46 protein-coding genes, 2 pseudogenes and 1 riboswitch (2 of these 49 cut by a window edge) are annotated in these 57671 nt (G+C 65.2%); of the genes and pseudogenes, 25 read left to right on the forward strand and 23 right to left on the reverse strand.

All coding sequences use genetic code 11. From position 1 onward, the window contains the following. The 3 genes in view from ACREBX_RS14010 to ACREBX_RS14020 are tightly spaced (each overlapping or abutting the next) and all read right to left on the reverse strand, a layout consistent with a single transcriptional unit that may run on beyond the window. Positions 1-1468 carry the 5' portion of a phytoene desaturase family protein gene (locus ACREBX_RS14010; protein WP_431562361.1) on the reverse strand. Its footprint begins 158 nt before the window's first position, so only the first 1468 of its 1626 coding nucleotides appear in the window; its start codon is at positions 1466-1468; the stop codon falls past the left edge of the window. Next, positions 1465-2682, reverse strand: coding sequence for an FAD-dependent oxidoreductase (locus ACREBX_RS14015; protein ID WP_431562362.1), 1218 nt, complete (start codon positions 2680-2682; stop codon positions 1465-1467). Before ACREBX_RS14015 ends, ACREBX_RS14010 begins: the two co-directional genes overlap by 4 nt. Beyond that, positions 2683-3948, reverse strand: a complete 1266-nt coding sequence (locus tag ACREBX_RS14020; RefSeq protein ID WP_431562363.1) for an aromatic ring-hydroxylating oxygenase subunit alpha — start codon at positions 3946-3948, stop codon at positions 2683-2685. It abuts the gene before it with no gap. A 33-nt stretch (positions 3949-3981) separates the two neighbouring features. Here ACREBX_RS14020 and ACREBX_RS14025 point away from each other — a divergent pair, with 33 nt between their 5' ends. After that, positions 3982-4572 (forward strand): TetR family transcriptional regulator C-terminal domain-containing protein, encoded by a 591-nt coding sequence (locus tag ACREBX_RS14025; RefSeq protein ID WP_431562364.1) that lies wholly within the window; start codon positions 3982-3984, stop codon positions 4570-4572. Between the two features lie 3 nt (positions 4573-4575). Here ACREBX_RS14025 and ACREBX_RS14030 read toward each other — a convergent pair whose 3' ends face one another. Next, the gene (locus ACREBX_RS14030) at positions 4576-5949 is read right to left on the reverse strand and encodes a M20/M25/M40 family metallo-hydrolase (RefSeq protein ID WP_431562365.1); all 1374 of its coding nucleotides are present in this window, start codon (positions 5947-5949) and stop codon (positions 4576-4578) included. A gap of 179 nt (positions 5950-6128) precedes the next feature. Here ACREBX_RS14030 and ACREBX_RS14035 point away from each other — a divergent pair. Then, positions 6129-6551, forward strand: a pseudogene (locus tag ACREBX_RS14035) (SDR family oxidoreductase); the annotation flags it as partial. Positions 6552-6620: 69 nt separating this feature from the next. Here ACREBX_RS14035 and nth read toward each other — a convergent pair. The 3 genes from nth to ACREBX_RS14050 form a co-directional block, all read right to left on the reverse strand. Beyond that, on the reverse strand, positions 6621-7298 hold the full coding sequence (gene nth / locus ACREBX_RS14040; RefSeq protein WP_431562366.1) for an endonuclease III: 678 nt from the start codon (positions 7296-7298) through the stop codon (positions 6621-6623). A 4-nt stretch (positions 7299-7302) separates the two neighbouring features. After that, positions 7303-8031 (reverse strand): 4-hydroxy-tetrahydrodipicolinate reductase, encoded by a 729-nt coding sequence (gene dapB, locus ACREBX_RS14045; protein ID WP_431562367.1) that lies wholly within the window; start codon positions 8029-8031, stop codon positions 7303-7305. Positions 8032-8146: 115 nt separating this feature from the next. Continuing rightward, complete coding sequence (locus ACREBX_RS14050) at positions 8147-8632, reverse strand: hypothetical protein (protein WP_431562413.1); 486 nt, start codon at positions 8630-8632, stop codon at positions 8147-8149. A gap of 118 nt (positions 8633-8750) precedes the next feature. Here ACREBX_RS14050 and ACREBX_RS14055 point away from each other — a divergent pair, with 118 nt between their 5' ends. Further along, positions 8751-9026 carry an SDR family oxidoreductase gene (locus ACREBX_RS14055; RefSeq protein ID WP_431562368.1) on the forward strand — a complete coding sequence of 92 codons (276 nt, stop codon included), beginning with the start codon at positions 8751-8753 and terminating at the stop codon, positions 9024-9026. Positions 9027-9114: 88 nt separating this feature from the next. Here ACREBX_RS14055 and ACREBX_RS14060 read toward each other — a convergent pair whose 3' ends face one another. Beyond that, complete coding sequence (locus ACREBX_RS14060; protein ID WP_431562369.1) at positions 9115-11010, reverse strand: TonB-dependent receptor domain-containing protein; 1896 nt, start codon at positions 11008-11010, stop codon at positions 9115-9117. Here ACREBX_RS14060 and ACREBX_RS14065 point away from each other — a divergent pair. Beyond that, positions 11009-12007: a LysR substrate-binding domain-containing protein gene (locus ACREBX_RS14065; protein WP_431562370.1), complete on the forward strand. Its 999-nt coding sequence runs from the start codon at positions 11009-11011 to the stop codon at positions 12005-12007. The genes ACREBX_RS14060 and ACREBX_RS14065 overlap by 2 nt on opposite strands. Positions 12008-12039: 32 nt before the next feature. Here the strand turns inward: ACREBX_RS14065 and ACREBX_RS14070 are convergent, their stop codons facing one another. The 6 genes from ACREBX_RS14070 to ACREBX_RS14095 all read right to left on the reverse strand — a co-directional run bounded on the left by ACREBX_RS14070 (position 12040) and on the right by ACREBX_RS14095 (position 18818). Beyond that, complete coding sequence (locus ACREBX_RS14070; RefSeq protein WP_431562371.1) at positions 12040-12786, reverse strand: DUF899 family protein; 747 nt, start codon at positions 12784-12786, stop codon at positions 12040-12042. Between the two features lie 32 nt (positions 12787-12818). Beyond that, the gene (locus ACREBX_RS14075) at positions 12819-13178 is read right to left on the reverse strand and encodes a VOC family protein (RefSeq protein WP_431562372.1); all 360 of its coding nucleotides are present in this window, start codon (positions 13176-13178) and stop codon (positions 12819-12821) included. Positions 13179-13400: 222 nt separating this feature from the next. Further along, positions 13401-14813: an amino acid permease gene (locus tag ACREBX_RS14080; protein ID WP_431562373.1), complete on the reverse strand. Its 1413-nt coding sequence runs from the start codon at positions 14811-14813 to the stop codon at positions 13401-13403. A 61-nt stretch (positions 14814-14874) separates the two neighbouring features. Next, positions 14875-15870, reverse strand: coding sequence for a tetratricopeptide repeat protein (locus ACREBX_RS14085; RefSeq protein WP_431562374.1), 996 nt, complete (start codon positions 15868-15870; stop codon positions 14875-14877). A 28-nt stretch (positions 15871-15898) separates the two neighbouring features. Beyond that, complete coding sequence (amaB, locus tag ACREBX_RS14090; RefSeq protein ID WP_431562375.1) at positions 15899-17461, reverse strand: L-piperidine-6-carboxylate dehydrogenase; 1563 nt, start codon at positions 17459-17461, stop codon at positions 15899-15901. 49 nt (positions 17462-17510) lie between these two features. Then, entirely contained in the window at positions 17511-18818 is a 1308-nt protein-coding gene (locus tag ACREBX_RS14095; protein WP_431562411.1) for an amidohydrolase family protein, read from the reverse strand. A gap of 185 nt (positions 18819-19003) precedes the next feature. On the opposite strand from ACREBX_RS14095, the gene ACREBX_RS14100 reads away from it, so the two are divergent. The 4 genes from ACREBX_RS14100 to ACREBX_RS14115 all read left to right on the forward strand — a co-directional run bounded on the left by ACREBX_RS14100 (position 19004) and on the right by ACREBX_RS14115 (position 24350). Then, on the forward strand, positions 19004-21445 hold the full coding sequence (locus ACREBX_RS14100) for a TonB-dependent receptor plug domain-containing protein (protein ID WP_431562376.1): 2442 nt from the start codon (positions 19004-19006) through the stop codon (positions 21443-21445). 194 nt (positions 21446-21639) lie between these two features. Next, positions 21640-22263 (forward strand): helix-turn-helix domain-containing protein, encoded by a 624-nt coding sequence (locus ACREBX_RS14105; RefSeq protein ID WP_431562377.1) that lies wholly within the window; start codon positions 21640-21642, stop codon positions 22261-22263. A gap of 90 nt (positions 22264-22353) precedes the next feature. Further along, on the forward strand, positions 22354-23418 hold the full coding sequence (locus ACREBX_RS14110; protein WP_431562378.1) for a dipeptidase: 1065 nt from the start codon (positions 22354-22356) through the stop codon (positions 23416-23418). Next, positions 23415-24350, forward strand: coding sequence for a hypothetical protein (locus ACREBX_RS14115; protein WP_431562379.1), 936 nt, complete (start codon positions 23415-23417; stop codon positions 24348-24350). The genes ACREBX_RS14110 and ACREBX_RS14115 overlap by 4 nt, the downstream gene beginning before the upstream one ends. A gap of 403 nt (positions 24351-24753) precedes the next feature. On the opposite strand, the gene ACREBX_RS14120 is transcribed toward ACREBX_RS14115, so the two are convergent. Continuing rightward, a complete protein-coding gene (locus ACREBX_RS14120; RefSeq protein WP_431562380.1) occupies positions 24754-25464 on the reverse strand; it encodes an NAD-dependent deacylase in 711 nt (236 codons plus the stop codon). A 157-nt stretch (positions 25465-25621) separates the two neighbouring features. Here ACREBX_RS14120 and ACREBX_RS14125 point away from each other — a divergent pair. Next, a pseudogene (locus ACREBX_RS14125) lies at positions 25622-25872 on the forward strand (NAD-dependent protein deacylase); the annotation flags it as partial. Here ACREBX_RS14125 and tadA read toward each other — a convergent pair. Beyond that, positions 25869-26324 (reverse strand): tRNA adenosine(34) deaminase TadA, encoded by a 456-nt coding sequence (gene tadA / locus ACREBX_RS14130; protein WP_431562381.1) that lies wholly within the window; start codon positions 26322-26324, stop codon positions 25869-25871. The pseudogene ACREBX_RS14125 and the gene tadA overlap by 4 nt on opposite strands. A gap of 154 nt (positions 26325-26478) precedes the next feature. On the opposite strand from tadA, the gene rpmB reads away from it, so the two are divergent. Next, entirely contained in the window at positions 26479-26772 is a 294-nt protein-coding gene (rpmB, locus tag ACREBX_RS14135; protein ID WP_039579060.1) for a 50S ribosomal protein L28, read from the forward strand. A gap of 6 nt (positions 26773-26778) precedes the next feature. Here rpmB and ACREBX_RS14140 read toward each other — a convergent pair whose 3' ends face one another. Then, complete coding sequence (locus ACREBX_RS14140; RefSeq protein WP_431562382.1) at positions 26779-27801, reverse strand: esterase-like activity of phytase family protein; 1023 nt, start codon at positions 27799-27801, stop codon at positions 26779-26781. Between the two features lie 161 nt (positions 27802-27962). On the opposite strand from ACREBX_RS14140, the gene ACREBX_RS14145 reads away from it, so the two are divergent. The 15 genes from ACREBX_RS14145 (at position 27963) to ACREBX_RS14215 (ending at position 42457) form a co-directional block, all read left to right on the forward strand. Continuing rightward, the gene (locus tag ACREBX_RS14145; RefSeq protein ID WP_431562383.1) at positions 27963-28376 is read left to right on the forward strand and encodes a glycine zipper 2TM domain-containing protein; all 414 of its coding nucleotides are present in this window, start codon (positions 27963-27965) and stop codon (positions 28374-28376) included. 190 nt (positions 28377-28566) lie between these two features. Further along, positions 28567-29658, forward strand: coding sequence for a Ppx/GppA family phosphatase (locus ACREBX_RS14150; protein WP_431562384.1), 1092 nt, complete (start codon positions 28567-28569; stop codon positions 29656-29658). Further along, positions 29655-30362: an RlmE family RNA methyltransferase gene (locus tag ACREBX_RS14155; protein ID WP_431562385.1), complete on the forward strand. Its 708-nt coding sequence runs from the start codon at positions 29655-29657 to the stop codon at positions 30360-30362. Before ACREBX_RS14150 ends, ACREBX_RS14155 begins: the two co-directional genes overlap by 4 nt. A gap of 33 nt (positions 30363-30395) precedes the next feature. After that, complete coding sequence (locus ACREBX_RS14160) at positions 30396-31853, forward strand: S41 family peptidase (protein WP_431562386.1); 1458 nt, start codon at positions 30396-30398, stop codon at positions 31851-31853. A 51-nt stretch (positions 31854-31904) separates the two neighbouring features. After that, positions 31905-32088, forward strand: a riboswitch (cobalamin riboswitch). A gap of 141 nt (positions 32089-32229) precedes the next feature. Then, the gene (locus ACREBX_RS14165; protein ID WP_431562387.1) at positions 32230-34185 is read left to right on the forward strand and encodes a TonB-dependent receptor plug domain-containing protein; all 1956 of its coding nucleotides are present in this window, start codon (positions 32230-32232) and stop codon (positions 34183-34185) included. Next, positions 34185-34730 (forward strand): hypothetical protein, encoded by a 546-nt coding sequence (locus ACREBX_RS14170; protein ID WP_431562388.1) that lies wholly within the window; start codon positions 34185-34187, stop codon positions 34728-34730. The genes ACREBX_RS14165 and ACREBX_RS14170 overlap by 1 nt, the downstream gene beginning before the upstream one ends. Continuing rightward, positions 34730-35137 carry a DUF1636 domain-containing protein gene (locus ACREBX_RS14175; protein ID WP_431562389.1) on the forward strand — a complete coding sequence of 136 codons (408 nt, stop codon included), beginning with the start codon at positions 34730-34732 and terminating at the stop codon, positions 35135-35137. The genes ACREBX_RS14170 and ACREBX_RS14175 overlap by 1 nt, the downstream gene beginning before the upstream one ends. Continuing rightward, positions 35134-36150 carry a nicotinate-nucleotide--dimethylbenzimidazole phosphoribosyltransferase gene (gene cobT, locus ACREBX_RS14180; protein ID WP_431562390.1) on the forward strand — a complete coding sequence of 339 codons (1017 nt, stop codon included), beginning with the start codon at positions 35134-35136 and terminating at the stop codon, positions 36148-36150. Before ACREBX_RS14175 ends, cobT begins: the two co-directional genes overlap by 4 nt. Next, entirely contained in the window at positions 36147-36716 is a 570-nt protein-coding gene (locus tag ACREBX_RS14185; RefSeq protein ID WP_431562391.1) for a histidine phosphatase family protein, read from the forward strand. Before cobT ends, ACREBX_RS14185 begins: the two co-directional genes overlap by 4 nt. Beyond that, entirely contained in the window at positions 36713-37432 is a 720-nt protein-coding gene (locus tag ACREBX_RS14190; RefSeq protein WP_431562392.1) for an adenosylcobinamide-GDP ribazoletransferase, read from the forward strand. Before ACREBX_RS14185 ends, ACREBX_RS14190 begins: the two co-directional genes overlap by 4 nt. Beyond that, on the forward strand, positions 37429-38403 hold the full coding sequence (locus tag ACREBX_RS14195; protein ID WP_431562393.1) for a threonine-phosphate decarboxylase: 975 nt from the start codon (positions 37429-37431) through the stop codon (positions 38401-38403). Before ACREBX_RS14190 ends, ACREBX_RS14195 begins: the two co-directional genes overlap by 4 nt. Further along, positions 38396-39334 (forward strand): adenosylcobinamide-phosphate synthase CbiB, encoded by a 939-nt coding sequence (gene cbiB, locus ACREBX_RS14200; protein ID WP_431562394.1) that lies wholly within the window; start codon positions 38396-38398, stop codon positions 39332-39334. Before ACREBX_RS14195 ends, cbiB begins: the two co-directional genes overlap by 8 nt. After that, positions 39322-40779 carry a cobyric acid synthase gene (locus ACREBX_RS14205; RefSeq protein WP_431562395.1) on the forward strand — a complete coding sequence of 486 codons (1458 nt, stop codon included), beginning with the start codon at positions 39322-39324 and terminating at the stop codon, positions 40777-40779. Before cbiB ends, ACREBX_RS14205 begins: the two co-directional genes overlap by 13 nt. Beyond that, positions 40776-41300, forward strand: a complete 525-nt coding sequence (gene cobU, locus ACREBX_RS14210; protein ID WP_431562396.1) for a bifunctional adenosylcobinamide kinase/adenosylcobinamide-phosphate guanylyltransferase — start codon at positions 40776-40778, stop codon at positions 41298-41300. Before ACREBX_RS14205 ends, cobU begins: the two co-directional genes overlap by 4 nt. A gap of 86 nt (positions 41301-41386) precedes the next feature. Next, positions 41387-42457, forward strand: coding sequence for a transglutaminase-like cysteine peptidase (locus ACREBX_RS14215; protein ID WP_431562397.1), 1071 nt, complete (start codon positions 41387-41389; stop codon positions 42455-42457). Here the strand turns inward: ACREBX_RS14215 and ACREBX_RS14220 are convergent. The 6 genes in view from ACREBX_RS14220 to ACREBX_RS14245 are tightly spaced (at most 51 nt apart) and all read right to left on the reverse strand, a layout consistent with a single transcriptional unit that may run on beyond the window. Next, complete coding sequence (locus ACREBX_RS14220) at positions 42403-43659, reverse strand: HlyD family type I secretion periplasmic adaptor subunit (RefSeq protein ID WP_431562398.1); 1257 nt, start codon at positions 43657-43659, stop codon at positions 42403-42405. The two genes, ACREBX_RS14215 and ACREBX_RS14220, sit on opposite strands and share 55 nt — an antisense overlap. 3 nt (positions 43660-43662) lie before the next feature. Beyond that, positions 43663-44754 carry a cell wall hydrolase gene (locus ACREBX_RS14225; protein WP_431562399.1) on the reverse strand — a complete coding sequence of 364 codons (1092 nt, stop codon included), beginning with the start codon at positions 44752-44754 and terminating at the stop codon, positions 43663-43665. After that, a complete protein-coding gene (locus tag ACREBX_RS14230; RefSeq protein ID WP_431562400.1) occupies positions 44751-46898 on the reverse strand; it encodes a type I secretion system permease/ATPase in 2148 nt (715 codons plus the stop codon). The genes ACREBX_RS14225 and ACREBX_RS14230 overlap by 4 nt, the downstream gene beginning before the upstream one ends. A gap of 35 nt (positions 46899-46933) precedes the next feature. Further along, positions 46934-48328, reverse strand: a complete 1395-nt coding sequence (locus ACREBX_RS14235) for a TolC family protein (protein WP_431562401.1) — start codon at positions 48326-48328, stop codon at positions 46934-46936. Continuing rightward, the gene (locus ACREBX_RS14240) at positions 48328-49050 is read right to left on the reverse strand and encodes an OmpA family protein (RefSeq protein WP_431562402.1); all 723 of its coding nucleotides are present in this window, start codon (positions 49048-49050) and stop codon (positions 48328-48330) included. Before ACREBX_RS14240 ends, ACREBX_RS14235 begins: the two co-directional genes overlap by 1 nt. Before the next feature lie 51 nt (positions 49051-49101). Then, a protein-coding gene (locus tag ACREBX_RS14245) for a VCBS domain-containing protein (RefSeq protein ID WP_431562403.1) crosses the window boundary here: on the reverse strand, positions 49102-57671 show its 3' portion. 2533 nt of this gene lie beyond the right edge of the window; 8570 of the gene's 11103 nt are visible here — the last part of the coding sequence; its start codon lies beyond the right edge, outside the window — the gene reads right to left on this strand; its stop codon occupies positions 49102-49104.

The following is a 57671-nucleotide window of genomic DNA, read 5'->3' on the forward strand; positions in this document are numbered from 1 at the left end:
GCCGCGCCGACCATAGTTGGTCGAGGCTCATATTGCCGTGCATGATGTCGCCGCCGACCAGCCCGAACTTGCGTTCGAGCCCCTTGGGACTGAGGATCTGGCGCCCGACGATCGAGGCGCGGAAGCCCGGCGCATGTGCCTCGACGGTATCGATGATCGTGTCGGCGGCCTTGTCTTCTTCGGCATCCCAATCACGGCCACCCGGCAATTCGGGTGCAAATTGCTGGCAAAACAGGCTCGCGACATGCTGCCCCGGCGGTGCAAGGCTGTCGTCGACGGTCGACGGAATGAGCATTTCGACGATCGGCTTTTTCGACCAGCCATATTGCTTCGCGTCGAGAAACGCCTTGTCCATATAGTCGAGCGTCGGCGCGATGATGATCCCCGACTGGTGATGCTCGCCGGGTTCGGGCAGGCAGGTGAACTTCGGCAGCTCGCTGAGCGCGACATTCATGCGGAAGGTGCCGCTGCCCGCCTTGAACGCCTTGATGCGGCGGCGGAACTCGGGCGCGATATCGCCTTCGTCGAACATCCGTTCGTAAAGCAGCTTGGGCCCGACATTGGCGATCACGCGGTCGGCGGCGATTTCTTCGCCGCTCACCAGCTTGACCCCGACCGCCTTGCCGCCCCCCGCCTCCGCGGGGGCAGGCTCGACGAGCACGCGCGCGACGGGCGCTTCGAGGCTGATCTCGACGCCAAGCTGCGTGCAGACCTTCGCCATCATCTGGGTGATCGCGCCCATGCCGCCGACGCTGTGGCCCCACGCCCCCTTCTTGCCGTTCACTTCGCCAAAGACGTGATGAAGGAGAACGTATGCGCTGCCCGGCGTATCGGGGCTGGCATAGTTTCCGACCACCGCGTCGAAGCCGAAGGCGGCCTTGACCGCTTCGCTTTCGAACCAGCTATCGAGGAAAGTGCGCGCCGACTTGGTGAAAAGTTCGAGCACATCGCGCTGCTGCGACAGGCTGAGCTTGGTCAGGCCGCGCCCCTGCCGCGCCGCGTCGAGCAATGTCTTGAAGCCGTCGCCGACGTTGGGCGGCGATTTGAGCGCGAGATCGCGCAGCACATCGGCCACCCCCTCGAGCATCTCATAATATTCGGGGAGGCGCGCCGCGTCGTGCGCCGAGAAGCGCGCAAATTCCTTCTGCGTGCGTTCCAGCCCGCCGCCGAGCTTCAGATAGCCGCCATCCTCTTGCGGCAGGAAATTGCTGATCGGCCGCTCGATCACGCGATAGCCATGATCGGCGAGCTTCATGTCGGCGATGACTTTGGGCTGGAGCAGGCTGACCGTGTAGCTCGCAACCGAATTGCGGAAGCCCGGCGCGAATTCCTCGGTCACCGCGGCGCCGCCGACGACGTCGCGCGCCTCGACGATGCGCACCTTCAGCCCCGCCTTGGCGAGATAGAAGGCGCAGACGAGGCCGTTGTGGCCGGCGCCGATAATCAGGGCGTCATAGGCTTTGGTCATTGAAACTCTTTCGCAAGCGGGGATTGGACATGCTGGCGGCCGAAGCCGAGGCCGAGGACCCGGCCGGGAATCCGGCGGAGCAGCGGGATGCGGTTGAGCAAGCGGACGGCGAGCGGGGCGCGCGTGATCTCGCCGCGCAGCATTGGTTCGATGATATTCTGATGCGCGAAACGCTGGAGCCCCTGCATCCGCGTCGTCGGTTTCCAGCGGCGCGCCTGTATCCTGGCGAGCAGCGGATCGGGATCGACGCCAGCCGCAAGCGGTGCAGCGAGGATGTTGGCGGCCGCGACGGCGTCCTGCACCGCGAGGTTGATGCCGACGCCGCCGACGGGCGACATCGCGTGTGCGGCATCACCGATCGCGAGCAGGCCGGGACGCGACCAGCGCGTCAGCCGGTCGAGCGCGACCGTGAGCAGTTTGACGTCGTCAAAGCTCTGGATTGCGTCGATCCCGGCGGCGAGAGCGGGAGCGATTTCGACGATCTTGGCGCGGAAGGCGGCGATCCCGCGCGCCTCGATCGGCGCGAAGCCACCTTTTTCGATGATCTGCGCGCACTGCCAATAATCGCCGCGCGGGATCGCGACGACCATGCCGCCCTTGTCGATCGTGCCGAGCGCGACTTCGGACATGTCCATGCCCGCGGGCACCGGGATGCGGAACCACAGCACGTCCATCGGCGCGCCGAGATCTTCGAGCGGTAGCTGCGCAGCATCGCGGAGGACCGAACGGCGGCCGTCGGCGGCGATGACGAGCCGCGCGGGCAGCGTCTCGCCGCTCGCGAGCATCACGCCATCGACGCGGTTCGCGGGGTCATAGGTCAGCCCAGTCGCCTCGGTCGACATGCGGAGGTCGAAGGTCGGATAGCGTCGCCCCTGCCCGGCGATAAAATCGAGCAGGTCCCATTGCGGCATCATCGCGACGAAGCGCGCCGCGACGGGCAAATGCTTCATCGTCGCGATCGTATAGGCTTTGCCGAGCAGGTTGAGCGTCATCGTATCAATCGCGGCGTGCGGTTCCTTGAGCAGCTCTTCGAGCAGCCCGATTTCGTGGAACAGTTCGAGCGTCGAGGGATGCACCGTGTCGCCGCGGAAATCGCGAAGGAAATCGGCATGCTTTTCGAGCACGGTGACGGCGACGCCGGCGCGCGCGAGCAGCAGGCCGGCGACCATGCCGGCGGGGCCGCCGCCGACGATGATGACTGGCGGCGCGAACACTTAGCCCCTCCCCTTCAGGGGAGGGGTTGGGGTGGGGGGGTGCGAGCTTGGCATAAGGCCGATGGCCCCCACCCCCAACCCCTCCCCTGAAGGGGAGGGGCTTCTTTGGCTCCACCCCGGCGGCGGGGCATGGTCCTGCCGCGCTTCGGGGATCAGGTCGCGCATCCGCGAACAGAAATGCTTGAGGCAGACTTCCTTGTCGCTGAGCGGCCCCATGGTGAAGCTCTTCGACTGCATCCCCTGCTGGACGCGCGTGATGAGCAGCGTGTCCTCGGCATTGACCTGCCGGTTGATGCGCCAGTTCAGGTAGCGCGCGGCCTTCATCTCGCGGCGCTCATCGGGGAGCACGTAGGAGATTTCGCGGATCAGACACGTCGTCGGCCCGGTCGGCAGCCACTGCATGAAATCAACCTGGTCGGGATAGATGTCGAAGGCGACATTGGGCCAGAGCTTGAAATAGAGCCAGTGGCGCTGACTTGCCTCGGGCAGGTGCGGGACGGGCGGCAGCAGGCGCTGGTACATGCGTTCGGACCAGTTGACCGACGGGCGGTCGATCAGGTCGCCCCACATGCGGTCGACATTATCCTCGGCCTCGACGCCATAGCTTTTGCCGAACAGGCGCGTCAGGCCGGGGTGCGCGACGGCGATGTGGAGCCCGTCCGAATAATTGTCGCCGACATTCTTCCAGTTCACCTCGCGCGGGCGGAGCGTGACTCGGCCGAGTGCGCCGAGTGCCTCGAAGCGATACGGCGCGACCTGCGCCTCATAGGGCGCCATCATCGAGGCGACCGACGGGCCGCCGTCATCGTCAAGCCGCACAAACCAGAAGCCGCGCCATTGTTCGAGATCGACCGGGACGAGCCCGGCCTTGCCCTTGTCGAGCGTCGGATAGCTCGCCGAATCGGGCACGCCGGTCAACCGACCGTCGAGCTCGTAGGTCCAGGCGTGATAGGGGCAGACGAGCTTTTTCGCGCAGCCGGCCGCGCCGTCGACGAGGCGCGAGCCGCGGTGGCGGCACACGTTGGTGAAGGCGCGCACCACGCGGTCGGTGCCGCGCACGACGATCACGCTTTCGCCGCAATAGTCGATGCTATGCCAGTCGCCGACGTACGGGATGTCGCTGTCGTGGCAGACCACCTGCCAGCTTGGGCGAAAGATGCGCTCCATTTCAGCGGTGTAGAAATCGAGATCGCTATAGGTCCAGGCGGGCAGCGACCAGCCATCGAGCGGGTCCAGATTCGAATCGCGAAGGGGTGCAGTTGCCATGGCTCGTTCCTTGTTGTACAAACGTATAACAGCATGGAACCCGCTCGCCAAGCCTTTACGCGCGAAAGCGCCGATGCCCGCCGGGCCGCGTTGATCGACGCGACTGCGGCATGCCTCGCCGAACATGGGCTGGCGGGAACGAACGTCCGCGCGATCTGTGCGAAGGCAGGGGTGTCGCCGGGGCTGCTGCGCCATTATTTCGGCGGCATCGACGATCTGATCGTCGCGACCTACGAGGCGACGAGTGACCGGATGGATGCGATTTTTGCGGCTGCGGTCGAAGGGGCGGCCCCCGACCCGCGCGCGCGGCTGTCAGCCTATCTGACCGCTAGCTTCCGCCCGCCGGTGACCGATCCCGAACTGCTCGGCGCATGGACCGCGTTCTGGGCGCTCGCGCCCAGCGATGCACGCATGGCGACAATCCACGCGACAAGTTACGCGGGCTATCGCGCCCGGCTTTGCGAATTGCTGTTAGCGTGTGGCGCGGCCGACGCCGAAAAGCTGGCGATCATGCTCACCGCGATGGTCGACGGCCTGTGGCTCGAGCTGTCGCTCGACGCCGAAAGTTTCGGCGCCGAAGCGGCGGTTCAGATGGTGGGGCGCGCGGTCAGCGCGCTCGTTTGACCCTTATTTCGACAAATCGCGCAGCAGGCTGTCCCAATGCGCGAGCGCCGGGGCGATCGCGTCGACGGGCACGCGCTCGTTCAGCCCATGCGCGTAGCTGTCGCTCGCTTTCGAGAAGAGGCCCGCGACGCCATAGCTCGGGACGCCGGCGATGCGGAAATGATAGCTGTCGGTCGCGCCGGCGCTCATCGACGGGATGATCGGCAGCCCTGGTGCGCGCGCATGCACCGCCTTGGTAACCGCCGCCACGACGTCGGGACGCAGCGGCGAGGCGTCGCTGGCGCTCGCGTCGGGATCGGTGTTCACCTTGACCGCCGGGTCGGCGATGATTTTTTCGAGCTCGGCGCGCACCGTTTCGACCGGCACGCCCGGGAAGATGCGGCAATTGATGTTCGCGGTGGCGCGTTGCGGCAGCGCATTCTCGGCATGGCCGCCCTTCACCAGCGTCGGCACGCAAGTCGTCCCGATCTGGCCAACATATTCGGGATCGGCGCGGATCGCCGCGATTGCCTTGGCGTCGGCGGGATTGGCGGCAAAAGCCTTGAGCGCCGCACCGATGTTGCCGCCCACCTGATCGGCAACGATCGGCATGCCGATCTTCGTCAGTTCGTTCTGCTGGGGCGTGAAGCGATAGGCGCCGACCTTGGCGAGCGCGTTCGACAGCTGGACGATCGCATTGCTGCCCGACGGACGCGAGCTGTGTCCGCCGGGGTTGGTCACTTCGAGCGTGAAGTCGGCATAGGTCTTCTCCCCCGCCTGCAGCCCGTAATATTTGGGCTTGCCGTCCTCGCCGATCAGCCCGCCGCCGCCGTCGCCGTTCAAGGCGAATTCGGCGCCCTTATATTTGGCCGCGAGCGCCCGCGTCGTCATCATCGAGGTTTCCTCGTCGCCCGAGAGCAGCAGGATGATCGAACGCTTCGGCTTGAAGCCGTCCTTCTTGAGCTGCGCCATCGTTGCGACCATCATCGAGACGTCGAACTTGTTATCCTCCGACCCGCGCCCGAAAATATAGCCCTCTTCCTCGACGGGCACGAAGGGGTCGCGCGTCCAGTCCTTGGGATCGGCCTCGACGACGTCCATATGGCCGAGCAGCACGATCGGCTTCTGCTTCGTCGTCCCGAGCAGCGTCGCGGCGAAGGTCGCGGTTTCGCCGATCGGTGTGATTTCGATATCGCTGTCGGCATAACCCGCCGCTTTCAGCACGCTCGCGTAATATGCGGCGAGCTTGGGCACCTGGCCGCGGCCCTCGACGGTCGGGATCGCGACGCTGTCCTTCAGTATCTTTTTCGCCGCCTCGGTATCGGCGGGTTTGGCGTGGACGGGCGCGGCGGCGAGCAAGGCGGCGGCGAGGGCGAGCGGGGCGGTAAGGTTGCGCATGGAGGCGGACTATGCCGCGTCCGGGCGCCTTCGCAAGGGGGCATCGAAATGCACTGAAGGAACGCCGTTCACGCAGGCAAGATTTGCGCGAGCACACGGCCGGCAAGACGGGCGGTTGCAAGGAGGCGGGGCAAGTCGTGCCCGCTTCGCGCTTTCGCCGAAAGCCCGGACATCGTCGTGCTGACGACCGGCTGATCCGCGTCAACGTCAATGCCCCTTATCATGCGTCGGTCGAGGCCGCGCGACAGATGCCCGACGGCGGCCGCATCATCGTGATCGGGTCGGTGAACGGCGACCGGATGCCCATGCCCGGCCTGGCATCCTATGCGCTGAGCAAGTCGGCGCTGCAGGGCATGGCGCGCGGGCTGGCGCGCGATTTCGGACCGCGCGGGATCACGATCAATATCGTGCAGCCGGGACCGATCGATACCGACGCCAACCCCGAGGATGGCCCGATGCGCGAGCTGATGCACAGCTTCATGCCGATCAAGCGTCATGGCCGGCCCGAAGAGGTCGCGGGCATGGTGGCCTGGCTGGCTGGCGCAGAAGCGGGCTTCGTCACCGGCGCGATGCATACGATCGACGGCGCGTTCGGCGCCTGATGAATCAGGCACGGGGGCGCGTTCGGCGCCTGATGAATCAGGCGCGGAGGCGCGTTCGGCGCCTGACGGCTATGGTCCGGGAGACGGGTTCGCGCTCGCCCCCCGGCCCTTCGGCGCGAGCGTCTTAGGCTTGTAGCGGCAGAGATCGTCGACCGGGCAGCGCCAGCATTCGGGCGTGCGCGCCTTGCAGATATAGCGGCCGTGAAGGATCAGCCAGTGATGCGCGCCGACGCGGAACGGCGCGGGCGTATTTTTCTCGAGGCTCTTTTCGACCGTGAGCACCGTCTTGCCCGGCGCGAGCCCGGTGCGATTGCCGACGCGGAAGATATGCGTATCGACCGCGAAGGTCTCGGCGCCGAAAGCGCAGTTCATCACGACATTGGCGGTCTTGCGGCCGACCCCCGGCAGTTCGACGAGCGTGTCGCGATCGGCGGGCACGTCGCCGCCGAAATCGCGGACCAGGATTTCGGACAGCGCGATGACATTTTTCGCCTTGCCGTTAAACAGACCGATTGTCTTGATGTGCTGCTTCAGGCCCTCTTCACCGAGGTCGACCATTTGCTGCGGCGTCTTCACGTCCTGAAAGAGCAGCCGCGTCGCCTTGTTGACGCCGACGTCGGTTGCCTGCGCCGAGAGCACGACGGCAACGAGCAACTGATAGGTGTTGCCGAATTGCAGTTCGGTCTCGGGACTCGGATTGAGTTCCGCGAGCCTCCGGTAGAATTCGAAGATATCGGCCTTCGTCATTGGATCAAGAAAGCCCCAGCACCTGCGGCATCGTATAGCGATCGGGCTTCTGACGGATCAGCCACAGCGCCGCGCGCACGGCACCGCGCGCAAAGATCATGCGGTTTTCGGCGCGGTGCGACAGGGTGATCATTTCCTCGGGGCCTGCGAAGATCACGTCATGGTCGCCCGCGACGGTGCCGCCACGCAGGCTCGCGAAGCCGATCTTGCCATGACCGCGCGCGCCGGTGAGGCCGTCACGGCCGCGTTCCGAGCAGGTGTCGAGACTGATCCCGCGCCCCTCGGCGGCGGCCTGTCCAAGTAGCAGCGCAGTCCCGCTGGGCGCATCGACCTTCGCCCGGTGATGCATTTCGACGACTTCGATGTCCCAGTCGGCATCGAGCCGCGTCGCCGCCTCGCGCACCAGATGTGCAAGCAGGGTGACGCCGAGCGACGTATTGCCGGTCTGGAGCACCGCGATATCCTTCGCCGCATTGTCGATCAGATAATGGTGGCGCTCCTCGAGCCCGGTGGTGCCGATGACGATCGGGGTCTTTGCGGCGATGCACGCGTCGAGTGTTGCCTCGAGCGCGGCGGGGGATGAGAAATCGACGAGCACGTCGCTTTCGCTTGCCAGTTGGACGATGTTGCCGCCCTTGTCAGCGCCGCGATGCTGCTGCCCCGCCTCGGCGATCGCTGCGGCCAGCGCGACGCCCATCCGACCTTCGCTGCCGATAATGCCGATGCTGGTCATGACCCCAATTCCCTGTTCGCCCTGACCCCGGATCCAGTCCGGGGGAAGGGCCGTCCTTGCTAAACCGCCGCTTTGAAGGAAGAACGGTTCTTCGACAAGCTCAGGACGAACAGAGTTAGTGTGCCCCCGATCCAGAATATGGAACAGCACCGCGTCGAGGATGTCGCGACCCCCGAGGCGTTCGCGCGCGATCCCGACCTGCCAGCAAGGCACGATCGACGATTGCCGGATCATCGAAACGCTGGGCCCGACAGACGTGGCCTGAGGTGGCCGGTTCCGGACGGTCAGCTTTTAGCGGCGTAGAAAGCGATCGCCAGCGCAGTTCATAGGGCTTCTCGGAATCGGTGAGGAAGAAATCGCCGGCCCGCACGTCGCTCGCTTGCCACGCCCCGCCGGGGTCGCGCTCCTCGACCCGCGCCTCGCCCGCCAGTATCCAGACAAGCAGCGGTTCGGCCACCGCCGGCACCACGAAACTCTCCTCGACTGCCGGGCGCACGAAGACCTGGGCAATGATATCCCGCGGCGCACGCACAGCGCCGTCGACGATCAGACGTCCCCGGATATGGCGTTCGAGCCTTTCGGCCGAAGTCTTGTCGGTCATCCTTCCTCCCGCGCCGGTCGCACCAGATTATGTGGGCCCGCTTATAAAGTCAGGTGATTTTGTCGCGATTATCCAGCAGCCGCGGGCCGCTTACCTCTCTTCGCACAGGACCGGCGGAGTGCCGACGAAAGATGGAGGCCGACATGGCAAACAGAATCTGGTTCATCACCGGCATTTCGCGAGGATTGGCTTTGCGCTGGCCAAGGCCGCGCTCGCCCGCGGCAATCAGGTCATCGGGACGACCCGCGACGGCAGCGCGCCCGAATGCCTGCCCGCCGACCGGCTCGCGGTGCTCGCGCTCGACGTCACCGATCTCGACGCGGCGGCGCCCGTCGTCCTTGCCGCGCATGCGCTGCACGGCCGGCTCGACGTGATCGTCAACCATGCCGGCTAACCAATACGGACGCCGAGAGCGTGGCGAGCGGGCCGCATATCGCCGAAAGATCCGCACGAGGGGGGTTCAGCGCTCTCCATCCAGGTGGTCAATAGTCCATCGCCAATCTGACCGTTACTTGACGGGGCTGGACATAGACAAAGGCGTTATCGCCCGCCACTTCCCATCCATAGGCGCCCAACAGGTTCGTGGCCTGAATGCGAAAAAGGGCGGCCGATCGACCCACCGCGAACCGGTAGCGCAGCCCGATATTGAGCGTCGTATAGGGTGCGACGCGAACGCGATTGAGCGCGTCCGCTGTGTTCCGTCCGACGTGCTCGACGGTGGCATCGATCGATGTGGGGGACGACGGCGGGCGCCAATCCACGCTGGCGACGAGCTTGCGCGATGGCACGTCGATCGGTCGACGGCCGATCGCACCGGACGTAATCTCGTCGCCCGAGACGCGGGCCCTGACAAGCGATCCGCCTGCAACGACCGTCAGTCCGGGCGCGGGCGAACCGCTCAGCGACGCCTCGATCCCTGCGTGCCGCACCACGCCCAATTGCCGGAAGACATTGCTGCCATCGACGCCGTAATAGGGTCGCTTGATATCGAACGCGCCTGCGATCAGCGTCATTCCGGCGGCACGCACTTTCACGCCGGCATCGACCTGCCGCGTCCGGATCGCAGGCGGCGCCTCATCGCGGTTCACTGCGGTTTCCGGCGCCACATCGCTCTCCTCGAGCCCGCGGGTGAAAGAAGCATAGAGCGACACTGCCGGCGTCAGATCGATCATCGCGGTCGCGTTGAGCAGCCACGGATTGTCGCGCGATTCAGGCGCAGGTCCGCTCGGGGTGGTCACCTGTTTGCGGTAGTTCACCTTTTGCGCGCCGACGCTGAATTGCCCGAGGCCGCTTACTCGCACCTGATAATCCAGCCCGAGCGCCCATTGGCGGACACGGTCACTGGACTGGGCAGAGAAAGCGAGGTCCGGCCTCGCGACATAATCGGCCTCTCCGAACGGCGCGGCGCCGAGCGATTGCCGGATCGAGCCGCCGTACCGGCGATCCTGCGCGCGCCCACGCCCCACCAACTGCAGCCGATGTTCAAAAGAACCCGTCGAAAACGCGCGCGCGATACCCAGTTCGCCGCTGGTCGAAACACCGGTCCGCCCCGGATAGGCGCTGACTATGCGATCCGCCGGTGTCCCCAAGGGTGCGGCGCGCAGGAAGATGTTGTGCCCCTCCCGCACCTCGTTGTCAGATCTGAACAGCCCGGCCCGGACCGCAAAGCCGGCAATGCTGGTGCGTCCCAGCGCGCCGAAGGTGAAGCGCTCGGTCTCGACATCTGCCCAAGGCTGACCCAGAAACCGCCGGCGCGCGAGGCGGGCCGGCGTCTCCAGACCATTGCCGAGGATGATCGGATAGATGTCCTCATCTGCGATCCGCGTGCGGCTGGCGAAGAATTTTGCGTCCGTCCCCGGCGCAGGCCGCCAGTGCAGGATAGCGGCGAGGTTCGTGATGTCGGCATTGTTGCCGGACGGATATTCGCTCCGGCTGAAACTCGCCCCGGCCCCGACGCTCAACGCGCCGCTGATCGGCAATGCGGCGTCGAACTCGACCATTGCGCCGCCCCAGCTGTTGGCCTGGAACACGCCGCTCAACACCGCTTCCTCGCCCGGGGTGCGCAAACGGTAATCGACCACGCCCGATGGTGCCGGGAATGCATAACCGGCCGCAGAAGGTCCGACGCGAATCCGGTTGCCTTCGACGAGGCGGGTCGAGAACTCGCCCTGGCGGTCGAAATACAGACCTTCCAGCCGGACATTGCCTGCGTCGATCGGCGAGAAACCGCGCACGGCGTTCGGGTTATATATACCGAGCACCTCCCCGCCGTCGTTGGAACCGAACGCGTCCTCGGCATCCGCGATCGCATTGTCGTCGGATCGCTGGGCGAAGGCGGACGAGCCGACCGGTGCGGCAGCAAGCGATGCGGCGGCCATGGCGGCGATTGTTGTGAAGCGTGACATTCGCTTATGCTCCCATGATGAAAGCCTCTTGACTTCATACATAGGTCGCCCTGATCATGTGCGCATGTCGCACAGCTCATACGATCTGCCGCCGCTCGATGGCCTTACCGCGATGCTCGCGGCGGCGGAGGAAGGGTCGTTCAGCGCGGCGGCGGCGAAGCTGGGTCTTACACATGGCTCCATCAGCCGCCGGATTGCATCGCTGGAACATTGGCTGGGCGTATCGCTCTTCGAACGGTATGGCCGGGGCGTCCGGCTTACGCCGGCGGGGCTCCGCTTTGCCAATGATACCCGGCAGAGCCTGGGCAGATTGTCGCACAGCGCCGAGCAATGGCGGCCAAGGCGCGGCCGTCAGACCGTCCGGATGTCGGTCGTCCCGTCATTCGCACGGCTCTGGCTCCTGCCTCGCCTCCGTGCCATCGAGCAAAACGATACGCATATCGACCTGTCGCTCGACCATCGCGTGATGGACCTCGATGCGCGGGAAGCCGAGGTCGTGATCCGTTATGGACGCGGCACCTGGGTCGGAGTCGACGCCGAGCCGATCATGACAGAAGCACTCGCGCCGGCGGCATCGCCCGGCCTGCGCAGCCAGATGAGCGCTGCGCCCTCGATCGACGACCTCCTGCAATGGCCCCTGCTTCACGACTCCGATACGTCGCAATGGCGGACTTTCCTGAACGGCGTCGGGATTTCCTACCGGCCGCGATGGCAGGATCGCCGCTTCGAGGATTATGATACCGTCCTCTGTGCCGCAGCGGCGGGGCTCGGCATCGCGCTGCTTCGCCAGCCCCTCGCCAGCGACTGGCTGGCCGCGGGCCGGCTGGTTGCCATAACTTCCGAAGAAATGAAGAATCCCGCCGGCCACTTCGTCTGCGTTCGTGCAGGAGAAACCCGTCAGGCCGTCCTGACCCTGCGCGATCGTATCCTGGCGCTCGCGGTCGAGGAGGCTCCCGTCAAAGGCGCCTGATGGCCGCACCGCGTTCGCAGGAGCGCCGCCGCTCAGTTGCCGAGGTCGTCCGAAAAGCCGGCCTCAAGGCGTTGCCACTGCGCAATCGGACGTCCATCGCTCCGGAAGGGGTGCACGCTTTCATTCTCCCCCCAACCTTGCGGCCAGCCGGGCGGTGACACCTCCTGCTCCTCTTGGCGTCCGTAGACGGTGAGATCCAGCAGCCGGTAACTGTTGTCCATCGCCTCGACTCCGCGGCGCGTCGTCCAATAGGTTTCGAAGACATCGGAGCCTTGGCGCAGGTAGCAGACGAGATACATGCTGCCGACCTCGCGTCCGGCCAGCAGTGTGTCGACCGACGCCGTGACCGAATACCAGGGCATATCCCACCCCATGAAATCGCGGTAACGCACGCTCTCGTCATACGGCCCCTGGCAAAATGTTGCGTAGGTCACGTCGCGGGAGTGCAGATAGCTGAGCTCGCGCACCTGCGATGTGAACCAGCTGCAGCCCTGGCATTGCCTTTCCGCGGGCCTGCCGGCGAACCACATATAATAATAGGCGATAAGCATTCGCCGTCCATCGAACGCGTCCAGCAGCGTCGTAGCCCCCTTCTCACCGACAATCGGGATGCGTCCGTCCACTGCGACCATCGGAAGCCGTCGCCGCGTAGCCGCTATTTCATCGCCTTGGCGCATATGCGCCTTTTCCCGGACCCGGAGGGCGTCCATGTCCGCCTGGAACGTCGCCCGGTCTGCCACCTTCGGCGCGGCAGCTTCATTTTCTGAAAGATGTCCCATCTTGCCCGACTCCAGAGTTCGGGATTCACAACTTATGCCGGGGTGAATGGCCCCGACGGCGGCGAGGCCAGCGTGATCAGATTGCCATCGGGATCGCGCGCCCGCGCCAGCGTCGAATAGTCACCCGGAATGTCGCTGCCGAACGCGATCCCGGCTTTTTCGAGCCGGCGGCGCTCCGCCGCGAGATCTGCAACATAAAGAAAAATCGAGCCCCGGCTGGCGATCTCTTCGCTACTCGACAGCATAAGCCCGCCCTGACCGGACAACTCCCAGTGCAGCAAAGTGGGCATCGGCCGGTAATCGGGCTCGCGGCCGAACAGCTTCGTATACCAGCGCTCGGCCACCGCGAGGTCAGCGGTGAGCAAGGATGGATAAATCTTCTCCAGTTTCATTGAGGCTCTCCCAACTCCCTTGCCTGCGATCAAGGCAAAGCTTTGGAGTAAAATTACCGGCGAGCCATCTTGGTTCCGTGCATGGGCCAGGGAGGACATGTGCATATAGCGCACAGTGAAACTCTGGCCGGTTACGCCTGTCCGCTTTCGGGCAGATATTGAAATACAGACATAGCCCGACCGTTGGGCGTCAGACCCGGGGCAGCGTGACAGCAGGACCGATCAGCCGCCGACGCCGGGCTTGCCCAATCTGCTCCGGTGTTGGCCATATACCGCGTAAAGGCCGAGGCCGATCAGATTCCAGGCCAGACACCATAAGAGGGTTTCGGCCGGCAGGCTGAGGAACAGGTAGAGGCAACCACCAATCGTTCCGAACCCGACCAGCCATACCGCGCGAACGCGAAAGGGCCGGGGCGTATCGGGTGCGCGGCGTCGCAGGACGAGAAGGCAGATACCGACCGCAATGAAGGCGATCAGCGTGCCGGCGTTGGCAAGCGCCGCAACCTTGCCGATCGGGAGTAGCCCCGCGAGAACCGCGACGATCGCCGCCGTGAGCAGCGTGATGCGCGTCGGAGTGCCGCGCCTTGAAATGAGCGCGAGGCGCTGTGGCAGGAAGCCGTCGCGCGCCATCGCGAGGAAAATACGACTTTGCCCGTAGAGGAAGGCGAGCAGGACGGTCGGCAATGCCACGACCGCTGTCGTCGCCACGATTTGCGCAATGCCGCCCTGCCCGATCGAGCGCAGGATGAGCGCCAGCGGTTCGGGGCTGTCGGCGAAGCGCGTGAACGAAATCGCACCAACCGCTGTTGCAGCGACCAGCATATATATGAGCGTGCAAATGGCCATCGACCCGATAATTGCGATCGGCAGGTCGCGCGCGGGACGCTTGGTTTCCTCCGCCGCAGTCGAAATCGCATCGAAGCCGTAAAAGGCGAAAAAGATGATCGCGGCAGCCGCCATCACCCCGCGCTGCACGCCGTCGCTGTCGACCTTTGCGGCATAGCCATAGGGCATGAACGGATCGAGGTGCGCGGCGTCGAAATAGGGCAGCGTGTAACCGACGAAGAGCAGCAGCGTGACGATCTTCACGACGACGAGCACCGAATTGATCCGGGCACTGTCGCGCGTCCCGAGCAGCAACAGGCCCGCGACGACCGCGATAATCGCGACCGCGGGAAGATTGATCAGCCCGCCGAGTTCGGGACCGCGCGTTAGCGCCTCCGGAAACCCGACCCCCATCAAAAGCGGCGACGCATAGCCCGACCAGCCCACCGCGACGGTCGAGACGACGAGCGAATATTCGAGGATCAGGCTCCAGCCGACAATCCACGCGAAAGCCTCGCCGAGACCCGCATAGGAATAGCTGTAGGCGCTGCCCGCCGCGGGCATCATCGACGACAATTCGGCATAGGCGAGCGCGGCGCAGGCGCAAACCGCGCCGGCGATCGCGAAGGACAGCAGCACCGCCGGACCCGCACGGTCGACGCCAACGCCGATCAGGGTCAGGATTCCGGTGCCGATGATCGCGCCGACACCCATCGCCATCAATTGCGGCCACGACAGGCTCGGCGGCAGCGCATCGGCGCTGCGTTCGCCGGACGGCAGAATGGGTTTGCGGCGGGTCCAGTTATTCACAATGCGTCTCCCAAATGTCCGGCCCGATGGTTCGGGTCCGCCGCTCACCCAATCTATCGGGTCATGGTTTTTCGTTCGGGAACAGCAGCAGCCAGTCGGCTTCGGCCTGGATGCGCGCGAAGAAGCTCCAGCTATCGACGGCGATCGAGCGCTTCAGCCACGGTTTCGCCTTCTCGGGCTCACCGCCGAGGATGTAGTAGTTGGCGAGGCTATAGGCGGTCGAAGCGGCCACCCCGTCCGCGGTCGCAAAGGCGCGGCCGCTGTCCTTGTCGCTGAAGAAGCTGTCGGCGGCGCGGTTGCCCTTGAATAGCTGCAGCCCGTCAAAATAGGTGTCCGAACCGCCCTTCGGGTGAACCTCGAACAGCGTCAGATCATAATCGTCGAGCAGCTTCTGCGCCTCGCGAAGATTGCCCCCCCGTGCGAGCGACAGATATTCCCAATATCCGTTCGCCGTCCGCGCCTCGACGTCATGGGTAAAGGCCGCCGATTCCGCCGACTTCGCGAACCACTTCGCCGCATTGTCGAAATCATGCTTGCCGAAATAGGCTTGGCCCAGGTGGTAATAGAGATAATATTGCACGACATCGGGATCACCCGGGAAATAGTCGGGGCCCGGCTTTTCGCGTTCGAGCGGCTGGTTCTCGTAAAGCTTCGCCGCTTTCAGGCCCAGTTCGATCGACTTGTCGAACTCGCGCAGCGAGAAATGACGGTGCGCGCGGTGGCGGAGCAGTTTGCCCGAATTGGGGAAGCGCTTCAGCGCCTGATCGTAAACCGCCGCCGACTCTTTGGTATAGCCCTGATAGAAAAGGATGCGGCCGTACCAGGTCGCGCTATCGACGGTCATATTGCTCTCGAACGCCGCCTTGGCATCGCGCGCGGCGCGGTCCAACGTTTCGGTCGAGGCGACGTTTGCATTGCGCGCCGGGCTGGTGACCATCGGCTGGCCGAGCAGCGACGTTCCCTGAAAGCTGCCTTCCTGCGCCATCGCCGATACCGGCGCGGCGATCAGCAACAGGCCGACCGATGCCAGCAATTTCAAATGCCTGGGGTTCATCATAAATCCTCTCCGAACTAAATCTGTGTCTTCAATCGATGTCGAGATCGAACTTCACGCCTTGGGCGAGCGGCAGCGAGGTTGAATAGTTCACCGTCGCGGTAACGCGGCGCATATAATTCTTCCAGCTGTCGGAACCCGACACGCGTCCGCCGCCGGTCACCTTTTCTCCGCCGAACGCGCCGCCGATTTCGGCGCCGCTCGTCCCGATATTGACGTTGACGATGCCGCAGTCGCTGCCCTGCGCCGACTGAAAGCGCTCGGCCTCGCGCACATCATTGGTAAAGATGCACGACGACAGTCCCTGCGGCACCCCGTTCTGCAGCGCGATCGCCTCGTCGATGTCGGTATACGACAGGACATAGAGGATCGGCGCGAAGGTTTCCTCCCGTACGATCTCGCTCTGCGCCGACATTTCGACGATCGCCGGGCGGACGTAAAAGGCGTCCGCCGAACCCTCGATATCGATCCGCTCGCCGCCGTGGACGATCCCGCCTTCGCGCCGTGCCTGCTCGAGCGCGCGCTGCATCGCGTCGAAGGCCGCCTCGTCGATCAGCGGACCGACATGCGTATCGTCGACAAGCGGGCTGCCGATGCGCAGGCTGGCCGTGGTCGCGATCAGGCGGCGGACGAAATCGGCGCGGATGCTGTCGTGGACGATCAGGCGGCGAAGCGAGGTGCAGCGCTGGCCGCAGGTTCCGGTCGCGGCGAACACCGTTCCGCGCAGTGCAAGCCCGATATCGGCGCTGGGCGCAACGATCGCGGCATTGTTGCCGCCCAGTTCGAGCACCGGACGGCCGAAGCGCCGCTGGACCCGCACGCCGACATCCTGCCCCATACGGACGCTCCCGGTCGCACTGACGATCGCGACCCCCTTATGGTCGGCGATGATGCCGCCACATTCGGCACCGCCGATCGCGACCTGCACCAGATGGTCGGGCGCGAATTCATAGTCGGCCGCGGCCTTCTGGAGCAGCTTGCCGAAGGCGAGCGCGGTGAGCGGCGTCTTTTCCGACGGTTTCCAGATCGCGCTGTCGCCGCAGACGAGCGCAACCGTCGTGCCCCATGCCCAGACCGCAGCAGGAAAGTTGAACGCCGAGATCAGCCCGAGCGTCCCGAGCGGGTGCCAATATTCGGTCAGCCGGTGTTCGGCGCGCTCCGACGCGATCGTCAGGCCGAACAGCTGCCGCGACAGGCCGACCGCATATTCGCAAATGTCGATGACCTCCTGCACTTCGCCCCGCGCTTCGGTCAGAATCTTGCCATTTTCGATCGTCAGCAGGCGCGACAACAGCTCTTTATGCTCGCGCACGAGTTGGCCGTAGCGCCGGATCAGCTCGCCTCGGTGCGGTGCGGGCACCTGTTTCCATGCGACGAAGGCGGTCTCGGCATTCGCGACCATCGCGTCCATGTCAGCCGCCCGGTGCATTTTCAGCGTCGCGAGTCCGGATCCGTCGATCGGCGAGAAGACGCTCAGATCCGAGCCGAGATCGTCGGCGACCGACAGGCCGAGTTCGCCGAACAGGTCGGCAACGGCGCGGGCCAAGGTGCCCGTTGCCGGCAGAGAGGAGAGAGACGTGTCGATAGCGTTCATTTTTATGTCCGTTGAAAGCGTTGCGAGAGAATTTTTCGAGCCGGCGGGGTCAGGGCCGGTCTTTCCGGTCGTGAACGATGACCCTGCCGTCCTTGATGACGGTCAAGACATGCTCCATCACCGAAATGTCGCGATAGGGGTCGCCTTCAACGGCGACCATGTCGGCGAATTTGCCGACCTCGATCGTCCCCAGATTGGCCGACTGGTCGAGGAGCGTTGCAGCGTCGACCGTCGCTGACCGCAGCGCCGCCATCGGCGTCATCGGACCCTGTTCGACCATGTGGCGAAACTGCCGCGCATTCTGCCCGTGCGGCGATACGCCGGCGTCGGTGCCGAACGCGATGCTCACCTTATGCTGAACCGCGAGCCGGATATTCCGCCCCGCAACGCGGCGCGCTTCGGCCATCTTCGCCTGCACCGCCGGGCTGGCATCGCTTTCTTTCCTCGAATCGAGCAGGCCGAGCGTCGGCACGAGCCAGGTGCCGCGTTTTGCCATCAGCTTCGCCGTATCTTCGTCGAGATACGTCCCATGCTCGATCGAATCGACCCCCGCGCGCACCGAGGCGGCGACGCCTTCGCCGCCATGCGCATGCGCCGCGACCTTGAGGCCGAGACTGTGCGCGGTGGTGACGATCGCGGTCAATTCCTCGTCGCTCAGATGCTGGCCAAGCCCCCGCGCCTGCTGCGACATGATGCCGCCGGTCGAGGTGATCTTGATCAGGTCCGCGCCATATTTTGCCGCTTCGCGCACACGCAGCGCGCATTCGACGCCGCCGGTGCAGGCGCCGGTATAGTCATAGGGATAGAGCGCCTCGGTCGTCTTGCGGTTGAGCCCCGACATGTCGCCGTGCCCGCCGACGATCGACAGCGAGGTGCCCGACAGGAAAATGCGCGGCCCGACAACCGCGCCTTTGTTGACCGCATCGCGCAGCGCGTGGATCGAATAGCCGTCGGACCCGACGTCGCGGACCGTCGTAAACCCCGCCTCGAGCGTCTTTTTCGCATTGGAAAAGGCGAACAGCGCCACATCCTCGGGCGTATCGACCGCCGCGGACCATAGTTTGGTTTCGGGCGAGAAGCTGAAATGAACATGCGTGTCGATCAGCCCGGGCAGCAGCGTCCGGTCCCTGAGATCGACCGACCGCGCATCGGGGCGCTCGATATAGCCCGGCAGGATTTCGGCGATGCGCCCATCCCGGACCACGACCGTGCTCGGGCCCAGCGGCTTTTCTCCCGGAATTGCGATCACCGCGCCCGCATGAATTACAAGGGTCTCGACGACATCCGTCCCGGCGGGTGCCGCAACGGCCATGCCCGAAAGCGACACGCCGATCGTCAGCGCCGACAATTTCCCCATGCCGCTCAAGCGAAATTCTCCCGCAGGCCCACGCCCCGAGGCCGCCCCTGCAGCGCTCTCCATCTGTATAGGAAGTTTTTGCTAGTTGAGCAATAATTTTTATGATAGGAAAATTTTAGAAATTATGACACAGGTCGGAAATCGGGGAATTTCCGGTGGGGAAATGAGTCCAAAAGGAGGGAAAAATGTCGAAGTTCGTGTCACGCCTGTTGTTGTCGTCGGCTCTCGCGTTCGCGATCACGCCGATGGCGCATGCCCAGTCGGCACCGCCCGAAGACGATGGGGCGGAGTCGAACGAGGGCGGCAGCGACATCGTCGTCATCGGCACGCGCCGCAAGGATCGCTCGATCACCGACAGCTCGGTTGCCATCGACGTGATCTCGCCCGAGCAGATCAACGCGACCGGCTATTCGGACGTGAACGATGCGCTGCGCACGCTCGTGCCCGCATTCAACGCCCAGCGCCTTCAGGGCAATGATGGCTCGTCTTTCGTGCGGCCGGTCACGCTGCGCGGCTCGCCGGCCGACCATGTGCTGCTGCTGATGAACGGCAAGCGCCGCCACCGCGCCTCGATCGTGCAGATCGGCACCGGCCACGCGTCGACATCGGGCTCGCAGGGCCAGGATTTCAACGTCATTCCGCCGATCGCCCTGTCGAGCGTCGAAGTGCTGCGCGACGGCGCATCGGCCCAATATGGCTCGGACGCGATCGCCGGCGTGATCAACATGGAACTGAAAAAGGCCAGGAGCGGCGGCTCGATCATGGCGCAGGTCGGCCAATATTTTGAAAGCGGCGGCCGCACCTATGACATTCAGGGCCACCTGGCCGTTCCGGTCGGCGACAACGCCTATTTCAACATCGCCGCCCAATATACCGACCAGGCGAAAGCCTACGCCAAAAAGGCCACCCACTCCGGTGCGGAAGCACTGAGGGCCTTGGGCGTTCCCGGCGTACCCGAACATCCCGAAGGCAATCTCGACCCGCGTTATATGGCGTTCAAATCGGTCTGGAACGCCGGCATCGAACTCACCGACGAACTCGAAGCCTACACGTTCGGCAACTATATGACGGGCAAAAGCTCGGTCACCTTCGGCCTGCGTCAGCCCTTCACCGCCGGCGGCCTGAACGGCCATGGCACTTATGCCAATTCGGCGTTCGACCTTACCCCGGCGCACCCGCAGGCATTCAACCTCGCTGCCATCTATCCGGGCGGTTTCACGCCGGAATTTGAGGGCCATCTCGAAGATTTCAGCGCCTTGGTTGGCCTCCGCGACCAGTCCGGCCCGCTGACCTGGGACCTGTCGGCGCGCTACGGCACCAACACCGTCGACTACACTATCACCGGCACGATCAACGCCTCGATGGGCGTCAAGTCGCCGACCGCGTTCAAGCCCGGCTCGCTCACCCAGCGCGAAATCCAGTTCGACGCTGAAGTCTCGTATGAGCTGACGGACAATATCCTGGCGTTTGCCGGCGCCAGCCACCGCAAGGAAACCTATGTCATCGGTCAGGGCGACGCGGCCAGCTATACCACCGGCCCGCTGCAGGACCTGCCCGCCGGCTCGAACGGTTTCCAGGGCTTCTCGCCCGAATTCGCCGGCAGCTTCGATTCGAACAGCTACGCGGTGTTTGGCGAAATCGATGCCGACATCACGCCGTGGTGGAACCTGTCGGCCGCGGCCCGCTACGAAGATTACGACCAGTTCGGCGACAACTTCAGCTACAAGGCCGCGACGCGGTTCGAGCTGAGCGACGCCTTTGCGCTGCGTGGTTCGGTCAGCACCGGCTTCCGCGCTCCCGCCGCCGGTCAGGTGTTCGGCACCAGCCTGACCTCGCAGCTCGACGGCGTGGGCGGCTTCATCCTCGACGCCGTGCTGGTTCCGGGATCGCCCGCAGCGCAGGTCTTCGGCTCGCAGACACTGACGCCCGAAACCTCGTTCAACATGTCGGCGGGCGTCGTCTTCACCGGTCTCGACGGCTTCCTGACCACGCTCGATTTCTACCAGATCGACGTCGACGATCGCCTGTTGCTGACGCCTTCGCGCAACACCACCGCCGCCGAGCGCGCCGCGCTCGCCGCGATCAACTTCCCCAACGGCGCGGACATCGAACAGGTGCGCTATTTCCAGAACGAAATGGACACGCGCGTTCGCGGCTTCGACCTGGTGAGCACCTATCGTCACAGCTGGTCGGACAATGCCTCGACCGACTTCAGCCTTGCCGTGAACTATAATGAACAGCATCTGCGCGGCGCCCCGCCCCCGGGATTCAGCCCCGCGATCGTCACCGAATTCGAACGCGGCACCCCGCGCTGGCGCGGCAATTTCTCGGCGACGACCAAGGTCGGCGATTTCGGCTTCATGGCGCGCGCCATCCACTATGGCGCGTGGCGCCGGCTCGATGGCGCCACCTTCCTGCCGCGCAAGGCGGTGACGCTGTTCGACGCCGAAGTGACCTACTCGGGTATCGAGGATGTCGAGCTGAGCGTCGGCGCGCGTAACATCTTCAACATCTTCCCGCCGGGCCGCGGACCTGCGCGCGCGCGCGCCGGCCTGATCTACGACAACCACAGCGTATTCGGGGTCGCTGGCGGCTTCTATTATTTGAATGCTAAGTATAAATTCTGATCTCGTCTGTTCGAGATCGGCGTGTATTTCCGGTGGGCATATACGGAATTGGCATAGCGGATATGCCAATTCCGTAGCCTATCGGAAATTTGTGCTTTATATATGGCGGCGGCTGATTGGCCGGACCTCTTCCCCCAGCCGTCCCCCATTGGCCGATACCGTACGATCTCGAGCAAGTTAAGGATTGGAGACTTATGCCGCCCAGAAATGGAGACGAGCCGGAAGTATTGGGTGCCGTGCGCACCGCGAAACGGCCTCGATCCGAAGGCTTTCATCTGGGTGAGCGCTTGCGCCAGTTGCGCAAGGAACGCGGCATGACGCTGGAGGACGCGGGCCGCCTGACCGCGCTTGCCGCCTCGACGCTGTCGAAGATCGAAAACGACCAGATGTCGCCAACCTTCGACGTCGTGCAAAAGCTCGCCACCGGCTTCGACATCGACATCACCGAATTGTTCGCGAGCAATTCGGGACAGGATGCCGCGGGGCGGCGCAGCGTCACGATGGACGGCGCGGGCCGCCTGATGGAAACCGCGGTCTATCGCCACCGGCTGATCGCCGCCGAGCTCAAGAACAAGAAGATCCTGCCGTTCGTCACGACGATCAAGGCGCGCAGCCTCGAGGATTTCAAGAGCTGGTCGCAGCACAGCGGCGAGGAATTCCTCTATGTGCTCGAAGGGGAAATCTGCTTCCAGACCGAGCATTACGAACCCGCGATCCTGGGGGTCGGTGACAGCATCTATATCAACAGCAGCATGCAGCACGCCTGTTACTCGACGAGCGAAGAAGACGCCGTCGTCCTGTGGGTCAACACAGGCTGACCCGCCGACCGGCAAGGTTCATCTATGGGCTTGCAATAATTTTCCTATACGCTAATTTATTTCCAATAGAGAATTGGAGAGGGCGAAGCTATGGACAGACGGAATTTCATCCTGTCGGGGGCAGCATTGTCGGCCGCAATGGCCTTGGCGCCCGCTGCGGCAGCACGATCGAAGATACGCCCCCTCACTTTCGACGCGATGGGCGAGGTGCGGTTCGAATATGACGCCGCGCTGATCGGCCAGATGCGCGCCAGCGGGCTCGATGCGATCACCATCACGCTCTGCGATCCCAAAGCCTATGAAGGTCAAGCCTATGAAGAGGCCGTGCAGGCGGTGCTCGACCATGACGCGCATATCGCCAAACATCCCGAGCTGTTCCTGAAGGCCACCAAGACCGGCGACATCGACGTCGCGCGGGCGCACGGCCAGCTCGCGCTCTTCTACCTCTTCCAGAACAGCACCCAGTTCGGGCGCGACCTCGACAATGTCGACCTTTTCCACAAGCTCGGCGTCCGCTCGGCGCAGATCACCTACAACGACCAGAATTGGGCGGGCGCGGGGTGCAAGGAACTCGGCGCGAACGGCCTGACGCACTTCGGCCGCGACCTCGTCGGACGGATGAACGAGCGGGGCATGCTGATCGACCTCTCGCATTCGAACATGCAGACGATGGCCGACACGATCGCCGCATCGAAGGTGCCCGTGATCGTCTCGCACACCGCGTGCATGGCGGTGCACAGCAACATCCGCAACACGACCGACGCGAACCTGCGGCTGCTCGCCGACAAGGGCGGGGTCGCCGGCATCTGCCAGATGCGGCCGTTCCTGACGACCAAGCGCGACGACGCGCTGCCCGAATATTTCCGCCATATCGACCATGCGGTCAAAATGATGGGCGCCGATCATGTCGCGATCGGCAGCGACCGCGACCACCGCGTCGTCGAAATGACCGACGCCTATATCGCCGAGCTGAAGCGCGAAGAGGGTGCCAATTTCCACGAGCCCGACTGGCCGCTGTTCATCAACGAACTCAACGGCCCGCGGCGTATGGAGGTGGTGTGGGATGGCGTGCGCAAGCTCGGCTATCCGACAAGCACTGTCGAAAAGATCATGGGGACCAATGTCCGCAGGATCTATCAGGAGGTGATCGGATGAGCCTCCGCATTTCCACCTTCACCCTTGCCTTGCTGCTGGTGGCAGCCCCCGCGTCGGCGAATGAAAATGTCCCCGGCGCCGACGCGGGGAATTGCGCCACCAGCCTGATCGGCACGCCGCTGGCGGTGCCGAAATTTTCGGCGGCGACACAAAAGATGCTCGACGAGGATATTGCGATTGCTGCGGCCGCGCTGCGCATCGCGCCCGACCGCGAGGATAGCCATATCTGGTACGGCCGCCGCCTCGACTATGCCGGGCGGATTTGCGACTCCGTCGATGCCTTCAGCGCGGGGATAGAGAAGTTCCCGAACAGCTTCAAACTCTACCGCTTCCGCGCCCGCGACCTGACCCGCGCGCGCCGGTTCAAGGAGGCGCTCGCCGATTATGAAAAGGCGCTCGAATTGATGGGCGACACGCCCGACAGTTTCGAGCCCGACGGCATGCCCAACCCGATCGGGCTGACGATCAGTACCTATCGCGGGAACATCGTCTATTACCATGCCCAGACGAGCTTCGCGACGGGCGACTATCCGACGATGGTATCGGGCATGGCCAAATCGCTCGAACTTTCGGCCGATTTTGCGCGCGACGACATGCGCGTGCCGACCGCCTACTGGACCTATCTCGCCTATCGCAAGATGGGTCTGCACGACAAGGCGCGCGCCGCAATCGACGCGATCGAGCCGGGGCTGAAACTGATCGAGAATTTCGCTTATTACCAGGCAGTCCAGATCATGCAGGGGCGGCTCGATCCCGCCGGTTTCAAGGAATCGCGCGACAGCACGATCAAGTTCGCGATAGCGATGGAGCGCCGTTTTGCCGGCGACGAAAAAGGCGCGAAGGCGCTGCTCACCGAGATCGTCCGGGAGAATCCCCAGGGTCATTGGCCATCCGAAGCCGAACTCGCAAGCCAGAACCGGAAAAGCTATTGATGCGATCGGATAAATCCATGTCCCCTCGTCAAGCTCAATGGCGGTCTGGAACTTTGGCGTACCATGATATCCTTGGAACTGATCGTAATCGATCCCCGGCTCCAAAATTCGATCTACGGCCCGGTGAACCGGCGCTAAGATTTCTGCCCCGCTCATCGTGACGCGCTTGCAGGACAGTGTCTCCAGAGGGAGAAAGGCGAAGTAGGTGCCACCCCATTCTCGATAGATCCATTGCTCTGCAAGGTCGGCGGGTAAATGTGCCAGCTCATCCTTGTGTCGGGCCCACCACGAATCAAAGCGCTCCTTGAAGCCGCCAGCTGCGGGTTGGGGCGCGAGATGCGGCGGCCATACCGAACGTTTGTCCTTAAATTCAAACATGCGCAGAGCCTATTTCGGACCTTGTTTATAAACTGCCAAGCAGTCCGGCCACGTAATCCGGCACTAACATGGTTGCCGGTCCGATTTTTGTATCGTCGAAAAAGGCTGCGCCCTCGGAGGGCTCCAGATTGAGCTCCACGGTCTTGGCGCCGAACTGATTTGCTAGCCGTACGAAACGCGCAGCGGGGTAGACGTTGCCCGAGGTTCCGATAGAAATGAAGAGGGCAGACCTTTCTATTGCGTGCTCGATTCTCGCCATTTCGAGTGGCATTTCCCCAAACCAAACGACATCCGGGCGCATGCGTCCAACTCCTCCACAGGCATCGCATGCCGACTGGATTTCGAGGTCACCCATCCGGTCATAGACTGCCGCACACTGCGCACACCGAACCTTCCGTAGTTCACCGTGCATGTGGACAACGTGGGTGCTGCCCGCGCGCTCATGAAGATCGTCAATATTCTGGGTGACTAGAACTACCGGCCATGGCCATTCGCGTTCGAGGCGGGCTAACGCGACGTGGGCTGCGTTCGGCTGTATCGCTGGATCTAGTAGCGAAGCGCGCCTGGCGTTGTAGAAATCATGGACCTGCTTAGGGTCTCGGGCAAATCCCTCGGGCGTTGCTACGTCTTCAAGACGTACGCGTGCCCAAACTCCATCGGCGTCCCTGAATGTATCAAGACCGCTTTCGCGGCTGATACCCGCACCTGTGAGTATGACGATCGGTCCCTCAACCATAATAATTCCTATCCAAAGGGTTCGACCGAAAGAGCGTAGCCCCCCTGAAAGTGCAACAAAGAATCAGCCAGTTTCTCAAGCTTATGAAAAACCTGCCATTTTGTTGCGAATTAGGCCGCCCAGGAGAGCAACAAAGGGTAATGTCGGCAAAACCAGATACTTTGGTGGGATGCCGTACCGGATGGACGATATCATCATGCGCTGAACCGCGCCGACCTGTTCGTTTCGATCGGTACATCGGGCGCGGCCTATCCCGCCGCAGGCTTTGTTCGCGAGGCGCGCGCGTCGGGCGCACGGACGCGCGAGCTCAATATGGAGCCGAGCCAAGGCAGCTACTGGTTCGACGAGGCGCGGCAGGGTCCGGCGACGCAGCTGGTGCCGCAGTGGATTGAGGAAATGCTGGGCTAGCGGCGCGACGCGAAGAAATCGCGAAGGAGCGCGGCGGCCTCCGCGTCGCCGATGCCGTCGTAGAGCTCGGGCCTATGGTGGATGGTCGGTTGCGCGAAAGTGCGCGGACCGTGCACGATAGCGCCCCCCTTCGGATCGTCGGCGCCATAATAGAGGCGCGCGATTCGGGCGTGGGCGATTGCCCCGGCGCACATCGCGCAGGGCTCGAGCGTCACATAGAGATCGCAGCCGTCGAGTCGCTCGTTGCCGAGCTTGGCGGCCGCGGCGCGAATCGCGACGATTTCGGCGTGGGCCGTCGGGTCGTGCGATTCGCGCGGGCGGTTATGACCCTCGGCGATAATCGCACCGTCCTTGACGATCACCGCACCGACGGGCACTTCGCCCCATTCTGCGGCAATGCGGGCGAGATCGAGCGCGCGGCGCATCGGTTCGGGAAGCGGAAACTGAGCCATGAAAGCGGCCTATGCGCTTGACGAATCTCCTGCAAGCCGATAAGCGCGCGCCTTTCCCGGCTCACTCCGGTCCTGTGCTCCCCAATTTGTCGGGGCGCATCCGGATGCCGACCCGAAATTTTTTGACCTTTTTTTTTTGACGAGGACGAAGACCATGTCGCGCATCTGCGAACTGACCGGCAAGGGCCGCCAGGTTGGCCACAATGTGAGCCACGCCAACAACAAGACCAAGCGTACCTTCCTGCCGAACCTGCAGAATGTGACGTTGCTGTCGGACGCGCTCGGCAAGGGCGTGAAGATGCGCGTGTCGACCCACGGCCTGCGCACGGTCGAGCACAATGGCGGTCTCGACAACTGGCTGCTGAAGGCCGGCGACGACCAGTTGTCGGCTTCGGCCCGCAAGGTGAAGAAGGAAGTCGCAAAGAAGCTGGCCGAAAAGGCCGCTTAAGCGCTTTCACATCGCTAAAAGCAAAAGGGCCGCCGGGTTACCGCGCGGTCTTTTGCTGTCCGACCCCTTTTTCGGCGGCAAATCGACCAGCTCGAACTGGAGCAGCAGGCTGCGCTGCCAGCTATTGAAATTATTGTCGGCGACGAGCCACAGCCAGGTCCGCCCCTGCTCGACCGAAATAGCGGCGCCTTCGTAATTTTCGGCGAGCGGCACGGGAACACGGCCGATCGTCCGTGACCGCACAACGGCGTCCTTCCTGATGTCGGCGGGATCGACGATCGCGATGATCGTCGTGAAAACAGGGTCGAAGCCGAGCCGCCGATGCACGAGCAGGATGCGCCCGTCGGGCAGTGTGGCGGCATCGCTGACCAGCCCCTTCCCGCGCGAATCATAGAAAAAGCGCGTCGGAGCCGGCCCGGGCGCCGCGGGATCGCCGGTGTAGATCAACGCCGCGCTCCCGCGCGAATCCTCATCGACCCCTTCCGAAAAGACGGCCGTCCGCCCGTCGGCGAGCCGCGTCATCCCCTCTGCCCCCCGATTCCTCGGCCAGCCGCGCAGTTTGCGGCGCGATTCGATTTTCGACAGTTCGGGGTCGAGACGCCAGAACTGGTTGATCCCTTCGAGGGCGATCCAGGTCCTGCCGCTTTCGGGATCGACAAACATCGCCTCGGCATCGACCATCGCCTTGCGCGCGGGCCGACCATCGGGCGTGGGCAGCGGCCGGATGCGAACGGCGACCGCCCCACCGCGTTCGTCGAGCGCCAGCCGCGTCGAATAGCCATTGTCGCCGACCAGCAGGAACCGGTCCGTCCGGAGCCGCGCGATCGCGGAAAAACCGCCGAACCGGCTGTGCGGGCTGACGAGATGCCAGCCGCGCACGAAACGCATGGCGCCCCCCTGCGCGGGGGCGACGGCAAGCGGGCGGGCGACGGCGCTCTGGGTCAGGTCGCTTTCGGGAAAACGCATGACGGCGCCGGGCACCGGGCCGATAACCAGGAAGATCAGGGCAGCGAAGAGCAGACGGCGCATCGCCGCGGGGTTAGGGCGGCGATGCGCGAAAGGAAAGCGGTTCGCCGCAGAAAGCTGAACATGAGCCAACAACCATGTTCAGGCTTCGCTCAATGCGAATCGGGCAAAACCTCTTCATCGACAACGCCCAGATGGGCCAACGACGACGAAGGAGAACGACAATGAAAAAGATGGTGACCCTCTCGATCGCCGCCCTGATGTCCACCGCGACGCTGGGCATGGCGGCTCCCGCCGCGGCGCAGAACGGCTATTATGACCGCGACGGCTATTCGAGCTATGATGTTCGCTATGACCGCGACGATCGCCGTTATGACCGCCGCGATTATCGCCGGGACAACCGCCGCGATTACCGCCGCGATTACCGCAACGATCGTCGCAACTACCGGAACGATCGCCGCAATTATCGCCAGTGCGACAACGGCACCGGCGGCACCGTGATCGGCGCGATTGCGGGCGGCCTTGCCGGTCATGAAATCGCCGGCCGCGGCGACCGCACGGTCGGAACGATCCTCGGCGGCGCCGTCGGCGCCCTCGCCGGCCGCGCGATCGACAAGGGGAATGACGGCTGCCGTTAAAGGCTGTCCCGACCCCCAATAATTTCCTTCCCTCCTTCACCCCGCCCGGCCCTGCGCCGGGCGGGGTTTTCTTTGCGTCAAGCGGGCCGGGGAGGAGGCGCTTGCCATAATGGCCGCGAAAGCCTAGGTTTGCTGCCAAGTGCACGCCCGCGGTTTTGCGGGCGCGTGAGCAGAACAGGTTACAATAGCCATGCGGCAAATGGCAGCGCCATCAGGGCGACCGCCGCGGCCAGGCCCGGCGGTAAACGGACGAAACAAGGCGGGCAGCGAATCGCGTCCGATGCCGATCACGCGGCCGCGCAGCTATGCCGCGATCGACCTTGGCACCAACAATTGTCGGCTTTTGATCGCCCGCCCGCAAAATGGCGAGCTCGTCGTCATCGACGCTTTTTCCCGCATCGTCCGCCTCGGCGAAGGCTTGCACGGCAGCGGACGCATCAGCGACGCCGCGATGGACCGCACCGTCGCCGCGCTGTCGATCTGCGCCGACAAGCTGCGCCGCCGCCACGTCTCGCTGTCGCGCGCGGTCGCGACCGAAGCGTGCCGCCGCGCGAGCAACGGCGAGGAACTGGCCGAGCGTGTCCGCCGCGAAACGGGTATCGTCCTCGACATCATCTCGGCCGCCGAAGAGGCACGGCTCGCCGTCCTTGGCTGTCACAATCTGATGGAGCCCGGCGAAGGCCCGGCGCTGATCTTCGACATCGGCGGCGGCTCGACCGAGCTGATGCACGTCGACGTGTCGGACCATGACGTGAAGATCCACGACTGGATCAGCGTGCCATGGGGCGTTGTCTCGCTGACCGAGCACGCCCCGCTTCCCGAAGACAGCCTCGCCGGCCGCCAGGCCGCCTATGCGCATATGCGCGAAGTGACGCGCGAAGCTTTTGCTGCCTTTGCCGGGCGCGCCGAACGCTTTGCCGGTCAGCCGCTGCGCCTGCTCGGCACCAGCGGGACGGTGACGACGCTCGCCAGCGTCTTCCTCGACCTGCCGCGCTACGACCGGCGCGCGGTCGACGGGCTGGTCGTCCCATCCGATGCGATGCGCGACATCAGCCGCCGCCTGGCCGATGCGAGCATCGCCGATCGCGCCGAGATCGCTTGCATCGGCCGCGAGCGCGCCGATCTGGTCGTCGCGGGCTGCGCGATCCTCGAAAGCATCATCGACCTGTGGCCCGCGATGCGCGTCGGTGTCGCCGACCGCGGCATCCGCGAAGGCATATTGCGCACGCTGGCGATGCAGGGCCGCGACATCCCCGTCACCCGCCGCGAGTATCGTAAATGAGCGGTGGCAGCGGGAAAGGCGGCGGGAGCGGCCGCGGCGGCCTGCACGTGCGGGTCAAAACCGCGCGCAAGCGCAGCGTCTCGTCGACGCGCTGGCTCCAGCGCCAGCTCAACGATCCCTATGTCCGCCGCGCGCAGGCCGAGGGCTATCGCTCGCGCGCCGCGTACAAGCTGATCGAACTCGACGAGAAATTCGGCTTCATCAAGAAAGCGCGCGCGGTCGTCGACCTTGGCATCACGCCCGGCGGCTGGTCGCAGGTCGTGCGCAAGGCGAACCCCCGCGCGCGTGTCGCGGGGATCGACCTGCTCGCGTGCGAACCGATCGAGGGCGTCGCGATCCTCGAGATGGATTTCATGGACGATGCCGCGCCCGACGCGCTGATCGAGGCGCTGGGCAGCGCGCCCGACCTTGTCATTTCGGACATGGCAGCAAACACCGTCGGCCATCAGCAAACCGATCATCTGCGCACGATCGGGCTGGCAGAGACCGCCGCCGATTTCGCGGTGCAGAATCTGCTGCCCGGCGGCGCGTTTGTGGCCAAGGTGTTCGCGGGCGGGGCGGATCACACGCTGCTGACTTTACTAAAACGTCACTTTTCAACGGTAAAGCACGCCAAACCGCCAGCGAGCCGCAAGGGGTCGCCCGAACTTTATGTCATCGCCCAAGGCTTCAAGGGCCGGAGCAATGACGCGGACGCGGAATAAACGGTGTAATGGGACGAACCGGGGGATATTTTGATGGGTAAGTCGAAGCAGTCGGTCGCGGCTGTGACGCTCGCCGCGCTGATGCTGGCATCGTGCGGGGGCGGGGGTGGTTCGAGCACAGCCGGAAGCGGCGGCCCCGTCACGGTCACACCGACGCCGACCCCCACCCCGACCGCCACCTGCGCGCTGGCATCGCGGCAGGCTTTTGCGAAAGCGGTGATCGACGAATGGTATCTGTTCCCGAATGACGTCGCGAACGTCAGCGCGGCGAGCCATAACAATGTCCAATCCTATATCGACGCGCTCGTCGCCCCGGCGCGCGCGCTGAACAAGGATCGTTTCTTTACCTACATCACCTCGATCGCCGAGGAGAACGCCTTCTACGCCAGCGGATCGAGCGCGGGTTTCGGCGTCCGCATGACCTATGACGCGGTCAATCAGCGCATCCTCATCGCCGAAGCCTATGAAAGCGCGCCGGCATTTGCCGCGGGGATCGACCGCGGCACGGCGATCGTCGCGATCGGCACGAACAGCGGCAATTTGCGCACCGTGGCGAGCATCGCCGCCGCCGAAGGGACCGCGGGCCTCACCAATGCACTCGGTCCGAACGACCCCGGGGTCAGCCGCGTGCTGCGCATCACCGACGCGGCCGGAACGCGCGACGTCACCGTCGCCAAGGCGGATTATTCGCTCGATCCGGTTTCGGACCGCTATGGCGCAAAGATCATCACCGAGGGCGGCCGCAACTACGGCTATCTTAACCTCCGCACCTTCATCTCGTCGGCGGACGACCAGTTGAAGGCGGCCTTTGCCGATTTCGGCGCGCGCGGCGTGACCGACATCATCATCGATTTCCGCTATAATGGCGGCGGCCTCGTTTCGACGGCCAATCTGATGGGCGATTTGATGGGCGCGGGCCGCGCGGGGCAGCTTTTTTCGCAGACCCGTTTCCGCGCCAATAAATCGGCCGAGAATGACGAGCATCGCTTCACTCCGGGAAGCCAGTCGATCGCGCCGACGCGCATCGCCTTTATCGGCACCGCGTCGACCGCATCGGCGAGCGAGCTCGTGATCAATTCGATGCTGCCCTATCTCGGCACCAATATGACGCTCGTCGGCGGCAACACCTATGGCAAGCCGGTCGGCCAGATCGCGCTCGACAAGGCCGAATGCGACGACCGTATGCGTGTGGTCGCCTTTGCGACGGCGAATTCGACCGGCGCGGGCGACTATTATGACGGGCTGGCACCGAAAATCACGAATAGCTGCGCCGCGAGCGACGATCTGACCGTCCCGCTCGGCGACCCGCGCGAGGCATCGATCCGCGCCGCGATCGGCTTCCTGTCGGGCAACGCCTGTACCGCCCGCATCGCCGACGCCAGCGCGGGCCCGGCGGCGCGGAGCCGTAGTGCCCGAATGCTCGCCGAGCCCGAAATGCTGACCCCCGAGCGGCCAAGCGCGGCGCAGCGCGAACTGCCCGGGTTGTTCTGATCGCCCCCTGCCGCATCGCAGCAATTGACCGCAGCCCGAAAATAGGGCTATCGGCCGCGGCAAGCGACAGGTTCCCCGGCGACGGGGACTAAGAGGGAACGGGAAAACCCCGGCTGCCCCTGCAACTGTACGCGGCGAGCCATCGGCCACTTGCCATTGGGATTCCGGTCCCGAGAAGGCGGCCGACCGGCGCTGACCCGCAAGCCAGGAGACCTGCCCGTCGCCGTCGTCTTTCGACCGGACAGGGTGTGCCGGGCGGACGGGGGTAAACCCGCATGACGACAAGCTTGGCTGCGCATGGGCGCGGGCGATGTCGTGTGTCCCCGGACAACCGCATCGACCGTGTGCGTGAGCGGCATTGTCGAGGGGTTATCCTGTGTTCAAAGTGATTTTCCGAAGTTCGATCTGCCTCGCCGCCGTTGCGGCATCCTCCGCTGCGTTCGCCGACGAGGCGTCCACCGCGCACGCCGCCGACGGCGACAGCATCATCGTCACCGCGACGCGCGCACCGCTGACGCTCGACGAGGTGCCGTCGTCGATCGCCGTGCTCGACAAGGAAGCGATCGACCGCGCGCAGGATATCGGCGTCACCGAACTGCTGCTCCGCACGCCCGGCATCAGCATTTCACGCAACGGCGGCTACGGCACGTCGACCTCGCTCCGCATCCGCGGCGCGGAATCGGAGCACACGGTCGTCGTGATCGACGGGGTGAAGCTCAACGATCCGTCGTCGACCAGCGGCGGCTTCAACTTCACAAATTTGCTCGCCGGCGACATTTCGCGCATCGAGGTGCTGCGCGGCCCGCAGTCGATTTTGTGGGGCAGCCAGGCGATCGGCGGCGTCGTCAACGTCGTCACGGCTTCGCCCGAAAAATCGCTCGAAGGCAGCTTCGACCTCGAGGCTGGGTCGCGCGAGACGGTCAGCGCGCGCGCCGCGATCGGCGGCCGTACGGGCCCCTTGAGCTGGCGCGTCGGCGGCCAGCGCCTCACCACCGACGGCATTTCTTCGCACGCCAAGGCGTTCGGCGGGGTCGAGCGCGACGGCTATCGCAACTATAATCTTTCGGGCCGCGCCGAACTGGCGCTCGCCGATAATATCAGCGCCGAGGTGCGCGGCTATTATTCGAGCGGCCGCGTCGAATTCGACGGCTTCAACACCGACAGCAACGACTATGGGCTCAACAAGGAGTTCGTCGGCTATGCGGGGCTCAATTTCGACCTCGCCGGCGGGCGGTTCCGCAACCGCGTCGCTTATGCCCATACCGACACCAACCGCGACAACTTCAATCCCGACCGCGCGCGTCCGCAGAGCTTCGAGGCCGACGGCCAGAACAAGCGCTGGGAATATCAGGGCAGCTTCGATGTCTCCGATCGCATCACTGCGATCTTCGGGGTCGAGAATGAACGCTCGGACTTCCGCAGCCGTTCGCCATCGGCATCGCTGGCAACGCCGCTTCCGGCTTTTGTGCGCGGCAAGGCCGAACTCACGAGCGCCTATGGGCAGCTCAGCGTCGAGCCGATCGACGGGCTGACGCTCAATGGCGGCGTCCGCTATGACGATCACGACCGCTACGGTGGCCAGACGCTGTTCGCTGCCGGCGGCGTGTGGCGCCTGTCGACCGGCACCGTGCTGCGCGCCAGCTATGGCGAAGGCTTCAAGGCGCCGTCGCTTTATCAGCTGTTCAGCGAGTACGGAAATGTCGGGCTCGACCCCGAAGAAGCGCATGGCTGGGAAGCCGGCATCGAGCAGCATCTGTTCGACGGCAAGTTCGTCGTCGGCGCGAGCTGGTTCGACCGCACGACGACGAACCAGATCATCTTCAACAGCTGCTCGTCGCCCTCGACCGATCCGCTCTGCACGGTGCCCGGCAGCAGCCCGGCCACACCGCGCTTCGGCTATTATCTCAATGTCGCGCGTAGCGAAGCGCATGGGGTCGAGGCGGCCGCGGCGCTGACGCTCGGCGGGCTGACGCTCGACGGCAATTACAGCTGGATCGTCGCCGACGACCGCTCGGAAGGCACCGCCAATTTCGGCAAATGGCTGCCGCGCCGCCCGCATAATACCGCCAACGCCTCGGCAAGCTATGCCTTCGGCTTTGGGCTCGAACTCGGCGCGGCGGTGCGCTGGTCGGGCAAGAGCTATGACAATGCGAGCAATGCGACGCGGCTCGACGATTATACGCTCGTCGACCTGCGCGCCGAATATGCGCTGTCCGACGCGGTGAAGCTGTTTGCACGCGCCGAGAATATCTTCGACGAGCAATATATGACGGCGTTCCGCTATGGCTCGCTTGGCCGCAGCATCTACGCCGGCATCCGGGGGCGCTTCTGATGGCCGCGCTGTCGGAGCGCGGCGCGTCGGCGCTCTGGGTCTCGCTGCTGACGGCAGCGAGCACCGCGACGACGCTCGCGCTCGCATGCGCGACCCCCTTTCCGGCGCTTGCGGCGCTCGCGGCGGTGCATATGCGCCGCCAGGGCGGTATCGCGCTCATGCTGCTCGCATGGGCGGCGAGCCAGTTCGTCGGCTTTTTCCTGCTCGGCTATCCGCGCGATGGAAGCACCCTCGGCTGGGGCGCCGGGCTCGGCACCGCTGCGGTGGGGTCTGCGCTCGCAAGCTATGCGGCGCTGCAGGCGCTCCAATACCGCTCGGTCGCGGCGCGGCTCAGCCTCGCCTATGCGGCGGGTTTCACTGCGTTCAAGGGCATCATCCTCCTATGGTCGCTCGTCCTCGGTGGGCTGCACACTGCGATGGCGCCCGACCTGCTCGCCGAACAGTTCGTGCGCAACGGCGCGATCCTGATCGGGCTTTATGCCCTGTATCGCGCGCTCGTCGCGGTTGGCGTCCCGGCGCCCCCGCAACCGGCGGCGATGGCATAATGCTGACGCGCGTCGACCCGGGTCCCGCGGTGGTGGTGTGCAACAGCTGCCGCCACAGCCGCGAGTCCCGGGACGACGCCGAAGGCATGCGCGGCGGTGCGCGGCTCTTCGAGGCCCTGCAGCGCCTCAAGGAGCAAGACCTGCGTTACGCCGGCATCGCGGTGCAGGAAATGGCATGTTTTTTCGCATGCCAGGATCATTGCACCGTCCATCTGCGCGCGCCCGATAAGGTCGGCTATGTCCTCGGCCGGTTTCAGGGCGATGCGGAATCGGCGCGTGCCATCCTCGACTATGCGGTCCATTATGCCGAAAGCGAGCATGGCCGCGTCCCCTTTTCGCTTTGGCCCGAAGGCGTCAAAGGGCATTTCATCACCCGCACCCCGCCGCCAGGATTTGTCGCCGAATGACCAGCTTTCCATCGCTCGAGGCTTTCGAGTCTGCTCTTGCCAATCTGCGTGAGCCAAGCGCCGAAGCGGCAGCCGACGCGCGGGTACGGCAGGCCGAACTGACCAAACCCGCCGGATCGCTGGGGCGGCTCGAGGATCTGGCGATCTTCTTCGCCGGCTGGCAGGGCAAGGCGCGGCCACGGATCGCCCGCGCCCGCGCCGCCATTTTCGCCGGCAACCATGGCGTCACCGTCCACGGTGTCAGCGCCTTTCCGCCGAGCGTGACCGCGCAGATGGTCGCCAATTTCGCAGGCGGCGGCGCCGCGATCAACGCGCTGGCGGGCACTGCCGGGCTGGAACTGACGGTCGTCGCGCTCGATCTCGACCGTCCCACCGCCGATTTCACCGTCGATGCCGCGATGAGCGAGGCCGATTGTCTCGACGCGCTGAACCGCGGCGCGGCGGTGGTCGACGCCGACCTCGACCTGCTCGTCCTCGGCGAAATGGGGATCGGCAATTCGACCGCCGCCGCCGCGCTGTGCGCGCGCAGCTTCGCCGGTGTTGTGGCGGGATGGGTCGGCCCCGGCACCGGGGTCGATGGCCACGGCGTCGCGCGCAAGGCCCAGGTGATCGAACGTGCGCTCGCCTTTCATATCGATGCGCCACGTTCGCCGTTCGAGACGCTGCGCCGCGTCGGCGGGCGCGAGATCGCGGCGATCGCGGGCGCGATCCTGTGCGCGCGCCGACTCGGCATTCCAGTGCTGCTCGACGGCTTCATCTGCACCTCGGCCATCGCACCGCTCGCGGCCGAAAACCCCGCGATCGCGGACCATTGCGTCGCGGGCCATTGCTCGGCCGAGCCGGGACACAAGCGTCTGCTCGACCTGCTCGGCCTCGCCCCCCTGCTGTCGCTCGATATGCGGCTCGGCGAAGGCAGCGGCGCTGCGGTCGCGGCGAACATCATCCGCAGCGCGCTCGCCGCGCACGACCAAATGGCGACCTTTGCCGAAGCGCAGGTTTCGGCGTCGTTGTGACCGCCTTCGCGCTCCATCTGCTGCGCCACGGCGCCCCCGAAACGCCGGGTTTGCTGATGGGACGCACCGATGGCGCGCCGACCCCCGAAGGCATCGCGGCTTGCGTGGCGCAAGCCCAAACCCTCGGCATCGAGCGCCTGATCGCATCCGACCTTCGTCGCAGCCGCGCGGCGGGCGAAGCGATCCGCGCGGCGCTGGGCGTGCCGCTCCTCATCGATCCGCGTTGGCGCGAACTCGATTTCGGCGACTGGGACGGCAAAGCGGCGGGCGCCATCGACCGCGACGCGCTCGGCCGCTTCTGGAACGATCCCGATGCGTGTTCGCCCCCCGGCGGCGAACGCTGGTCGGCGCTCGCCCGGCGCGTGTCCGCCGCGATCGGGGATCTGGCACCCGTTCCGACATTAATCGTCACCCACGGCGGTGCGATGCGCGCCGCGCTCCATGCGCTGTGCGGGTTCGACCAGCGCCAACTCTGGACGTTCGACCTGCCTTACGCCGCGCGGCTCTCGCTCCGCCTGTGGCCGGGCGAGCCGACCAGCGCGCAGATCGCGGGGCTCACTCCATGAAGGGGCTCATCGTCGCGATCCAGTTCCTGACGCGGCTGCCCACGCCGCGTATCGCGGTGTCGAGCGACGAATTCGCGGCATCGATGCGCTGGTTTCCCGCGGTCGGACTGATCGTTGGCGCGCTCGTCGCCGGCGCGGGCTGGGCCGGCGCACGGATCGATCCGTGGACGGGCGCCTTGTGCGCACTCATCCTCTGGGTCGCGGTGACCGGTGCGCTGCACCTCGACGGGCTCGGCGATATCGCCGACGCGAGCGGCGCGGCGCACAAGGACCGCGAACGGCTGCTCGCGGTGCTCGGCGACCCGCATGTCGGCAGCTTCGCGGTGGTGACCATCGCGCTGCAACTGATCGCCAAGCTCGTCCTGCTCCACGCACTGCTCGACCGCCAGATGTTTGCCGCGATTGCGCTGATCCCATTCGCCGCGCGGATCGGCCCGCTCGTCTGGTCGCGCGCGCTTCCCGACCTCCACGCGGGGCTCGGCTCGCGTTTCCGATATGCCGTGCGGCCGGTGGACTTCGTCATCTGGGGCCTGCTGCTTGTCGCCGCGGCATGGTTGTCGCCCTCGCTGCTGATCGCGCCCTTGATCTTCCTCTTCTGGGGAAGGTGCCTGCTGCGCATGATCGGCGGGATTTCGGGCGACGGGCACGGCGCGGGGATCGAGGTGACCGAAAGCCTGCTGCTCGCGGCGGCGCTGTTGTTGGCGCATGTTGCATGAGCGGCCCGTGGACCTGGCACGGCGGCGGGCTCGAAGCCGCGAAACGCGAGTTCGGGACTGGCGACTGGATCGACCTGTCGACCGGGATCAGTCCGCACCCATGGCCCGGTCCCGCCACGATAGCGTTCGACTGGCAGCGCCTGCCCGACCCCGACGCACTCGCGCGGCTCGAAGCCGTTGCCGCCGTCTGTTTCGGCGTCGACGCCCGCCATGTCTGCGCCGTACCCGGAAGCGAGATCGGCCTGCGCCTGACCGGGACGCTGGTGGGCGGCCCCGCACGGCATATCGCGCCGAGCTATCGCACCCATGGCGAGATGGTCGCGGGAAGCGCGCCGCTCGCCACTGAAGCGGCACCGGGCTACGACGGCACATTGATCCTCGCCAACCCCAACAATCCCGACGGCCGCGTGACCAGCGCCGCGACGATGCAGGCGCTGCTGGACCGGCGCGGACTCGGCGGCTGGCTGTTGGTCGACGAAGCCTTTGCCGACACCGATCCGGCCACGAGTATCGCGGCGCTGGTCGATGACGGCCGGAGGCTGATCGTCTTCCGCTCCTTCGGCAAATTCTTCGGCCTCGCGGGCGTGCGGCTCGGCTTCGTCCTCGCGCCGCAGGCCATCGTCGCGGCGCTGCGCGAACGGCTCGGCGCGTGGCCGCTGTCGGCCGCGGCGATCGCGATCGGCACCGCCGCCTATGCCGACCGCGAATGGATCGCCGCCGCGCGCCGCCGACTCGCCGATGAAGCCGCCGCGCTCGATACCCTGCTGACGCGCCAAGGCCATCGGCCGACCGGCGACTGCCCGCTCTTTCGCCTGATCGAGGTCGACGACGCGCAGGCACTGTTCGAACGGCTTGCGCGGCGGGCGATCCTGACGCGGCCCTTCGCCGAGCAGCCGCATTGGCTGCGCATCGGCCTGCCCGCCGACGCCGGCGCGCGCACGCGGCTCGAAGTGGCGCTCGCCGATGGCTGAGCCGATCGCGCTCACCGCGCTCGCGCTTGACGCCGCGTTCGGCTGGCCGCGCGCGCTCTATCGCCGCATCGGCCACCCCGTCGGTCTGTTTGCGCGCATCATCGACGGTTGCGAGGCACGGTGGAACCGTCCCGGATACAGCTTCGCCTTGCGGCGCGCGCTCGGCATCCTGACCCTGCTCGCCCTGCTTGTCCTCGTTGCCGGCTCCGGCTGGGCGCTTCAGCACCTGCTGCTCGCATCGCTCGGCGGCTGGGGCTGGATCGGCGTCGCGATCCTCGCGTGGCCCGCGCTCGCGCAGCGCAGCCTGTTCGATCATGTTCGCACGGTCGGCGAGCGGATCGATGCGAGCGACCTCTCCGGCGGCCGAACCGCGGTCGGCATGATCGTCGGTCGCGACACCGCTGAACTCGACGAAAGCGGGGTCGCTCGCGCCGCGATAGAAAGCCTCGCCGAAAGCTTTTGCGACGGCGTCGCCGCGCCGCTCTTCTGGCTGCTCCTCCTCGGCCTGCCGGGCGTGTGGGCGTATAAGACGGTGAACACCGCCGACAGCCTGATCGGCCACCGCGAGGAGCGCTGGCGCGCCTTCGGCTGGGCCGCAGCGTGTTTCGACGATCTCGCCAACTGGATTCCGGCGCGGCTAGCGGGTCTGCTGCTGTGCCTCGCCGGAGGCGGCGGGTGGCGTGTCCTGTGGCGGGACGCGCGCAAACATGCCTCACCGAACGCCGGCTGGCCCGAAGCGGCGATGGCGGGTGCGCTGGGGCTTCGGCTCGCAGGCCCGGTCGCCTATGACGGCGTCATGCACGACAAGTCATGGATCGGTGATGGGGCCAGCGAGGCGGGCGGCGACGAAATCGACCACGCACTCGCCGTCTATCTGCGCGCCTGCCTGCTGCTGTGGTTGATTGCGGGGGGCGCCCTATGGCTGCGCTGATGTTGCAGGGCACCGGCTCCGACGTCGGCAAGTCGGTGCTCGTCGCGGCGCTGTGCCGCGCCCTGACCAACCGCGGCCTTCGCGTCCTGCCCTTCAAACCACAGAATATGTCGAACAACGCAGCGGTCACGAGCGACGGGGGCGAGATCGGACGCGCGCAAGCGCTGCAAGCCATTGCCTGCCGGGCCGAACCGCACAGCGACATGAACCCGGTGCTGCTGAAGCCGCAGGCAGACCGCACATCGCAACTCATCGTCCACGGCCGCGTGCGCGGCACGCTCGGCAGCGGCAATTTCCGCGAAGCGCGCGGTGCACTGATGGCCGAAGTGCTCGAAAGCTATGGGCGCCTTCGCGCGCAGAGCGACATCGTCGTCGTCGAAGGCGCCGGATCGCCCGCGGAGATCAACCTGCGCGCGGGCGACATCGCGAACATGGGCTTCGCGCGCGCCGCGAACGTGCCCGTCGTGCTGATCGGCGACATCGACCGCGGCGGCGTGATCGCCTCGCTCGTCGGAACGCGCGCGGTGATCGACGCCGAAGACGCCGCGATGATCCGCGGCTTCCTGATCAACAAGTTCCGCGGCGACCCGGCGTTGTTCGAGGACGGCTATCGCGAGATCGAGCGGCGCAGCGGGTGGCCCGGTTTCGGCGTGATCCCCTGGCTGAGCGCTGCATCGCGCCTGCCGAGCGAAGATGCGGTGATCCTCGAACGCCCCGCCGACCCCCGCGAGGGCCGCAAGATGATCGCCTGCCCGATCCTGCCGCGCATTGCGAATTTCGACGATCTCGACCCGCTCAAGCTCGAGCCCGGGGTCGAGATCGTGATGGTGCCGCCGGGCCGGCCGATTCCCGCGGAGGCGGCGATCATCGTCCTGCCGGGATCGAAGGCGACGATCGCCGACCTCGCGGCGCTGCGTGCCGAGGGCTGGGACATCGACATCAAGGCGCATCACCGGCGTGGCGGGCTGATCGTCGGGCTGTGCGGCGGTTATCAGATGCTCGGGCGCCGGATCGCCGACCCGCTGGGGATCGAAGGGACACCTGCCGAGGTCGAAGGGCTCGGTCTGCTCGATGTCGAAACGATCCTTTCGCCCGCCAAGACGTTGCGCCACGTGCAGGGAACCGCATTGGGTGCAGCGGTGAAGGGATATGAAATGCATATGGGCGAAACCAGCGGCACCGTCACAGAACAGCCCTTCGCGATGCTGATGGACGGTGCGCGCGACGGCGCGACCAATCCCGAAGGCAATGTGATCGGATCCTATCTCCACGGCCTGTTCGCTTCGCCCGACTTGCGCCGCGCGTTGCTGGCACGGATCGCCGTAACGGGCAGCGGACGCGATTATACGGCTGACGTCGATGCTGCGCTGGACGACATTGCGGCAGAGTTTGCGGCGCACGTCGATATCGATGCGATGCTGCGGATCGCGGGGATCGCCGCATGAGCGGATCGTCGCTGTTTGTGCTCGGTGGCGCGCGCTCGGGCAAGAGTCGCTATGCGCAGGCGCGCGCCGAAGTCGCGGGCGGAAATCCCGTCTTCGTCGCGACCGCCGAAGCCTTCGACGACGAAATGCGCGACCGGATCGCGCGCCACCGCGCCGACCGCGACGCGCGCTGGACCACCGTCGAGGCGCCGCGCGATCTGCCCGCCGCCATCGACGCTCTGAACAGCGAGGGCGCAATAGTGCTTGTCGATTGCCTGACACTCTGGGTCTCGAACCTGCTGCTCGCCGATGCCGACATTCCGCTCGCCAGCCGCCAATTATGCCATGCCATCAGCCGCTTCGAAGGACGGCTGATCCTCGTAGCCAACGAAGTCGGCCTCGGCATCGTACCCGACAATGCGCTCGCACGGGCGTTCCGCGACGCGGCGGGGCAACTCAACCAGTCGGTCGCCGCGACGGCAGAGGAAGTCGTGCTGCTGACCGCCGGACTGCCCCTCACGCTCAAGCCGCGCGGGGCCTGAAGCGCCGCTTTCCCAAAATATGCTGAATGCTACGTTTACTATCGTCATGAAGCATATCCTCACGCCGCCCCGGCAAATCGGGCCGCATGAGAAAGCATGCCCATCTTGTCGCTGGCGAGTCGCGGTGGTTTCCTGTCTCGGTTGCCCTTGCCGCTGCGGCGCTGACGCCGTCTGCCGCCCATGCCTCATCGAAGCTGTTCAACGCCAAGGCGTTGGCGGACAGCAAGGCCGCATGCCCCGTCGCGGCGAGCCATGCGCCGCCGGCTAAGGCCGACATGTCTCGCGCCATATTGGGCGGAGCGCCGAGCGCGCTCGACCGGATTCGGGCCGACCAGCTGGGGAGCGAGGCACCCGGGACCGCCGCCCCTCTACCGATCACCGCCAGCCTCGACGCGTTCCCCGTTCGGCAGACGCTCGAGCCCGCCAGCCGCACCCCGATCGCTTTCTCTTCCGAAGGCTGCGGTGCGCCGTCGATTTTCGCTCCGCTCGCCGAAGCCGCCGAATATGATCCGGCCGCCGAACTCGGCACCCGGGCGATCCCGGTCAAGCGCACACGCTTCGATGATCGCTGGGACCATGTCCGCCGCGCCGCGCCCGTCGGGCTGATGCAGAGCAAGCTGCGCCGCGCGAACGCTTCGCCGGGGCTGAACGAGCAGGATCTGCTCGCCCGCGTCAACCAGTGGGTCAATCGCGAGATCACCTATGTGAACGACGACCGCAATTACCGGCAGCGCGATTTCTGGGCGACCGCCGAACAGACGATCGCGCGCGGCAGTGGCGATTGCGAGGACTTCGCGATCCTGAAGATGCAGATGCTGCGCGCCGCGGGAGTCGATGCCGAGCGGATGAAGCTCGTCCTCCTCCGCGATCTCGCCGCGAACGCCGACCACGCCTTCCTGCTCGTCCAGACCGATGCCGGCAAGGTCGTGCTCGATAATGTGACCGACCGCCTTTACGACGGCAGCCAGTCCAATGCGGTGCGACCCGTGTTGTCGTTCAGCGAGAACCGGCGCTGGGTGCATGCCTATCGCGGCACGCAGCCATCGCCGAACTTCGCCGCGATCCCCGCGTCGCAAAAATCCTATACGCTGGCGCTGAACAATCAGCGCTCGGTGAGCGCCGACCCGCTCACCTTCAAGACCGGCTTCAACAAGTAGCTGAGCACCGACTTCTTGCCGGTCACGATCTCGACATCGCATAGCATGCCGGGGGTGATCGGCAGCCGGCGGCCGTTCGACACGAGGAATGCGTTGCTCGTTTCGACCACGACGGTGAAATATGCCTGCCGTTCGACCTCGTCATAGATGCTGTCGGCCGAGACACGGACAACCTTGCCGTTGAGCCCGCCATAGATTGAAAAGTCATACGCGGTGACCTTGACGTTCGCGGGGTCGCCGACCTTTATAAAGGCGATGTCGCGCGGGGTGACGCGCGTTTCGATCAGCAATTTATCACCCAGCGGCACGACCTGCATGATCTGTTCGCCCGCGTTCACAAAGCCGCCAACGGTGTTGACGAGCAGGTCGTTGACGACGCCGCGCGTCGGCGAACGGATCTCGGAGCGCGCCAGCCGGCCTTCGGCGCCGCGGATCGTTTCCTCGTTGACCGCCATCTTGGTCGTGAGCTGGCTGCGTTCGTTCAAGGCTTCCTGCTGGAAATCGAAGCGCGCGCGCGACACTTCGGCGCCCGCCTCACGCACCGCCGCCTGCGACCGCGAAATCGCCTGGCGCGCCGCGGCGAGGCGGCCCTGAATATCGACGACTTCGCGCTGCGCGGTCAGCAGTTCGGTCTGCGGCACGACGCCCTTTGCCGCGAGCGGCGCGAGCATCGCGACCTGTTCGCGCGCGAGGCTCAGGCTGCTTTCGAGTGACGAGGCGGTCGCCTGCGCTTCGCCCATATCGCGGCGGCGCTGCTCGACGCTGGCGGACAGCGCCGCGAGCTGGCTTTGCAACGACGAGCGCCGTACCTCGGCCAGCCGCATTTCGTCGCCGCAGCTTGCGCCGGTGCACCCTGCCCCGCCGCCTTCGCTGGCGAGGCGCGCGGCGCGCTGCCCCAGCCGCGCATTCTCGGTTTCGAGCTGGCCAAGCTCCGACTGCGATGTCGTGTTGTCGAGCCGCACGAGCAACTGGCCCTTTTTCACCGTCTGCCCCGAGCGGACGAGGATTTCGCGGATCGTCGACGGTTCGGCCGACTGGATGATCTGCACCTTCGACGACGGAATGACGCGGCCCTGTCCGCGCGACACTTCGTCGACGCGCGCGATGCTCGCCCACAGCAGGAACAGGACAAAGCCCGCTGCCGCCGCGACCATGATCTGTTCGCTTCCGCGGAGACGCTGCCAAAATTTCACGATTCCCATGCGCTATTTTCCGAGCTGGGTTTCGGGTGTGGCGGCGACGCCCTGCTGGCTCGTCAGGCTATCGAACCGCGATTTGCTCTGCGTCGGATCGGGAATATTCGGGACCCAGCCCTTGGTCGTATCGACGCGCCCGCCGACGTCATTGTCGGCGCGGTGATCGGTCGGGTCGCGCGGCGGGGGCACGCCCTCGACCGCAATCACTTCGCCGGGCAGTGCCTCGACGGTCGCCGCGCCGCCTTGATAGAGCTGGCTGAACGCCGGAATCCATTCGGCGCCGGCATAGGCGTCGGAGAAAGCCCCCGGCTTCCCCCACGAGCCCGGCCAGCGATAGAAGATATGCGCGCCGATCTGCTCGATCTTGGTGAGCTTCGGCGCCCAGCGCGGCAGCACATAATTGGCGTGATAATGCGTCGCCATGCCGACGCTCACCTCGACATGGCCCGACAGCGCGGCGCGCGCGATCTCGGCCGAACGGCGCCACAGCGCGGGCACCGGCGGGCGGCGCATCGATCCGTCGCAGGCAAAGCTGAACTGGCAACCCGGACGCGAGCTGCCCTGATAGATCACGCCGCACACGGTGTTCGGATAGGCGGGGTGCTTCATGCGGTTGAGGATGACCTGCGCGACCGCGGCCTTGCCCGCGTCGGACTCGGTCGCGGCCTCATAATAGATCGCCTGCGTCAGGCAGCGCTGCGCATTGGTCGCCTGCGCCAGCGAGATCGTCGGCATCAGGAACGGCCGCGCCGCCTCGACCGGAAGCGTCGAGACCGGGAGCAGCGCGTTGCGCGCGACGGCGTCGGCGCCTTCGGCGGTCGGGACGATGGAATTGGTTTCGGTTTCGGTGATCAACTTTGCGATCGCATTCTTCTTCGCAGCCTTGGCGGTTTCGGCGGGGTCGGCAGTCCAGCTCGCGACGACGCCTTCGACAAAGCGCGAGAGCCGGTCGTTCGACGAAGCGAACAGGATCGCGGCCGCGCACAGCGCGAGACCTAGCAGGATCAGCTTCAGGCTTTTGGGCGGCCCCTGCCTGGCCTCGGCCCAGGGCGCGTCGGCCGTTGCGGCGCCGTCGTGCCCGATGTTAAGCTCAGGGATCATGATGCCGGTTCCTTGGTCGATCGCGCGAGCACGTCGGCGCGCGGGCCGTCGGCGACGATCCGTCCGCCGTCGATGACGATAATGCGATCGCACATCTGCAGGATGGCTTCGCGGTGGGTGGCGATGATCACCGTCTGCGATTTGGCGACGGCCTTATCGAGCGCCTGGATGAAAAGCCGTTCGCTCTGCGTATCCATCGCGCCCGTGGGTTCGTCGAGGAAGAGCAGCCGCGAGGGCGATGCGAGCGCACGCGCGATGGTCAGGAAACCGCGCTGGCCGCCCGACAGCTGCCCGCCGCGTTCGCCGGTGCCGCGGTCGAGCCCGGTTTCGTCGCGGCCCATGAAGCGGTCAGCGCCGATCGACTGCAGCGTGGCGAGCAATTCGGCATCGGTGGCCGAGGGCGCGCAAAACTGCATATTCTGTTTGATCGAGCCGCTAAACAGCACCGAATCCTGCCCGACGAAACGGAATTGCGAACGCAGATAGATCGGCGAATGCTGGCGGCTGTCGAGCCCGTCGATGAAGATATTACCCGCCTCGGGCGCATAGAGGCCGCAGAGCAGCCGCCCGAGCGTCGACTTGCCCGACGCGACGCGCCCGACAATCGCGATCCGCTCCCCCGCCTCGATCTTGAGGTCGATGTCGGTGAGCGACGGCGCCGCCGCGCCCGGATAGGTGAACGACAGCCCCTCGACCGAGATATTGCCCGTGTCGATCGTGAGGTTCAGCGCGCTGCTGCCCATGCGACGCTCGTCGTCGGCCTCGATCATCTGCTGGATGCTCGCCATCGTCGTCAGCGCCTGACGCCCGCGCGTCATCAGCAGGGCGAGCTGTCCCACGGGCGCCATCGAGCGGCCCGCGAGCATGACGATCGCGATGATCGCGCCCATCGAAATCTTGCCCTCGTCGAACAGATAGAAGCCGCCGACGACGAGCGCGAGGCTGGAAAATTGCTGGCCGAGCGTCGCGAGATTGATCGCAGCGGCGCCCGTCCGGCGCATCGTCGCCTGCGTCCGCGCGCTGGTGTCGACCATCCGGCGCCACTGCCCCAGCACCTGCCCCTCGGCGGCGCAGCTCTTGACCGTCTCGGCCCCGCCGATCGCCTCGACGAGCATCGCATGCTGGATGCTCATGTCGGCCTGATTGTCGAGCGACGCCTGCACCATTCGCCGCTGCAGGAAATAGCCGGCGACGCCCATCGCGACGATGATCGTCAGCGGCACGAGCGCAAGCCATCCCGCGAGCACCGCGATCATGATCAGGAACAGGAACAGGAAGACGATATCGACGAGCAGGACGATCGTCGTCGAGGCGAAGAAATCGCGGACCGATTCGAATTCGGACACGCGCCGCGCGAGCATCCCGGTGCTGCCGCGGCGGTCGGCCAGCGGCATGTTCAGCACCTTCGAAAAGATTTTTTCGGACAGCTTGACGTCGAGTTCGCGGCCGAGATCGTCGAGCAAGGTCGACCGTGCGAGGCGCAGCGTAAATTCGACCGCAAAGGCGAGCAGGGCCCCGACGGCGAGGACCCAGAGGCTCGACACCGCCTTGTTCGGGATGACGCGGTCATAGACGTTCATCGTGAAGAGCGGCAGCGCAAAGCCGAGCAGGTTGATCATCAGCGCCGCACCGAGCACCGGATAGAAGGAGCGGCGCATCCGTCGGACCTCGCTCCAGAACCAGTGGCGCTTTGCCTGCTCGTCCCACGGCCGTTCCTCGGCGCGGATCGCGGTCGGGTCGGCAGCAACCGCCACCGCCTGCCCGGCGTAGCTTTCCTCGACCGACGTTTCGTCCGCCCAGACTGGCGCGTCGGCACCGGGTTCCCAGACGAGACATTGGTCGTCCTTCGCCTCGATCAGCACCGCGCACGATCCGTCGTTGCGGCGGATGATCGCCGGCAGGTCGCGCGCAAGGTTTCTCACCTTGCGCGCGTAGAGTCGCTCATTGTTGATGAAGCAGAGGTCGAGCGCGGCTTCGGCCTGGTGAAAGGGAAGGAACCCCCTTTCATCGCGCGCGAGCGCCGAGAGTGCGCCGCGCTGGAAATTCTGGCCGAAATGCTGCGCGACAAAGAGGATGCAGGCGATCAGCGGATCGCCCGGCGCCTCTTTACCGATACGCGATATGGAGGATTGATTCTGCACCATATTCAAATTTTCTACTTGGAATCAATCCACTGGCATCATTGCGGGTAATGGCGACGCTGGAGTTCGGCGGGAGCCGGCGGGCCGTAACCAACCTTCTCGCGCGCATAGACGCGGCGCGCTTCGGGTGCGGTCAGGTTGAACGCTTCGAGCAAGCTGTTGGTCGATGCCAGCACCTGATAGACCGCGAACATCTCCGAGAAACGCGCGGTTTCGGCACGCACCTGGACGTTGAAACGCGTGTTTTGCGCATCGAGGACGTCGAGCAGCGAACGGCGACCGACCGAGAATTGCTCGCGGTACGAAATCAGGAGTTCGTCGGTCGACTTGCTCTGATCGACGAGGTCGCGGAACACCGCGGTCTGCGTTTCGCGGCTGTTCCACGCACGGCGCGTGTCGGCCTCGGCATTGCGTTCGGTTTCATGCAGACGGAAGCGGCTCTCGCTCGCGCGGCGGATCATCTCCTGATATTTCGCCTGGTTGATCCCGCCGTTGAAAATATCCCAGCGGAGGACGACGCGGCCCAAGAGGTCTGTCGTCTCGCCGCGGAAGGCGTCGATATCTTCGCCGACCCGGCCCGAAAATTCGAGGCCGATCGTCGGGAAAATATCGCCCTTTTCCTTCTTCGCCTCGGCATTGGCCGCATCGACATCGGCCTGCGCTTCGAGCACCTTGGGGTGCCGCGACCGGGTCAGGCCGATCGCTTCGCTCAGGCTGACGGGCAGTTTTTCAGCCATCGCGGGCGGCACCTGCACGTCTTCGACTTCGAGCCCGCTCAGCGCGAGCAACTCGATTTTTGCATTTTGCAGCGCTTCCCTGGCTTCGGACACGCGCACGCTTGCCGCCTTGGCGCGCTCCTGCGCCTGCTGGAGGTCGGCGACGCTGATCGACCCGGCGGTCACGCCGCTCGACAGGTCGGACACCAGACTGTTGTGAAAGGTCATATTGTCTTCGGCGGCGGCGACGACGCGCTGTTGCAGCAGGACGTCGAGATATTGCCGCGCCGATTGCAGCGCAATGAACTCGGACCGCTCGACCACGCGCAGCGCAGCGCCATCGACGCGCGCCGCCTGGCGAAGCTTTTCGCCGTGGCGCCGGCCGAAATCGATCAGCGTCTGCTCGGCCCGGATCCCCGCTTCGAGCGGATAGAGTTCGTCGTTGGCGATGCCGAGGTTGCGGCGCGTCGCATTTTCGAGCCGGCGGACCCCCGCCGACAATTCGAGCGATACGCGCGGCAGATACAGGCCCTTGGCCTGCTCGAGTTCGAACTCGATCGCCTGCTTGTTCATTTCCGCCTGGTTGATCTGCGGATTGGAATCGATCGCGACCGCCATGACATTCTGCATGCTGGTCGGCTCGGCAAAGGCCGAACTGGCGAAAAAGGATATGGCGATGGCCGAGGCAAAGCCGGCGAGCTTATATTGCGGTTTCATCACTGTCCCCCCGTCCCGTTCACTTCAACTTCGACGCGCCGGTTCTCCGGCGTGCGCTGGCCGTCCACGGTCTGGACGCGCGGCTTGCGCTCACCCATGCCCGACACCGCAATGGCATCTGCCGGAATACCCGCAGCCCCCATCATGTCGGCGATCACGCGTGCGCGGCGCAGCGCCAGACCTTCGTTATAGGCGTCGGGGCCCGACCGGTCGGTGTGTCCGACGACGGTGAAGGTCCGCCAGCCGCACCGCGTGCGGTTTTCGGCCATGAAAGCGGCCGACTGGCCCGCATCGGCGGGCGCGACGGTCGAATTCCAGTCGAAATAGAAGGTCGAGGCAACCTCGGGCGGGCAATTTTCGGTCGGCGGTGCCGGCGGCACAAGCGGCGCATCCGGGGTCGGCTGCGGCCGCTTGGTCATCATGCCATAGGCAAAATCGCAACGGCGCAGGCTTTCGGCGTCCTTGGTGTTCGATTTCAGAAAGCCCTTGGCAATTCCGCACTGCGCCTTGGCTTCGGATGCCCAGGTATAGGTGTTGCTGTTGGCGGCGACGATCGATCGATCGGTGGTCAGCGCCAGCGCCGCGTCGTAGCGGGTCTGGACCTCGGTCCGCACCTGGTCGATCGGCAGATCGGCAAGAGCCTGCGCCTGTGCGCTGCCAGGCTGGGCGAAGGCCAGCGCGGCAATTGCCGCTGCCATCCATTTTCCCGGTTGATGTGCCATTTTCGTATCGCCCTCCCGTTATTCTCTGTCACTGGTCCGAAATTTTCTCGATCAGGCCGCCGCCATATTGTGAAGATCCGCTTCCAACGGCTGGCTGGTCGGGAACACCACGTCGGGCGCGATCTGTTGATCAAGGAACCGCGCCAGATCGAAAGCGGGCGCCTCGCCGCCCGCGATCTGTACCGGTTCGGGGCCGCCCGTGACGGCGTGGATCAGCTGATCGACCGTGCTACCGCCGCTTTCCAGAACCTCGGCAAGCACCGCGACCGCCGCCGGATCCTGCGCCGCGGCATCGGAACCGGCGAGGGCCGCCTCGGCCGGCGCGGCCGCCAGCGACAGCAGGCCGTCCATCACGCCCGGATCGAACGAACCGCGATCCGCGATCATGTCGGCCAGCGAATCGGAGTTGTCGGCGTCGGCATTGTCGGTGGTTTCGCTGCGCCAGCCGCTGTCCTGCGCACCGTCGATCGCGGCGGGGCTCGCTTCGTCGGAATGCAACGTAGCCGACGTGTCGGGCGCGGCTGTTTTCGGCGTTTCCGCGGGGCCGTCGCTGGCGGCGCTCGCAGGTGTCGCCAGTGCCGAGACATCGACGGCAGCCGCCGCAACGCCGCCGTCTGCCTGGTCGATACTCGGCTCGCCCTTCGCCGCAACCATCGGCGACGCGCCGCTGTCCGGCTGCGCGTCGTGAATCCCGACGATCAGCGACGCGGCGACCAGCGAGCTGGTCAGCGCCTGGTTGCCCGCGGCGCGCTGGACGTCTTCCGCCTCGCGCGCCGGTGTGCGGGTGCCGAGCTGTGCGTCGAGCTGAACTTCGATATAATCGCCGCGCGTTCCGTCATCGCGGGTGAAGCCGCCGCGCGCGGTCACCGCCTGGCCATCGACCTGCTCGTCAGCGAGGGTTGCGCCCGTCGCGATCGAGGCGATCCCCTGATCGGCAAGGCTCGAAAGCTCGCCCGCATCGCTGACGCCGTCGGCGTTGGCGTCCTGCCAGACCAGCAGGTCGGCAAAAGCCGCGTCGGCCGCATCGATGACGCCGTCGCCATTGTCGTCGAGCGAGGCGAGCGCTTCGACGCCGTTGACAAAATTGCCGCCTGCGAAGCGCGGGGTGAAAATCTCGGTCCCGCTGTCGATCATGCCGTTACCATCGAGGTCGACTGCGAGAATGCCATCGTTCGACGAGTTCCACGCCACCCGATCGGCCGCCCCATCGGCGTTGATATCGAACGCCGCGGTCGCACCGAAGGCATATCCGTCGCCATCGAGGTCGAGAATGATCGGGTCGGCCGTCCCGACGAAATTGGCGGCGGAGAGGGTGCCATAACCGACGCCGCTCAACGTCATGATATGCTCGACCACCATACCGCCATTGCCGGGGTTGGTATTGTCGGTGATCGTCACCGAATAGATGCCGGCATCGGCCGTACCGGTCGTGCTGGAATAAACGATGAAGGTGTAGGTTCCGTTGGGAATGTCGTCGGTGGCGGCCTGGATGAAGCCTTCGATCGTGCTGCCGTTGCCGTCGTTGCCGAGCGAGGCGGTGACCCATGCGGCGTTGACCAGTTCGATCACCTCGGTGCCGGCGGCGATATCCGTCTGGGTCGCGGTGACCGTTACAAAGGCGCCATCGCTCGCCGACGCGCCGTTGACCGAAATGCTGACCTTGTCCGCCGCAACGGCAAAACTGCTTACGGTCGCTACCGTTTGCTGCGTATCGCTCACATTGTTGTGATTGAATATGATCTTGTCGGCGGCACTGTCGCTGCCAAGGTTGATCGACCAGTTGGTCGAGGTCAGCGCGCCCGCGTTGATTGTCACCCGGTCGGCACCCGTGCCGGCGTTGACGATGCTGCCGTTGCCCGTGCTTGCGATGATGGTGTCGTTGCCGATCCCTCCGGTGATCGTGCCGACGCCCGACCCGCCGCTGATGAAATCGTCGCCGTCGCCGCCGTCGATCGTGTCATTACCCTCTTGGCCGTAGATGATGTCGTTGCCGGCGCCGCCGTTGATGGTATCGTTACCGTTGGTCCGGCCACTTTCCTGAGCCAGCAGGCCATGGTTGGCACGGATATAGGCGATCGTGTCCTGGCGATTCCAGTCCGCGCCATTTCCTGCCGGATCGAGCGACTCGGCGGTGACCCGGCCCTCCAGCGTCTGGAACACGGCCCAGCCCGATCCGGGTGCCAGGTTTACGCCAAGCTGGGTCGCCAACGCGTCCGTGAACATGACGTCGCCAAAAATCACGTCGGCGCCATTGCCGCCGTTGATCACATCATTCCCCGCCGCCGCAAGGTCGGTCGAGCCGCCAAGAACCTGCAGAACCGCGGCCAACTCTTCGGCCGAGTCGGCGTTGGTCGCGCTGCCTGTGCCGCCCGATGCAACGCCGTCCTCCACATCGCTCAGCCGGGCGAGCAGCGTCGCATTGACGTTGACCCCGACCGAATCGATCGAATAGCCGGTCGCCAATATCTGCTGCGGCTCATTGGTTCCATCGGACCCGAGCACCTGGTTCATCGCATTTTGGACGTTGGTAGCATCGGAATCGCTCCCGTTGCCGCCAGTATTCCAGAGGGTCGGGAGGCCGTCGGAAACGAACACCACTTTGTTCACGTCGGCGCCCGCAATTCCGTTGCCGCCGTTGATCCAGCTCAACGCATCCTGAAGGCCGTCTTCATAGTTGGTGCCGCCGGACGCCATCATGCCATTCACGGCCGCCTTCGCCGACGTGACCTGCGCGGCCTGCACCACACCATTCACGATCAGGTTGAACGTCCCCAAATTGGAGCCGCTGTTATCGAAATCGATCACCGTGATGCGCACGTCCTGCGCGCCCGATTGCGACAGGCTGTCGATCAGCGCGTTCACGCCGTTCTTGAGCGCCTGCATCCGCGAGATCGTGCCGCCGCCGAATGCGATCTGCGTCGTCATGCTGCCCGAACTGTCGAGCACGAGCACGACATTCGCCTGCTGCCCTTCGGTGATCGTCACCGAGCCCGGGTCACCGACCAGCGTATCGTCGAAATTGCTGCCCTGGATCGCACCGTCAACCTGACCCTGCGGGTTGGCGACGACGTGGTCGGTGGGTTCGTCGGCGATGTCGCCCGTCGCCGACCCGATGACCAGCAACGGCGATGCCGTGGTGATCGCCAGCGACGCCTGCGCGGTGTCGCCATCGCCGTCGACGATCGTGACCGGTACATTGAAGTTTACCGGGTTTTCGGTCTGCACGACCGCACCGAAGTCGCCGATCTTGAACGTATCGCCACCGGCATGGTGGAATTCGATGCTGTTATATCCATCCGCAGTAAAGCCGGCGACGACGGTATTCGCCACAACCCCGGCGACAGTCGCTTCGCCGTTGGCAAAGGTCACGGTGAAGTTCTGGCCGCCGACATTATAGGTGCCGTTGGCCGTCACGGTCAGCGTCGCGTTATTGAAACTGATCGCGACCTTGGTGATCGTATCCTTCACACCGTCGCCGACGTCGTTATCGGTGTCGTTGTCGTCGCGGGCGACGAGCCGGACGCTGCTGCTGGAGTTGATGTTGGTGAACAGCGCCGACGCGCCGTTCGCATTATAATGCGAATCGAAGGCGTGGTTCTGGTTCGCCAGCGTACCATAATCTCCGTTCGCCGGATTCCCGGTGAGATCGATCACGAAATCGACGCGGACGGCTTCGGTCGGCCCGACGCTGTTGCCAGCCGAAACACCCGTGTTGTTGGCGTTCGCGTTCATCGTACCGCCATCGGCATTATTCGTCATCGGCGTGATCAGCACGTCAGAGCTGTTGTTGTCGCCGGGCTTCACGAAGCCGATCCACGAGGTGTTGCCACCAACGAAGTCGTAACCGCCGCCGTTGAAATCGACCGTCTGGGTCGAATCGAGCTTCTGGACCATCTGGACCTGATACTGGTCGGCGTGACCCGCCGGTTGCAGGCGGATGATAAACACGTCGTCGCCGTTCGGCTTTTCAGCGGTCAGGACGGTGCCGCCGGCCGAGATCACGTAGTTCAGCGCCAGACCGCCCGCGGTCAGATTCTGGGTCTGGAGCGCGGCAATCGTCGCCGCGGTAAAGATCACGCTTCCCGGACCGTCGCCGCCATAATTATTGTCGACGTCATTGTCGGTGTCGAGCGATTGATACACCGACGAGCCGGGGGCATTGATCAGCGCCGCGCTGAGCGGAGCGATCGCGATCGGCGAGTCATCTTCGAGGCCGACGGTGAGCGCCGTTGCGTTGGTAACTGTCGTCGTGCCGTCGTTGACGCTGACGGGCACCACCAACGACAGCGCGTCTTCCAGCGTTATGTTCGGATGATCGATCGGACCCAGCAGCGAAACCGTGAAGTTGCCGCTGTTGTTGATCGCAACGCTGATGATCGTTTCGGTCCCGACCCTGCCCAGCAGAAGCTGCGGATTGGTCGTGTCCCACACGATCGGCTGACCGCCCGAAGACAGCGCCGTCGCCGGCGTGCCGAGCGAAAACGTCAGAGCATCGCCATCGGGGTCGGTCGCCGTGATCGTTCCGGTCCGGACGGTGAGGTTGGTCGTATCGACGGTGCCCGTCGAATCGGGGAAACCGCCCGCCAAGCCTTCGTCCGACACGGCGGTCGTCGCCGATCCGATCGTGGGCAGGTCGTTCGAGCCGTTGATCTTGATCGTCAGCGTCGTCGTCGACCGATCGCCATCGCCGTCGGTGATGGTGTATGTATAGGTTTCGGTCAGCGTCTCATTGACACCCAGCGCTTGCACCGTCGCATTGCCGTTGTTCAGCGTATAGGTGTAACCGCCATTGGCGTTCAGCGTCAGTGAGCCATAGGTCCCGGCGAGCACCGAACCCACATTGCCCGCCACCGGGACTGCCGACGTGCCCGCCACGACGCCGGTCACCGCCGCGCCATCGGCGCCCTGCGTATCGGCGCTTCCCGGCGCGTTGGTGGTTCCGACGCCGGTCACGACGTTTCCGGTCGCGACGCTCGCGGTGTCTTCGGTCACCGAATCGGTGTCGGGGCGCGCGGTCGGCAGGTCGTCCGAGACGGTGACATTGAACGTGCCGGTTGCGGTGTCGCCGTCGGTGTCGGTCGCGACGATTCCCACCGAGCCGAGGTTGACGAGATCGTCGACATCGAGCCCTGGGTGGCTGTCGTAATTATCGTTGAGCGTCGCGGTGACGTTCGCGCTGTTGCCGCTGCGCACGAGGTCGAGGGTGACGACCAGCCGCGCGCCGTCCGAACCGGTGATCTGCGTGTCCGAAACACGGACCCAGGTCAGGCCGCCGCCAAGGCTGGCGACGCTGGCGGCAAAGACGATCGACGCGATCGCGTCCGAACCCGGCGTGAAGGCGATCGAGCCGCTGGCCGAATCGGGGCCCGCGGGGGTCGAACCGTCGGACAGATTCTGGTCGTCGAACGCCAGCGTGATCGGCCCGCCTGCGGACGGGTTGGCGCCGTCGGTCAAACTGATCGCCTGCGTCGAGGTCGAGATGTCGCCGTCGCCGTCGGTGATCGTATAGCTGAAGCCCGCGTTGACCGCCGCGGCGTTGCTCACCGGGTTCGGGTCGAAGGTCCATGCGCCGGCCGCGGTGAAGGTGTAGACGCCGTTCGCCGTGGTAATCGTCGTCGTTCCGACCGCATTGACGGCGGTGGTCGTCATGCCGATCGTAACCGACGTCACGCTCGCGCCATCGGCGCCGCGCGTGTCATTGGTCAGCAGGTTTCCTCCGACCGCGGCGGCATCTTCGGCGACGACGATGTCGGCATCGGGCCGCGCGGTCGGGACATCGTCGACGATGTTCACCGACAGCGTGCTGCCGGTCGTATCGTTGTCGACGTCGGTCAGGGTGACGACAAAATTCTCGAACAGGCTGTTCTCGTCGGCGCCCGTCGCATGGGCCTCGGCGGCAGCCAGCGTGTAGCTATAGCTGATCTCGCCAGTTGCCGCATTATAGGCCGTGATATTCAGCGTGTTGCCGAGCGGGGTAGGAATCGTCGCCGGCGTGAACACGCCGTTGTTGATGACCTGTACGCCATGGATCGTGAGGTTCGCGACGCCATCGGGTGCCGAGATGTTGAAGGTGCCGGTCTGGGTGAGCGGTTCCTTCGCCGTATCCGAACCCGCGGGCAGGTCGTCCTCGTCGACCGAGACATCGCCGCCCTGCGCCTCGGGTATCAAATTGGTGATCGTCACGCCGTCGTCGGTGCCGGTCAGCGTGACGGTCAGCATCGCGGGGTCGCTGTCGCCGTCCTTGTCGGTCAGCGTGTAGGTGAAGGTGTCGGTCAGCGTCGCCCCGGGCGCCAGCGCGTTGATCGCGGCCTGGCCGGCGGCGCTCAGCGTATAGGTCTGGGTGCCGTCGCCGTTAATCGTGATCGTACCATAGGTGCCCGTAAGGCTGGTAAAAATGCGGCTGCCGAAACCGTCGGCACCGTCGGTGTCGTTGGTATCGACGTCGAAGGTGACCGAGATCGGGCCACCTTCGGTCAGGCCGGCCGTATCGTCATTCGCCACCGGCGCATCGTCTTCGAATACCAGATTCTGGCCGATATTGGCGGTGGCGGTCGCCGTGTCGCCGTCAGCATCGGTAACCGTCGCGGTCAGCGTGATCAGATTGTCCGCCAGCGGGCTCGTCGGCTGATCGGGGCCGCTGTCCGGGGTGTGGACCACCGCGCGAATCTGGTCGAGCGTGACGGTGCCGTTCGTCGCGACGCTGACCGTGAAGACCAGTTCATTCGAGGTCGCGGTATGGCCCTGGATCACGCCGCCGACGACGCTGAGCACGACCGCCTGGTTCGTCAGCGTGTCGACAAGACCCGTCGATCCGGCCGCGATGCCGAGCGCATAGGTGGTCGAATTGGTCGTCGCGGCGCCATCGGCGCCAAAGGTCGGGGTAAAGACCGAAGCAAAGCTGAACGAAGCGTCGGTGCCGAGCGTCGATTCATCGACCGTCAGCACCGGCTGCGCGATATTCGCGGCCACCGTCGGCGCATCGTCGTCGAAGGTGATCTGCAGCGATCCGTTCGCGGTCGAGCCGTCGCCGTCGGTTACCGTGAAGCCCAGCGTCGCCGTGGCGTCATTCTCGTCGCCGCCCGGCGTGTGCAGGACATTGTCGACCAGCGTCACCTTATAGGCACCGGTCGCGGGGTTGGTGACTTCGACGGTGAACAGGACGCCGCGCGGGCCGGTGCCGGTCAGCGTGTTGGTGCCGGGGTTCCACACAACCTGGACCGATTCCTGGCCGACGGTCACAAACTGGCCGCTGATCGCGGCAAAGTTCACCGAACCCGCGCCGTCGCCACCGAAATTAAGGTTGAGCAGGCCGCTGAAGGTCGCCTGATTATTGTCGCCGTCGCTGTTCGGATCGGCCAGATCGCCGGTCGTGCTGGCGGGATTGCCGCCAGCGAGCGCATCGTCATCGACCGACGCAAGCGTCGTGCCCGCGGTCGGCACATTGGCGTCGGTGATCGTGAAGCTGATCGGCGCGGTCGCTGTATCACCGTCGCCATCGGTGACGGTGTAGGTCGCGGCGGCGCTGCCGGTGCCGGGCACCGAGGCGTCGGCGGTAAAGCTGTAGCTGCCGTCGGCCTTCACCTTGATCGTGCCGTGGCCGATATCGATGCCCTGCGAGAAGCCGTCGCCGCCGAAGACGAGCGCCGTGCCGTCGATCTGGGTAACGGTCGCGCCGTCGGCGCCCTGGACGAAGTCGAGCGTGCCGGTGACCGTCGCGCCCTCGGCGACATTCTGGTTCGCCTCGGCCGATGCGGCGGGCACGTCGTCGGTGATACGGATGTCGATCGTCGCGCTCGCGGTCGACCCGTCGATGTCGGTGACGGTCACGCCGACGCTGTCGTTGCGATCGTCTTCACCCGCCGCCGGATGGTCGGTGCGATTATCGTTCAGCGTATAGCTATAGGTGAACGTCCCGCCGATCACCGAACCGTCGGCGCCGGTCACCGCGGTGAAGCCGGTGACATTGAGCGTGCCATAGGCGCTCATAACCGACTGCGGCGTGAACGTGCCGTTCGCGACGACGAGCGTCAGCGGCACGCCGAGCGGCACGCCGTTGAAGCTGTTCAGCACCACCGTGCCCATGCCATCGGGAGTCGATACGGTGAAACTGTCGCTGTCGGTCAGGCTGTCGGGCGTCGTGTCCGAACCCGCAGGTTCGCCGGGACGCACCGGCAGATCGTCCTCGTCGACGAACAGCTCGGCGCCCGCGGCGTCGAGGCCGGTGATCGTGACGCCATCGTTGGCACCGTTGATCGTGATCGTCAGCGTCGCGGCCGCGGTGTCGCCGTCGCCATCGGTGATCGTGTAGGTGAAAGTCTCGGTCAGCGTTTCGCCGGCCGAAAGGCCCTGTACCGGCTGCGCCTGATTGTTCAGCACATAGGTGTAGCTGCCGTCGGCATTGAGCGTCAGCGCGCCATAGGTGCCGGCAAAAGCCTCGCCCAGCGCGCCGCCTGCGACGGCTGTGACCGTCGCACCATCGGCGCCTTGAGTGTCGGCGACCCCGTCGGTCGCGTTGGCGTCGCCGCCACCCAAGCCCGTCAAAACATTGCCATCGGCAGCCGGCGGATTGTCGCCGTTTCCGCTATCCTCGGTCACGCTGTCGACATCGTCGCGCGCGGTCG

The sequence above is a fragment of the Sphingopyxis sp. genome, assembly GCF_050725655.1.
In the GTDB taxonomy this organism is placed as follows: domain Bacteria; phylum Pseudomonadota; class Alphaproteobacteria; order Sphingomonadales; family Sphingomonadaceae; genus Sphingopyxis.

What these genes read in the sequence shown, in the direction of transcription:
- ACREBX_RS14070 (WP_431562371.1), bottom strand. Translation starts at nt 12,786, where the DNA reads ATGGGACATCTTTCAGAAAATGAAGCTGCCGCGCCGAAGGTGGCAGAC.
- ACREBX_RS14075 (WP_431562372.1), bottom strand. Translation starts at nt 13,178, where the DNA reads ATGAAACTGGAGAAGATTTATCCATCCTTGCTCACCGCTGACCTCGCG.
- ACREBX_RS14065 (WP_431562370.1), top strand. Translation starts at nt 11,009, where the DNA reads ATGGCGGCGATTGTTGTGAAGCGTGACATTCGCTTATGCTCCCATGAT.
- ACREBX_RS14195 (WP_431562393.1), top strand. Translation starts at nt 37,429, where the DNA reads ATGAGCGGCCCGTGGACCTGGCACGGCGGCGGGCTCGAAGCCGCGAAA.
- ACREBX_RS14220 (WP_431562398.1), bottom strand. Translation starts at nt 43,659, where the DNA reads ATGGGAATCGTGAAATTTTGGCAGCGTCTCCGCGGAAGCGAACAGATC.
- ACREBX_RS14140 (WP_431562382.1), bottom strand. Translation starts at nt 27,801, where the DNA reads ATGCGCCGTCTGCTCTTCGCTGCCCTGATCTTCCTGGTTATCGGCCCG.
- ACREBX_RS14205 (WP_431562395.1), top strand. Translation starts at nt 39,322, where the DNA reads ATGGCTGCGCTGATGTTGCAGGGCACCGGCTCCGACGTCGGCAAGTCG.
- ACREBX_RS14240 (WP_431562402.1), bottom strand. Translation starts at nt 49,050, where the DNA reads ATGGCACATCAACCGGGAAAATGGATGGCAGCGGCAATTGCCGCGCTG.
- ACREBX_RS14215 (WP_431562397.1), top strand. Translation starts at nt 41,387, where the DNA reads ATGAGAAAGCATGCCCATCTTGTCGCTGGCGAGTCGCGGTGGTTTCCT.
- nth (WP_431562366.1), bottom strand. Translation starts at nt 7,298, where the DNA reads ATGACGAAGGCCGATATCTTCGAATTCTACCGGAGGCTCGCGGAACTC.
- ACREBX_RS14020 (WP_431562363.1), bottom strand. Translation starts at nt 3,948, where the DNA reads ATGGCAACTGCACCCCTTCGCGATTCGAATCTGGACCCGCTCGATGGC.
- ACREBX_RS14060 (WP_431562369.1), bottom strand. Translation starts at nt 11,010, where the DNA reads ATGGCCGCCGCATCGCTTGCTGCCGCACCGGTCGGCTCGTCCGCCTTC.
- cobU (WP_431562396.1), top strand. Translation starts at nt 40,776, where the DNA reads ATGAGCGGATCGTCGCTGTTTGTGCTCGGTGGCGCGCGCTCGGGCAAG.
- tadA (WP_431562381.1), bottom strand. Translation starts at nt 26,324, where the DNA reads ATGGCTCAGTTTCCGCTTCCCGAACCGATGCGCCGCGCGCTCGATCTC.
- ACREBX_RS14235 (WP_431562401.1), bottom strand. Translation starts at nt 48,328, where the DNA reads ATGAAACCGCAATATAAGCTCGCCGGCTTTGCCTCGGCCATCGCCATA.
- ACREBX_RS14225 (WP_431562399.1), bottom strand. Translation starts at nt 44,754, where the DNA reads ATGATCCCTGAGCTTAACATCGGGCACGACGGCGCCGCAACGGCCGAC.
- ACREBX_RS14110 (WP_431562378.1), top strand. Translation starts at nt 22,354, where the DNA reads ATGGACAGACGGAATTTCATCCTGTCGGGGGCAGCATTGTCGGCCGCA.
- ACREBX_RS14145 (WP_431562383.1), top strand. Translation starts at nt 27,963, where the DNA reads ATGAAAAAGATGGTGACCCTCTCGATCGCCGCCCTGATGTCCACCGCG.
- ACREBX_RS14170 (WP_431562388.1), top strand. Translation starts at nt 34,185, where the DNA reads ATGGCCGCGCTGTCGGAGCGCGGCGCGTCGGCGCTCTGGGTCTCGCTG.
- cbiB (WP_431562394.1), top strand. Translation starts at nt 38,396, where the DNA reads ATGGCTGAGCCGATCGCGCTCACCGCGCTCGCGCTTGACGCCGCGTTC.
- ACREBX_RS14190 (WP_431562392.1), top strand. Translation starts at nt 36,713, where the DNA reads ATGAAGGGGCTCATCGTCGCGATCCAGTTCCTGACGCGGCTGCCCACG.
- ACREBX_RS14150 (WP_431562384.1), top strand. Translation starts at nt 28,567, where the DNA reads ATGCGGCAAATGGCAGCGCCATCAGGGCGACCGCCGCGGCCAGGCCCG.
- amaB (WP_431562375.1), bottom strand. Translation starts at nt 17,461, where the DNA reads ATGAACGCTATCGACACGTCTCTCTCCTCTCTGCCGGCAACGGGCACC.
- ACREBX_RS14155 (WP_431562385.1), top strand. Translation starts at nt 29,655, where the DNA reads ATGAGCGGTGGCAGCGGGAAAGGCGGCGGGAGCGGCCGCGGCGGCCTG.
- ACREBX_RS14095 (WP_431562411.1), bottom strand. Translation starts at nt 18,818, where the DNA reads ATGGGGAAATTGTCGGCGCTGACGATCGGCGTGTCGCTTTCGGGCATG.
- ACREBX_RS14030 (WP_431562365.1), bottom strand. Translation starts at nt 5,949, where the DNA reads ATGCGCAACCTTACCGCCCCGCTCGCCCTCGCCGCCGCCTTGCTCGCC.
- ACREBX_RS14230 (WP_431562400.1), bottom strand. Translation starts at nt 46,898, where the DNA reads ATGGTGCAGAATCAATCCTCCATATCGCGTATCGGTAAAGAGGCGCCG.
- ACREBX_RS14050 (WP_431562413.1), bottom strand. Translation starts at nt 8,632, where the DNA reads ATGACCGACAAGACTTCGGCCGAAAGGCTCGAACGCCATATCCGGGGA.
- ACREBX_RS14120 (WP_431562380.1), bottom strand. Translation starts at nt 25,464, where the DNA reads ATGGTTGAGGGACCGATCGTCATACTCACAGGTGCGGGTATCAGCCGC.
- rpmB (WP_039579060.1), top strand. Translation starts at nt 26,479, where the DNA reads ATGTCGCGCATCTGCGAACTGACCGGCAAGGGCCGCCAGGTTGGCCAC.
- ACREBX_RS14115 (WP_431562379.1), top strand. Translation starts at nt 23,415, where the DNA reads ATGAGCCTCCGCATTTCCACCTTCACCCTTGCCTTGCTGCTGGTGGCA.
- ACREBX_RS14105 (WP_431562377.1), top strand. Translation starts at nt 21,640, where the DNA reads ATGCCGCCCAGAAATGGAGACGAGCCGGAAGTATTGGGTGCCGTGCGC.
- cobT (WP_431562390.1), top strand. Translation starts at nt 35,134, where the DNA reads ATGACCAGCTTTCCATCGCTCGAGGCTTTCGAGTCTGCTCTTGCCAAT.
- ACREBX_RS14085 (WP_431562374.1), bottom strand. Translation starts at nt 15,870, where the DNA reads ATGATGAACCCCAGGCATTTGAAATTGCTGGCATCGGTCGGCCTGTTG.
- ACREBX_RS14025 (WP_431562364.1), top strand. Translation starts at nt 3,982, where the DNA reads ATGGAACCCGCTCGCCAAGCCTTTACGCGCGAAAGCGCCGATGCCCGC.
- ACREBX_RS14175 (WP_431562389.1), top strand. Translation starts at nt 34,730, where the DNA reads ATGCTGACGCGCGTCGACCCGGGTCCCGCGGTGGTGGTGTGCAACAGC.
- ACREBX_RS14160 (WP_431562386.1), top strand. Translation starts at nt 30,396, where the DNA reads ATGGGTAAGTCGAAGCAGTCGGTCGCGGCTGTGACGCTCGCCGCGCTG.
- dapB (WP_431562367.1), bottom strand. Translation starts at nt 8,031, where the DNA reads ATGACCAGCATCGGCATTATCGGCAGCGAAGGTCGGATGGGCGTCGCG.
- ACREBX_RS14100 (WP_431562376.1), top strand. Translation starts at nt 19,004, where the DNA reads ATGTCGAAGTTCGTGTCACGCCTGTTGTTGTCGTCGGCTCTCGCGTTC.